Source organism: Streptomyces griseus subsp. griseus, from assembly GCF_003610995.1.
Taxonomy (GTDB): Bacteria; Actinomycetota; Actinomycetes; order Streptomycetales; family Streptomycetaceae; genus Streptomyces.
Genome location: NZ_CP032543.1, coordinates 4,866,644 through 4,922,634, shown reverse-complemented (window position 1 = coordinate 4,922,634; position 55,991 = coordinate 4,866,644). Strand labels below are relative to the sequence as shown.

The window sequence follows — 55,991 nt, the reverse complement described above, 5'->3', positions numbered from 1 at the left end:
TCCGAACTCGTCTACGGGCTGCTCTTCCTGCCGGTCAGCGCGCTCACCGCGCTCTGGGTCCGGCCCGCCGACCTGGTCACCGCGCCGATCAGCGTGCCCATCGCCTTCGCCGTCGGGGTCTTCCCGATCTCCGGCGGGTCCGAGGGCTTCGGCGGGCAGACCATGGCCCTGGTCACCGCTCTCGCCGTGCACGCCGGCTGGCTGTACGGCGGGACGCTGATCGCCGGTCTCATCGTCACCGTACGCAAGGTTCTGCACCTGCGGGCCCGGCAGCGGCATCTGCTGGCCCAGGGGCGTACGGGGGGAGCGGGGAAGTCCTCCCGGCCCGCGGGGGGCCGGGTGCCCCGGAAGGCCGCCGGGGCCGGCGCACCCGCCGGGCGGGCCGAGCGGCCCCGCGCCAGCCGGTAGCGCCGCCCCGGGAGCGGCGAGGCCTACTTCCCCGCCGCCGCCATCGCCGCGCCGACGATCCCCGCGTTGTTCTGGAGCTCCGCCGGGATCATCTCCGCGCGCACCTTCTCGATCAGCGGCAGGAACTTCTCCGCCTTGCGGCTCACCCCGCCACCGATGATGAACAGCTCGGGCGAGAACAGCATCTCCACGTGCAGCAGATACTTCTGCACCCGGTGCGCCCAGTGCTGCCAGCTGAGGTCCTCGTCCTCCTTGGCCTTCGTGGAGGCGCGCTTCTCCGCGTCGTGACCGTGCAGCTCCAGATGGCCCAGCTCCGTGTTGGGGACGAGGCGGCCGTCGACGAAGAGCGCGCTGCCGATGCCCGTACCCAGGGTCAGCATGATGACCGTGCCCTTACGGCCCCGGCCCGCGCCGAAGGTCATCTCCGCGACCCCGGCCGCGTCCGCGTCGTTGAGGATCGTCACCGGCTGGCCGACCCGCTCGCCCAGCAGCGAGCGGGCGTCCGTGTCGATCCAGCCCTTGTCGACATTGGCAGCCGTCCGCGTGACGCCGTCCGTGACGACCCCCGGGAACGTGATCCCGATGGGGCCCTGCCAGTCGAAGTGGGTGACGACCTCGGCCACGCAGTCGGCCACGCGGTCGGGCGTGGCCGGATGCGGTGTCAGCACTTTGTGGCGCTCCTGCGCCAGGTCCCCTCGGTCCAGGTCCACGGGAGCGCCCTTGATCCCTGAACCGCCGATGTCCACGCCGAAGATCTCCATGGAAACACCGTACGGGCAGCCCGGGCCCCGTGCCCTGCTACTCGGCGGAAAGGGCGGCGGCCTCGGCGCGCAGGTCCCGGCGGAGCTCCTTGGGGAGGGAGAAGGTGATCGACTCGTCGGCCGTCTTGACCGTCTCCACGTCCTCGTAACCGCGCTCCGCGAGCCACTCGATGACCCCGTCGACCAGGACGTCGGGGACCGAGGCACCGGAGGTCAGGCCGACCGTCGTCACGCCCTCCAGCCACGCCTCGTCGATCTCGCTCGCGAAGTCGACCAGGTGGGCGGCGTCGGCTCCGGCGTCGAGGGCGACCTCCACCATGCGGATGGAGTTCGAGGAGTTCTTGGAGCCGACCACGATGACCAGCTCGGCGTCCTCGGCCAGCTTCTTCACCGCGATCTGGCGGTTCTGCGTGGCGTAGCAGATGTCGTCGCTGGGCGGCGAGAGGAGGTTGGGGAACTTCGACTTGAGCGCGCCCACCGTCTCCATCGTCTCGTCGACGGAGAGGGTGGTCTGGGAGAGCCAGACGACCTTCGACTCGTCGCGGACCTCGATGTTCGCGACGTCCTCGGGGCCGTCGACCAGCTGGATGTGGTCGGGGGCCTCGCCGGAGGTGCCGATGACCTCCTCGTGGCCCTCGTGGCCGATCAGGAGGATGTCGTAGTCCTCCTTGGCGTACCGGACGGCTTCCTTGTGGACCTTGGTGACCAGCGGGCAGGTCGCGTCGATGGTCGCGAGCTTGCGCTCGGCGGCCTCCGCGTGGACGGTGGGCGCGACTCCGTGCGCGGAGAACATCACGATGGAGCCCTCGGGGACCTCCGCGGTGACGTCCACGAAGATCGCGCCCTTGTTCTCCAGGGTCTGCACGACGTACTTGTTGTGCACGATCTCGTGGCGGACGTAGATCGGGGCCCCGTACTGCTCCAGGGCCTTCTCGACGGCGATCACGGCGCGGTCCACGCCCGCGCAGTAGCCACGGGGTGCGGCGAGCAGGACACGGCGGGCAGGCTTTGCAGTCATGCGTCCCATCGTAAGGCCGTACCCAGCAGGCGCCGCGACGGCCGGGTCGGGAGACTGATGGCTGCACGTGTGTCGCGGACGGTGACTGTGGAGGGTTCATGATGTCGGTCTCGGGGAGCGGTACGGGGTCCGCGGACGGCAGCGGGGCGGTAAGCGGCGTCGGGAAAGGCGAGCTGCGGCGGACGCTCGGCTTCCGGGACCTCGTCGTCTACGGGCTGCTGTTCATCGCCCCCATGGCGCCCGTCGGCATCTTCGGCACCCTGGACGCCAAGTCCGGCGGTTCGGTCGCCCTCGTCTACATCGTGGCCACCGTCGTCATGGGGTTCACCGCCTTCAGCTACGCCCAGATGGTGCGCGTCGCCCCCTTCGCCGGCTCGGTCTTCACGTATGCCCGCAAGGGGCTCGGGGAGGGGCCCGGGTTCATCGCGGGGTGGATGGCGATGCTGGACTATCTGCTGATCCCGGCCGTCGCCTACCTCTTCTCCGGCATCGCGATGAACGCCCTGGTCCCGGAGGTGTCGCGGTGGGTGTGGACCGCGATCGCCGTTCTCATCACCACGCTGCTCAACCTGTGGGGCGTACGGGCGGCCGCGCGGGTCGGGTTCGCCGTGCTGGCCATGGAGATCGTGGTGCTGCTGGTCTTCGTGGTGTCGGCCGTCGTGGTCCTCGTGCAGGACGGGGCGCAGCGCGGGTGGCTGACGCCGCTCACCGGGGACGCGGCGTTCTCCATGGCGGCGGTGCTGGGCGCGGTGTCGGTGGCCGTGCTGTCGTATCTGGGGTTCGACGCCATCGCCTCGTTCGCCGAGGAGGTGACGGGCGGGTCGCAGAAGGTGGCGCGGGCGGTGCTGTTCTGTCTGGTGCTCGCGGGGGTGCTCTTCATCGTCCAGACGTATCTGGCGGCGCTGCTGGAGCCGATGAGCTCGGCCGAGCTGGCGGCCGACCCGGGGGCCCAGGGGTCGGCCTTCTACGACGCGGTGGACGCCTCCGTCGGGACCTGGCTGCACGACCTGGTGGCGGTCAGCAAGGCGATCGGTGCGGCGTTCGCGGCGCTGGCGGGGCAGGCGGCCGCCGGGCGGCTCGTCTTCGCGATGGCCCGTGAGCGGCGGCTGCCGCGCCTCCTCGCCCGGGTCGACCCGAAGTCGGGCGTGCCGCGGCTCGCCATCCTGGGTGCGGCGATCGTGACGCTGGTGGCCGCGGTGTGGGCCGCCCGGCGCGACGACGGACTCGACCATCTGGTGTCGGTGGTGGACATCGGGGCGCTGACGGCGTTCGTGCTGCTGCACGCGTCGGTGGTCGGCTGGTTCGTCGTACGCCGGATGAGCGGGCCGCCCGTCTGGTGGAAGCACGTGCTCGTTCCGGTGGTCGGTGCGGGGGTGCTGGTCGCCGTCATCGTGGAGGCGACGACGAGCGCCCAGGTGGTGGGGTTGTGCTGGCTGGCGGTGGGGTTCGCGGTGCTCGCGGTGCAGGGGGCGGGCGGGCGCGGGATGGAGCGTCCTCAGTGAGGGCCTCGGCAAGGGGTTGCCCTTCCCGGGCCGCCGCCGTTGTCGGTCCGTCCCGATACGCTCGGGCGCATGGCTCTCAACACGTCCGCGGAAGCGCCGCTGCCCGTAGGTGAGGTGTCGCGCCTGATCGGGGGGTGGATCGACCGGCTCGGTGCCATCTGGGTGGAGGGGCAGATCACCCAGCTCTCGCGGCGGCCGGGGGCCGGGGTCGTCTTCCTGACCCTGCGCGACCCGTCCCATGACATCTCGGTGAGCGTGACCTGCTTCCGGCAGGTGTTCGACCGGATCGCCGATGTGGTGAGCGAGGGCGCGCGGGTCGTCGTCCTCGCCAAGCCCGAGTGGTACGCGCCCCGGGGGCAGCTGTCGCTGCGGGCCACCGACATACGGCCGGTGGGCATCGGCGAGCTGCTGGTGCGGCTGGAGCAGCTGAAGAAGTCGCTGGCCGCCGAGGGGCTCTTCGCGCTGGACCGGAAGAAGCCGCTTCCCTTCCTGCCGCAGCTCATCGGGCTGGTCAGCGGGCGGGCCTCCGCCGCCGAGCGCGATGTCCTGGAGAACGCCCGCCGCCGCTGGCCCGCCGTGCGCTTCGAGGTCCGCAACACCGCCGTGCAGGGGGTGAACGCGGTCAGTCAGGTGGTCCAGGCGGTCGAGGAGCTGGACGCGCTGCCCGAGGTGGACGTGATCGTCGTGGCGCGGGGCGGTGGGAGCGTGGAGGATCTGCTGCCGTTCTCCGACGAGCAGCTGATCCGGGCCGTCGCCGCCTGCCGTACGCCGGTGGTCTCCGCGATCGGCCATGAGCCGGACTCCCCGCTGCTGGACCTGGTGGCGGACCTGCGCGCCTCCACGCCCACGGACGCGGCCAAGAAGGTCGTACCGGACGTGGGCGAGGAGCTGGAGCGGGTGCAGCAGCTGAGGGACCGGGCGCTGCGGACCGTACGGGGCATCCTGGACCGCGAGGAGCGGGGGCTCGCGCACGCGCTGGGCCGGCCCGCGATGGAGCGGCCCCAGCGGCTGGTGGACGAGCGGGCGGCCGAGGTCGACGCGCTCGTCGGGCGCAGCCGCCGGGTGCTGGGCCATCTGCTGGACCGGGCCGATTCGGAGCTGGCGCACACCCGGGCCCGGGTGGTGTCGCTGTCGCCCGCCGCCACGCTGGAGCGGGGGTACGCGGTGCTCCAGCGGCCCGACGGCCATGTGGTGCGCTCCCCCGCCGAGGCCGGGGCGCCCGGCGAGCCGCTGCGGGCGCGGGTGTCGGAGGGCGAGTTCACGGTGCGGGTGGACGGGGACGGCCCCCGCGAGCCCCATGATCCAGACGAAAGATCCTAGGGTGATCACATGACGGACGACGGTACGGCGGCGGCTGCCGCGACGAGCACGCTCGGGTACGAGCAGGCGCGGGACGAGCTGATCGAGGTCGTGCGCCGGCTGGAGGCGGGCGGCACGACGCTGGAGGAGTCGCTGGCCCTGTGGGAGCGGGGCGAGGAGCTGGCGAAGATCTGCCGCCACTGGCTGGAGGGGGCCCGGGCCCGGCTGGACGCGGCGCTCGCCCGGCCGCGGGAGGAGTCCGGCGGGGGTCCAGCCTCCGACGGCTGAGCACCCGGAGGGCGGGAGAACCGGCGTACCGGCACGTGCCGGACGGGCTGCGGAGCTGTGGAGTGGATCACTCCCCTCCGGTTTTAGTTGAAAGTTAACCTATCTCTCCGTTACGGTCGCTCCATCACTTCCCCCACGCCCTTTCGGAAGGTTCGACACCAGATGTCCCTCGTTCTCGACCCCGCAGCCCAGGACCTCCTCTTCCGTGAGGCCCGCACCGCCAACACCTTCACCGACGAGCCGGTGACCGACGAGCAGGTCCAGGCGATCTACGACCTGGTCAAGTTCGGCCCGACCGCCTTCAACCAGTCGCCGCTGCGCGTCGTCCTGGTCCGCTCGGCCGAGGGCCGCGAGCGGCTGGTGCAGCACATGGCCGAGGGCAACCGCCCGAAGACCGCCACCGCCCCGCTGGTCGCGATCCTGGCCGCCGACAACGAGTTCCACGAGGAGCTCCCGGCGCTGCTGCCGCACTTCCCGCAGGCCAAGGACCTGTTCTTCTCGGAGCGCCCGGTCCGCGAGTCGGCCGCCGGCCTCAACGCCGCGCTCCAGGCCGCCTACTTCATCATCGGTGTCCGCGCCGCCGGCCTGGCCGCCGGACCGATGACCGGGTACGACGCCGCCGGCATCCAGAAGGAGTTCCTGGACGGCGACCACACCCCGCTGATGGTCGTCAACATCGGCAAGCCGGGCGAGGACGCCTGGTTCCCGCGCAGCCCGCGCCTCTCCTACGACGAGGTCATCAAGACCGTCTGAGCGGCCACCCGCCTACGTGAAGGGGCCCCGGAACACCTGGTGTTCCGGGGCCCCTTCACGTACGTACAGCGGAGAGAGGCCGCCTCAGGAGGCGGGCGAAGCCGACGGCACCGCTCCACCGGCCGGCTCCGTCCTCAGCGCCTCGGCCATCTCGACCAACCGCTCCCTGGGTGCCGAGCCGGTCACCACCGTGGTGTGCCCCTTCTCCGGCAGGACGAGCGCGTCGTACTTCTCGCCCTCCCAGACCTGCCACTCCCGGCCCGCGACCTTCGCGGTGGTCCCGGTGTCCTTGGCCTTCTGGCTGACCTGGGGGACGTACGTGCGCGCGGCGGCGGTGGACTGCTCCACCGCGACGTACTTGCCGTCCGGGTCCAGGAAGCCGATGTGCCAGGCCTTGCCGCCGGTGGCGTCGTACGAGACCGAGGTCGGCTTCCACTTCTCCGGCAGGCCCTCCGGCGCGGCGACCGGGTAGGGGGCGGCGACCCGCACCGTCGCCAGTTCCACGGAGAAGTCGACCGCCTTGATCGGGTCGAGGTTCTCGTCGTGCGGAACGAAGATGTAGATGACGCCCGCACAGGCGGCGGTCACCAAGGTCGACAGGAACATGTTCCTGGCCGTCTGCTTACCTCGCTTGCTTGCCACGGCATCCATGGTGGCACGCGGCCCGGCGCGCCCGGCCGCAGGGTGGGGCCGGGCGCCGGTGCTGACGGTGGGTGGCGGCGGGGACACGGACCGGGGCGCTCATGCGTGACCCGCACTGCTCATTTTATCGACCTACCGATAGAGTCACAGCACCCTCATATCCGGTCGTCGCCGTACAGAAAGGTGCGCTCCGATGTCCGAGCATCATCTGCCGTCCCAATTGGAGGTCTCCCCGGAGGCCCCCGACCGCAACCTGGCCCTGGAGTTGGTCCGGGTCACCGAGGCCGCCGCGATGGCCGCCGGGCGCTGGGTGGGCCGCGGCGACAAGATCGGCGCCGACGGCGCCGCCGTGAAGGCCATGCGCACCCTCGTCTCGACCGTCTCGATGAACGGCGTCGTCGTCATCGGGGAGGGCGAGAAGGACGAGGCCCCCATGCTGTTCAACGGCGAGCGGGTCGGCGACGGCACCGGCGCCGAGGTCGACATCGCGGTCGACCCGATCGACGGCACCACGCTCAACGCCAAGGGCATGCCGAACGCGATCGCCGTGCTGGCGGCCGCCGACCGCGGGGCGATGTTCGACCCGTCCGCGGTCTTCTACATGGACAAGCTGGTCACGGGGCCCGAGGCGGCGGACTTCGTGGACATCAACGCGCCCGTGGCGGTGAACATCCGGCGCGTCGCACGGGCGAAGAACTCCACACCCGAGGACGTCACCGTCGTCATCCTGGACCGCCCCCGCCATGAGGGCATCGTCAAGGAGATCCGGGAGACGGGCGCCCGGATCAAGTTCATCTCCGACGGCGACGTGGCGGGCTCCATCATGGCCGCCCGTGAGGGCACCGGCGTCGACCTGCTGATGGGCATCGGCGGCACCCCCGAGGGCATCATCTCGGCGTGCGCCATAAAGTGCCTCGGCGGGGTCATCCAGGGCAAGCTCTGGCCCAAGGACGAGGCGGAGCGGCAGAAGGCGCTGGACGCGGGCCACGATCTGGACCAGGTGCTCTCGACCGACGACCTGGTCAGCGGCGACAACGTGTTCTTCGTGGCGACGGGGATCACCGACGGTGAGCTGATGCGCGGTGTGCGGTACCGCGCGGAGACGGCGACCACCGAGTCGATCGTGATGCGGTCCAAGTCCGGCACGATCCGGACGATCTCCTCGACCCACCGGCTGTCGAAGCTGCGCGCCTACAGCGCCATCGACTTCGACCGCGCGAAGTAGCCCACGGAGAAGCGCGGAGAAACGGAGAGGGGGCGCCGGGGGCCATGGTCCCCGGCGCCCCCTCCCTCGTACGCGTCTCAGCCGGCCGCGGCTATGCGCTCCGGCGGTGCTGCGGCGGCCAGTTCGATGTCGCGCCGGCGACGGCGGGCCAGCGCGACACGGCGTTCGGCGGCGGTGAGCCCGCCCCACACCCCGTACGGCTCGGGCTGCATCAGCGCGTGCTCCCGGCACGCCACCATCACCGGGCAGCGGGCGCAGACGCGCTTGGCGGCCTCCTCACGCGCCAGTCGGGCGGCGGTCGGCTCCTTCGACGGGGCGAAGAACAGCCCGGCTTCGTCCCGGCGGCACACCGCCTCCGAGTGCCAGGGGCCCGCCTCGTCCTCCCGGGCGGGGGTCCGCTGGGCAGGAACGGCGGCGACCTGCAGAGGCTGATGCGGCGGTTGCAGCACGGTCTACTCCTGACGACGGCTACGGCTTCGCGAGCGAGAGACGATGCAGCAGTCCATACCCGCTGCGTGTACGCCTATGCACTGTGTGGCACCGGCGCAGGGGGCGCGACAAGGGCTCCGGGAGGCGTTCTGGCTGATTCCCGAACGTGCGTCCGCCGAGCCGTTCGAGCCGTTCTCAGTGCCCCAGGTGCTTGCGCAGCCGCCGCTGGAGGTCCGCGACGAACTTGCCCCGCTTGGGCTTCGCCTCCACGCTGCCGAGCACCGCGTAGCCGTTCACGACCACGACCGGCGCCTCCGGGTCCACCGACTCCAGCGTGCGGATGTCGAAGCTGCCGAGGACGCCCGTGCCGCTGCCGCGCAGCGTGATGTTCTCCGGGACCCGGATCTCGACGCTGCCGAAGATGGACGTGGCGCTGATGACCGTGAGTCGTTGGCTGAAAAGCGCCTCCGTCAGATCGATCTCCACGCTGCCGAAGAGCGAGAAGGCGTTCGTCCGGGGGCCGACGCGCCAACGGCCCTTGCGGGTGGCGCTGCTGAAGACCGCGACGAGGTTGTCCGCCGGGCCGTCGGGGGACTCGGGGCCGTAGGCGTACGGCTGCGGTGCCGGGCGCGGGGCGCTGCCGGAGGAGGCGGCGGGGAGATCGCGGACCAGCGGCTGGAGCTCGCCGACGGTCTTGGCCCGGTAGACGAGGTCGACCCGCTCCGCGTGCTCGTCCGCCGTGAGGCGCCCCTCGGCCATCGCCTCGCGCAGGATGTCCGCGATCCGGTCGCGGTCGGCGTCGGAGGCCCGGATCGCGTCGCCGGGCGCGGCCTCGGCGGGCGGGACCGGGGTGGGCGGGACGGCCGGCCGGGCGGGCTGCTGGGGCTGCTTCTCTAGGTCCACCGGCCCAGCGTACCCAAACGCGATAGATCGCGACTACCCCTCCGGGCGGCGTGCCCCGGGGCGGAACGGCCGCCCTCCAGGTGAGCCTTACCTCACAGGGTCGGCCGGGAAGCGGCGTTCTACCCTGGTTGATGCGCTGCCCAAGGGAGGTCAGCCGCTGTCGCCGAGTGAGGAATGGCCGTAATGCCAGAGTTTGCGTACTCCGATCTGCTCCCTCTGGGAGAGGACACCACGCCGTACCGTCTGGTGACCGCCGAGGGTGTCTCCACCTTCGAGGCCGACGGCCGTACGTTCCTCAAGGTCGCCCCGGAGGCGCTGCGCACGCTGGCCTCCGAGGCGATGCACGACATCTCGCACTATCTGCGCCCGGCCCACCTGGCGCAGCTGCGGCGGATCGTGGACGACCCGGAGGCCTCCTCCAACGACAAGTTCGTGGCGCTGGACCTGCTGAAGAACGCCAACATCGCCGCCGCCGGCGTGCTGCCGATGTGCCAGGACACCGGTACGGCGATCGTCATGGGCAAGCGCGGGCAGAACGTGCTGACCGAGGGCGGTGACGAGGAGGCCCTGTCGCACGGCATCTTCGACGCGTACACCAAGCTCAACCTGCGCTACTCGCAGATGGCCCCGCTGACCATGTGGGACGAGAAGAACACCGGCTCCAACCTCCCGGCCCAGATCGAGCTGTACGCCACCGACGGCGGCGCGTACAAGTTCCTCTTCATGGCGAAGGGCGGCGGCTCGGCCAACAAGTCGTTCCTCTACCAGGAGACGAAGGCCGTCCTCAACGAGGCCTCCATGATGAAGTTCCTGGAGGAGAAGATCCGCTCGCTGGGCACCGCGGCCTGCCCGCCGTACCACCTGGCGATCGTGGTCGGCGGCACCTCGGCGGAGTTCGCGCTGAAGACCGCCAAGTACGCCTCCGCGCACTACCTGGACGAGCTGCCCGCCGAGGGCTCCCCCACCGGGCACGGCTTCCGGGACAAGGAACTGGAGGAGAAGGTCTTCGAGCTGACGCAGAAGATCGGCATCGGAGCGCAGTTCGGCGGCAAGTACTTCTGCCACGACGTGCGCGTGGTGCGCCTGCCCCGGCACGGCGCCTCGCTGCCCGTCGCCATCGCCGTCTCCTGCTCGGCCGACCGCCAGGCCACCGCGAAGATCACCGCCGAAGGCGTCTTCCTGGAGCAGCTGGAGAAGGACCCGGCCCGTTTCCTGCCCGACACCACCGACGAGCACCTCGACGAGGCCGGGGACGTGGTGAAGATCGACCTCAACCGGCCGATGGACGACGTGCTGGCCGAGCTGACCAAGTACCCGGTCAAGACCAGGCTCTCGCTGACCGGCCCGCTGGTCGTGGCGCGCGACATCGCGCACGCCAAGATCAAGGAACGCCTGGACGCGGGCGAGGAGATGCCGCAGTACCTCAAGGACCACCCGGTGTACTACGCGGGCCCGGCGAAGACGCCCGAGGGGTACGCCTCCGGCTCCTTCGGCCCGACGACGGCCGGCCGGATGGACTCCTACGTGGAGCAGTTCCAGGCGGCGGGCGGCTCGAAGGTGATGCTCGCGAAGGGCAACCGCAGCAAACAGGTCACCGACGCCTGCGGTGCGCACGGCGGCTTCTACCTCGGTTCGATCGGCGGCCCGGCGGCCCGGCTCGCGCAGGACTGCATCAAGAAGGTCGAGGTCGTCGAGTACGAGGAGCTCGGCATGGAGGCGGTCTGGCGGATCGAGGTCGAGGACTTCCCCGCCTTCATCGTGGTCGACGACAAGGGCAACGACTTCTTCACCGAGCCCGCCCCGGCGCCGACGTTCACCAGCATTCCGGTCCGGGGCCCGGGCCTGGGCTGACCGGCGACGGCAGTCGGTGCGGAGGGGGCGTCCGAACGGGCGCCCTCTCCGCCGCGTTCGGGCGGTGTGCGCGGCGCGTTCCGGCGTGAAGCCGACCCTCGTACGTCGATATCAAGCCAATCTTGCGCCAGCGGGCACCCCTTGCCCGGTCGGGCCCGGAACAGGTCCGGCGGGCGTCATCGCACCCTCACCGCGCCGCACCAGGGGCATGCGCGCGGCACGGCCGGGGCGCTGTCAGCTCGCCCGAACGGACACCGCGCCAACAGGCGTTAGGGAACGCGCCCCGCCCGGACCACGGCGGCCCCGGCCACGGCGGCGGGCCGATGGCCGGTCCCGCACCGCCGCTTTCCCGCAGCCCGCCGCCGTGCGGGCTTGCGCCGCGCGGGGGCGGCCGCGAAGGGTTATCGAACGTTCCTGACAATCTCCACCGGCCTGACGCCGGCCTGGCCCGCCGGGCACCCCACGGAGCCCGGCGGCCCTTCGCCGCGCAGCCACTGCCGAACTCCGGAAAGGCGGACGCCGAATGACTCCGGCCCCCCACCGCAGCCACACCGACGACCTGCTCGCCTTCATCGCCGCCAGCCCCTCGCCGTACCACGTGGTCGCGAGCGCCGCCCAGCGCCTGGAGAAGGCCGGATTCCGTGAGCTGCTCGGCACGGACGACTGGACCGGGGCGACCGGCGGCTGTTTCGTCAGCCGGGCCGGTGCGCTGATCGCCTGGTATGTCCCCGAGGGCGCGCCCGCGCACACCCCGTTCCGGATCGTCGGCACCCACACGGACTCGCCGAACCTGCGGATCAAGCCCGCGCCCGACACCGGCTCCTCCGGGTGGCGGCAGATCGGTGTGGAGATCTACGGCGGGGTCCCGCTGAACACCTGGCTGGACCGGGACCTCGGCATCTCCGGCCGGCTCGCGCTGCGCGGCGGACCGGACGGCACCCCGCGCAGCAGCCTCGTACAGATCGACGAACCGCTCCTGCGCGTACCGCAGTTGGCCATCCATCTGGACCGCACGGTCAACGACGGGGTGGCGCTGGACCGGCAGCGCCACATCGCCCCGATCTGGGCGCTCGGCGACCCGCGCGAGGGCGAGCTGCTGCGGCTGGTCGCGGCGGCGGCCGGGGAGGACCCGGCGGACGTGCTGGGCTGGGACCTGATGCTGCACGACATCCAGCAGCCCGGATACCTGGGCGCCGAGCGGGAGTTCGTGGTGGCGTCCCGGCTGGACAACCAGGTCTCGGTGCACGCCGGGGTGACCGCCCTGGTGGACGCCGCGACCGGGGTCACCGAGCCGTCCTTCGTCCCGGTGCTGGCCGCCTTCGACCACGAGGAGGTCGGCAGCGGTTCCGAGACGGGGGCCCAGAGCCCGCTGCTGGAGCGGGTGCTCTCGCGCTCGGTCGCGGCCCGGGGCGGCAGCGACGAGGACTGGTCGCGGGCCCTGGCGGGGGCGTTCTGCGTCTCCGCCGACATGGCCCACGCGGTGCACCCGAATTACGCGGAGCGCCACGACCCCGACCACCGCCCGCTGCCCAACGGCGGCCCGACGGTCAAGGTGAACGTCAACCAGCGGTACGCCACCGACTCCACCGGCATCGCCATGCTCACGGCGGCCTGCGAGCGGGCGGGCGCCCCCTGGCAGCCGTTCGTCTCCAACAACGCGATGCCGTGCGGCACCTCGATCGGCCCCCTCACCGCGGCCCGCCTCGGCGTCACCACGGTGGACGTGGGGGTGCCGGGCCTCTCGATGCACTCGGCGCGCGAGCTGTGCGGGGTGGCGGACCCGGCGTATCTGGCGGCGATCCTGGGCGCGGTGGTGACGGGGAGCTGACGGCGGACGGTGGGTGGCGGACGACGCCGCCACCCACCGCCGGAACTCCCCTACACGAAGCGCTGCTTCGCGCTGCCGTCGCACGTCTGGAGCTTCAGCGGGTCGGTGGCCCCCGCCAGCGTCAGACAGAGCCCGGTCGCGGCCGCCGGGCGGATGGTGCCCGCCTGGCGGACGAACTTCTGGTTGGCCGCGCCCGCGCAGTCCCACACGATGAGAGTGGCGCCCGGGTTGTACTTGGCGCCCGAGACGTCCAGGCACCGGTCGTGGCTGAGCGCGGTGCGCAGGGTCTGCGTACCGCCGTCGTACCACCAGTTCTGATTGCGGCCGCCGTGGCAGTCCCAGCCGCCGATCCTGGTGCCGTTACGGGTCACCGAGGCGGGGACGTCCACGCAGGTGCCGGTGGCCTCGTTCTTCACCGGGGTGAACACATCGTCCCAGGCCGCCCGTTGGAGCACCGGGTTCCCCGTGCTCGCCGGGTCGGCGCAGCTCGCCTCGCGGAGCCCGGAGTCATAGATCTGGGTCAGGCAGGAGGCGAAGGCCCGGTGGCCGGCCGCGTTCGGGTGGAAGGACTGGCGTACGGAGTTCTCGTCGGGCAGTCCGGGCTTGCCCAGGTCGATGTAGAGCCCGCGCGCCCAGGCGGCCTCGCTGCACACCTCGTGGCCGTGGAAGAGGCGGGAGTTGTCCAGGTAGGTGGCCCCGGTGGAGGCGGCCGCCTTGCGCATGCCGACCTGGAAGGCGGGCACGGCGGTGTTGCGGCCCCAGACGGTGTCGGAGTCGTAGCCCAGGCCGCCGCAGATCAGCTTGCCGGGGAACTTCGGGTTGTCGTAGAAGTCCGGGCCGATCGGGCTCGGGTAGCCCATCAGGACGAGCTTGTAGTCGCTGTTCGCGTACCCGGCCCCGGTCATCACCGTACGCAGATCGCGGACGGTCGCCTCGACCTTGGGGACCAGGGCGTCGACGCGGGCCTGCCAGCCGTCCGCATACTTGGGCTCGCACGGGCCCTGGAGGGTGATGTAGCGGACCACGCAGTCGGTCATGACCGGGCCGAACTGGAGGTCGTCGTTGGCGCCCGCGACCAGGACGACCATCTTGATCCGGGTGTTGCGGGCCTTGATGGCGAGGCTGTCGCTCTGGACCAGCTCATCGGCGTACTGCTTGTTTCCGCCGATCTTGATGTTCCCGGTATAGGCGCCGGAGCAGGAGACGTTGTACGTGACGTCCGCCGCGATGCCCGTGCGGTGGATGGCGGCCTCCGGCGAGCGGTGGCACCAGTTGTCCGGCCCGTTGGTGCCGGGGTCGTAGGTGCCGACGCCCTCGCCGGAGATCTCGCTGTCGCCCAGGGAGATCAGCCCGGTCTTGCGCTCGGCGAGCGGCCGTTCGGCGGGGCTGCCGTACAGCCGGGTGGCCTCGGCCGCCCGGATCGTTTCCAGCGCGGGCGGGAGAGGAGTGGATGCGATAGTGCTGGTGCCGGTACCCGACTCGGCCGCGCCGGCCGGTCCGGCGACCGCCATCGTGGTGGCGGCCACCGCGAGCGCGGCGGTGACAGCGGCCGTACAGCGGAGCCGGCGAAGGCTGCGGAGCCCTCGGAGTCTGAGCCTGGTGCGCCTCATTGCGCCTCCCGGGTGAGTGGTTACCTCGGGTATTTACTGGCCGGTAGGCGACTTGGGAATACATGGAACAAGACACGTGCTCATCTTTTGCAGGAGGTTTAAACACGATGACCGACACGTCGGCAGATACGTCCGGCTCTGACCGGTTCCGGATCGAACACGACTCGATGGGTGAGGTGAAGGTCCCCGCCCACGCCAAGTGGCGGGCACAGACGCAGCGGGCGGTGGAGAACTTCCCCATCTCCGGGCAGCGTCTGGAGCGGGCGCACATCGAGGCGCTGGCCCGGATCAAGGGCGCGGCCGCCAGGGTCAACGCCGAGCTGGAGGTGGTGGATCCGGACATCGCGGCCTCGATCCAGGAGGCCGCCGCCGAGGTCGCCTCGGGCCGCTGGGACGAGCACTTCCCGGTCGACGTGTTCCAGACGGGGTCCGGCACCTCCTCCAACATGAACACCAACGAGGTCATCGCCACCCTCGCCACCGAGCGGCTGGGGAGCGAGGTCCACCCCAACGACCACGTCAACGCCTCGCAGTCCTCCAACGACGTCTTCCCCTCCTCGATCCACATCGCGGCCACCGCCGCCGTCACCGCCGACCTGATCCCCGCGCTGGACCACCTGGCGGAATCCCTGGGGCGGAAATCGGCCGAGTTCGCGGAGGTCGTCAAGTCCGGCCGTACGCATCTGATGGACGCCACCCCGGTCACCCTCGGCCAGGAGTTCGGCGGCTACGCGGCCCAGATCCGCTACGGCGTGGAGCGGCTGCGCGCCTCCCTGCCGCGGCTCGCCGAACTCCCCCTGGGCGGTACGGCGGTGGGCACCGGCATCAACACCCCGCCCGGCTTCTCCGCCGCCGTGATCGCCGAGGTCGCCTCGGCCACCGGGCTGCCGCTGACCGAGGCCCGCGACCACTTCGAGGCGCAGGGGGCCCGGGACGCGCTGGTGGAGACCTCGGGCCAGCTCCGTACGATCGCGGTCTCGCTCACCAAGATCTCCAACGACCTGCGCTGGATGGCCTCCGGCCCGCGCACCGGCCTCGCCGAGATCAACCTCCCCGACCTCCAGCCCGGCTCCTCGATCATGCCGGGCAAGGTCAACCCGGTGATCCCGGAGGCCGTCCTGATGGTGGCCGCCCAGGTGGCGGGGAACGACGCCACGGTCGCCACGGCGGGCGCGGCCGGCAACTTCGAGCTGAACGTGATGCTCCCGGTCATCGCGAAGAACCTGCTGGAGTCCGTACGGCTGCTCGCCAATGCCTCTCGGCTGCTGGCCGACCGCACGGTGGACGGCATCACCGCCAACGTGGAGCGGGCCCGCGCCTACGCCGAATCCTCCCCCTCGGTGGTCACCCCGCTCAACAAGTACATCGGCTACGAGGAGGCGGCCAAGGTCGCCAAGCAGTCCCTCAAGGACGGCACCACGATCCGCGAGACCGTCCTGGCCTCGGGATATGTGGAGCGCGGCGATCTGACCGTGGAGCAGCTGGACGCGGCGCTGGACGTGTTGCGGATGACACGGCCGTGACGGACCGGCCCCGGCGGGGGTCACCCGGAGCCCCTGGGCACACCCGGGTGACCTGAGTCGCAGCGGGGCGGCGCGGACGATCCGTAAGATCCATCCATGACAGGTACGGGAGAGTGCGCACGCTGGGCGCCGGGGGACCAGATCCTCTGGCGCTACCGCGACAACGGCCGGGCCCACCGGGCGCCCGGGGCCCCGCCCGTGCACATCTGCCGCCCGGTGACCGTCGTCCAGGACACCGCCGAGCTGCTCGCCGTCTGGATGGCTCCCGGCACCGAATGCGTACGCCCGGTCCTGGCCGACGGCACGCAGGTGCACGCCGAACCGCTCGCCACCCGCTACACCGCGCCGCGCACGACGGCCCGCTCCACCTGGTTCGGCTCGGGGGTGCTGAAGCTGGCCCGGCCCGGGGACCCGTGGTCGGTCTGGCTGTTCTGGGACCGGGGCTGGCTCTTCAGGAACTGGTACGTGAACCTGGAGGAGCCCCGCGTCCGGTGGTCCGGCGGGGTGGATTCCGAGGATCACTTTCTCGACATCTCCGTGCACCCGGACCGGAGCTGGAAGTGGCTGGACGAGGACGAGTTCGCCCAGGCGCAGCACGTCGGTCTGATGGACCCGGCGACGGCCGCCGGGGTGCGCGAGGCGGGCCGGGCCGCCGTCGAGGTGATCTCTGCGTGGGGCTCGCCCTTCCGCGACGGCTGGGAGCACTGGCGGCCCGATCCCCGGTGGCAGGTTCCACCACTGCCGGATGACTGGGACCGCACCCCTGCCCATATGCCGTCGTGAGACCCTGGACGCACCCCCCGGGGGTCCGGTCGGCAGGCCCGGCTCCCTGAGGGACACACCGGATCTGACCACAAGTCATCGCACCGGTCGTGCGGTACGACGGGCCACGGACCCGGACGGACCGTTCGGTCGCAGGACCACCACGAGGGGGTGGAGACGTGCTCGCTGCCCGCTGCCGCCTCACCGCGAACAGACCGGCGCACGTGCGGAACGTCGCCCTCCGGCCATCTCGCGGACGTTCGGTTTCGGCCCCGCGTGCCGGGGCATCCGCAGACAGCCGTTGTCCTCATCGCGGTCGCCGGGGCACAGTGGCGCCCCACGAGGTGACTGCCTCATACAACCGGCCCGGACGGACGGAATCCCACGCGTGACGGAGCACCCCACCTCCCACGAAGGCCGGCAGCCTCTCGCGGCGCGGCAGCAGGAGCGCACCCGGCCCCGGCAGCAGGACGCGGCTGCCGCGGCCGCCGCTGCCGCGATCCCGTCGCCGGCCGGCGCACCGAACCCCGGACCCGCCGTCGCCGAGGCCCAGGCGGCCACCCGCCGCGAGGGCGACCGGCTGCGCTTCGTCGGGGCCGCGACCCGGCGGATCGCCCGGGGCATCGACCTGGACGAGATCGTGCTGGGGCTGTGCCGGGCGAGCGTGCCGACGTTCTCCGACGCGATCCTGGTCTATCTGCGCGACCCGCTGCCGGTCGGCGACGAGCGGCCGGTGAGCCCGTTCGTGCTGCGGCTGCGCCGCTCCGACCGGCTCCGCCACACCGACGAGGAGGGCGGCGAGACCGGTTCGGAGACGGAGCGGCTGCGGCCGCTGCTCAGCGACCCGACGGCCGACCTGATGCCCGCCGCCGAGCTGTGCGAGGTGCGGGCGGGCGGCGCGCTGGCGGAGGTGCTGCGCGGGGTGCGGCCGGTCTTCGGCGACTCGGCGGCGGCCCGGGCGGCGCTGCCCGAACTGCTGGGCCCCGGGCGGCCGGTCCCCACCGGCCACCGCGCGATCCTGGCCCCGCTGCGCGGCCGGCGCCGGGTGATCGGCGCGGCCGTCTTCGTACGGTCCACCGAGCGGCCCCCGTTCGAGGCCAGTGATCTGCTGGTCGCCGCCCAGCTGGCGACGCACACCGCGCTCGGGATCGACAAAGCCGTGCTGTACGGGCGCGAGGCCTACATCGCCGACGAGCTCCAGCGCACGATGCTCCCCGACTCGCTCCCCCAGCCCACCGGCGTACGCCTCGCCTCGCGCTACCTCCCGGCGGCCGAGACGGCCCGGGTCGGCGGCGACTGGTACGACGCGATCCCGCTGCCCGGCAGCCGGGTCGCGCTCGTCGTCGGCGACGTCATGGGCCACTCCATGACCTCCGCCGCGATCATGGGCCAGCTCCGCACGACCGCCCAGACCCTGGCCCAGCTGGACCTGCCGCCGCAGGAGGTGCTGCACCACCTGGACGAGCAGGCGCAGCGGCTCGGCAGCGACCGCATGGCGACCTGCCTGTACGCGGTGTACGACCCGGTCGCGCACCGGATCACCATCGCCAACGCCGGCCACCCGCCGCCCGTGCTGCTGCACCTGGGCGGCCGGGCCGAGGTGCTGCGGGTGCCGCCGGGCGCCCCGATCGGGGTGGGCGGGGTCGACTTCGAGGCCGTGGAGCTGGACGCCCCGGCCGGTGCCACGCTGCTGCTGTACACCGACGGCCTGGTCGAGTCCCGGCTGCGGGACGTGTGGACCGGCATCGAACAGCTGCGGGAGCGCCTCGCGGCGACCGCGCAGCTCACCGGGGACGACCACTCCCCGCCCCTGGAGGCCCTCTGCGACGACGTGCTCGACATGCTGGGCCCGGGCGACCGGGACGACGACATCGCGCTGCTGGCCGCCCGCTTCGACGGGATCGCGCCGAGCGATGTGGCGTACTGGTATCTGGAGCCGGAGGACGCGGCCCCGGGCCGGGCCCGCAGACTGGCCCGGCGGGCGCTGAGCCGGTGGGGCCTGGAGGAGATGTCCGACGAGGTGGAGCTGCTCGTCAGCGAGGTCGTCACCAACGCGGTCCGCTACGCGGAGCGGCCGGTGACGCTGCGCCTGCTGCGGACGGACATCCTGCGCTGCGAGGTCGGCGACGACTCCCCGCAGCTGCCCCGCCAGCGCCGGGCCCGGGAGACCGACGAGGGCGGCCGTGGGCTGTTCCTGGTCAACCGGTTGGCCCGCCGGTGGGGCGCGACGCGGCTGTCGACGGGCAAGGTCGTCTGGTTCGAGATGGCGACGCGCAGCTGACCTGACGTACGTGGGAGAGGGGCGGTGCCGACTCCGGCACCGCCCCTCTCCGTCGTACGCGGGTCATCCGCGCGCGGTCACTGCCCCAGGAGTCCGCCACCACCGGGCCGCTCGCCCGGCTGCCCGTCGCTCTCCCCGGGCGGGGGCGGCAGCTCGGGGCTCTTGGTGGGCGGGACGGTGGGCGGCGTGATGGTCGGCGGGGCCGACGTCGTGGGCGGAGTCTCGCTGGGCGTCTCGCTCGGGGTCTTGGAGGGCGTCTCGGACGGCGTGGGCTTCTCCGACGGGGTGGGCTCCTCCGACGGCGTCTCGGAGGGGGTCGGCGGGGGCGGGACCTCGCCGCGCTCCACGTCCTGGAGGTCGAACCTGGCGTCCGAGCCGCCGCCGAGGGCGCCGAGGGTGTAGTCCGCCCAGATCCGGGCCGGGAAGCCACCGCCGTTGGCGCGGCCGGAGTTGGCCGTACCGGTGAGGGAGACCTGCCGTCCGCCCTTGGGCGACTCGCCGAAGAGGGCCACGACCGTGGTCAGTTCGGGCGTGTACCCGGCGAACCAGGCCGACTTGTTCTCCTCCGAGGTGCCCGTCTTGCCCGCCGCCTGGTAGGCGGAGGTGCTGGCCGCGCTGCCGGAGCCGGACTTGACGACGCCGGTGAGCGCGGAGGTCACGGTGTCGGCCGACGCGCGGCTGATCACCTGCTCCTTCTTGGCCGCCTCCGGCTTCACCGTACGGTCGCGGTGCTCGGCGGACTGGAGGATGTGCGGGGTGACCTTGCGGCCGTGGTTGTCCAGGGTCGCGTAGACGCCCGCCATGTCCCAGGTGGAGGCGTTCATGGTGCCGAGGGTGACGGCGGGGCGCTCGGGGAAGTTCTTGTCCGGTACGCCGAGGGCGAGCGCGGTCCGCTTGGTGGCGGCGGGCGTCACGTCCACGATCATCTGCGCGAAGACGGAGTTGACCGAGCTGTTCATCGCCCTCTGGACGGAGATCGGGCCGTAGCTCCGGTTGTCCTCGTTCTGCGGGTTGAACGGGGTCTCGCTGCCGACGACGGGCCGCTTGCTGGTGCCGTCGTAGACGGTGTTCAGCCCGATCAGATTGCCGTCCTGGGTCTTTGAGTCGTTCTCCAGGGCGGCGGCGAGCACCAGCGGCTTGAAGGTGGAAGCGGGCTGGTAGTCCTGGCGGGTGGCGTTGTTGACGTAGTGCTTGACGTAGTCCTCGCCGCCGTACATCGCGAGGACCTTGCCGGTCTTCGGGTCGACGGAGGTCGCGCCGGCCTGGACGGTGGCGTCGATCTTGTTGCCCTCCCGGTCCAGCTGGGACTCCAGCTCCTTGTCCACCGACTTCTCCAGCTGCTGCTGGCGCTTCTTGTCGATGGTGAGGGTGAACGTCCAGCCGCCGGCCTCCCGGTCCTCGGCGGAGATGCCCTGCTTGTCGAGTTCCTTGTTGACCGCCTCGACGAGGTAGCCGGTCTGGCCCTCCATGCCCTTGGCGGGCTTGGGCTTCTGCGGGACCGGGAACTCCTGCTTGGCGCGGTCCGCCTCGGAGAGCCAGCCCATCTCGACCATGTTCTTCAGGGTGTAGGACCAGCGGTCCTTGACCAGGCGCTTGCCGGTGTCGGTGGCGGTGGCCCAGTCGTACTGGCTGGGGGCCTGGAGGAGCGAGGCGAGGTAGGCGCCCTGGGAGACGTTCAGGTCCTTGGCGTCGACGCCGTAGTACGCCTGGGCGGCCGCCTGTATGCCGCTGGCGCCGCGCCCGTAGTAGGCGGTGTTGATGTACCCGGCGAGGATCTGGCTCTTGGACTGGTTCTGGTCGACCTTGAGCGAGATCACCAGCTCGCGGAGCTTGCGGCTGATGGTGGGGTCCTGCGTCAGGTAGTAGTTCTTCACGTACTGCTGGGTGATGGTCGAGCCACCCTGCTTGCCCTTGCCGCTGAGCGTGTTGATCAGACCGCGGGTCGTGCCCTTGAGGTCGATGCCGTCGTCCTCGTAGAAGGTCTTGTTCTCCGCGGCGACGAAGGTGTGCTGCACCTCCTTGGGCACCTGGGCCAGGTCGACGATCTGCCGGTTGACGCCGCTGTTGGACCGGGCGAGCACGGTGCCGTCGCTGTACTGGTAGACGTTGCTCTGCCGCTCCGCCATGGCGTTGGGGGCGGGTACGGGGACGTACAGGTAGAGGGCGAGGAAGGCGCCCATGCCCAGGAGGACGATCCCGAGGAACGTGCCCAGCAGTTTCTTCCACGTGAAGAGTCTGCGTATGCCACCGCTCTTCGCAGCCCGGCGCGACTCCTGCGCCCGGGCTCGTCGCGCATCCGCTCGACCCATCGCTGTGTTGCTCCCGCTTCTCTGCTCGACCGGCTCGCTCGGTTCACCCGATTCCGTTCAGACCTGCCAGCTAACACCGTCGGCAGAGACGAAAGGCAAGCGATCCGGTCCTTTCCGGACGTGACAATCAGCACCCGTTCCCCTGGGAACCGACTCCTGGAGGGTGCGCAAGGTTGCGAGAACCGTTAATGTGAAATCACATTGATAGCGCGGCAGCAGCCGCACGAAACGGGGGACCCCATGCCCGGACAGCACGACGACCACCGCCCGGACGCTTCGGCGGCCGCACTCGACATCGACGCCCCCGACATGCCCGAGCCGCAGGTCAGGGAGGTCACCGCGCACTCCATCCCGGGCGGACTCGGACTGCTGCTCACGGTGCTCGGGGTGTTCGCCGGGGTCGGACTCGCCATCGTCGGCGGCGTGATCGGGGCGGGCGGAAACAACGCCGTCGGCGTCCCGCTCTTCATCCTCGGGGCGCTCCTGGTGATCACCTCGTTCTTCTGCATGAGCGGTGTGAAGATGGTCGCTCCGGGCGAGGCCCGGGTCATCCAGCTCTTCGGCCGGTACGTCGGCACCATCCGCGCCGACGGGCTGCGCTGGATCAACCCGCTGACCTCCAGCCGCAAGATCTCCACCCGGGTCCGCAACCACGAGACCGCCGTCCTCAAGGTCAACGACGCCTACGGCAACCCGATCGAACTGGCCGCCATCGTCGTCTGGAAGGTCGAGGACACCGCCCAGGCCCTCTTCGAGGTCGACGACTTCCTGGAGTTCGTCGCCACCCAGACCGAGGCGGCAGTCCGGCACATCGCGATCGAGTACCCGTACGACGCCCACGAGGAGGACGGCCTCTCGCTGCGCGGCAACGCGGAGGAGATCACCGAGAAGCTGGCCGTCGAACTGACCGCCCGGGTGAAGGCGGCGGGCGTCCTGATCATCGAGTCGCGCTTCAGCCACCTCGCGTACGCCCCCGAGATCGCCTCCGCCATGCTCCAGCGCCAGCAGGCCGGCGCGGTCGTCGCGGCCCGCCAGCAGATCGTCGAGGGCGCGGTGGGCATGGTCGAGATGGCCCTGACCCGGATCGCCGAGCAGGACATCGTGGAGCTGGACTCCGAGCGGAAGGCGGCCATGGTCAGCAATCTGATGGTGGTGCTGTGCGGTGACCGCGCGGCCCAGCCGGTCCTCAACACGGGCAGCCTCTACCAGTGACCGACCAGCCCCCGCCCCGGCGGACCCCGGCCCCCCGGCCGCAGCAGCGCAAGCAGATGCTGCTGCGGCTGGACCCCGCGGTGCACGACGCGCTGGCCCGCTGGGCCTCCGACGAGCTGCGGAGCGCCAACGCGCAGATCGAGTTCCTGCTGCGCCGGGCGCTGAAGGAGGCGGGGCGGCTGCCGGGGTCGGCGGCGCCGATCGCCCGCCGGGGAAGGCCGCCGAAACGACCGCCGGAGGAGCCGGCTCCCGACGCGTAGAGAGCGCCCCTGGCCCGCGATCGCCGGCCAGGGACGCTTTTCGAACCCGTATACACGCCAGGTATACACACCGTGTAGAGTGCTCCTCATGTCTATCGGCCACACCCTCCTAGGGCTCCTGGAATCCGGCCCCCGCCATGGCTACGACCTCAAGCGGACCTTCGACGAGAAGTTCGGCCAGGACCGCCCGCTCCACTACGGCCAGGTCTACTCGACGATGTCCCGCCTCCTGAAGAACGGGCTCGTCGAGGTCGACGGCATAGAGAGCGAAGGGGGGCCCGAGCGCAAGCGCTACGCCATCACGGACGCCGGGATCACCGACGTCTCGCGCTGGCTCATGCAGCCCGAGAAGCCGGAGCCGTACCTCCAGTCGACGCTCTACACCAAGGTCGTCCTGGCGCTCCTGACCGACCGCAGCGCCTCCGACCTGCTGGACTCCCAGCGCTCGGAGCACCTGCGGATGATGCGCGTCCTCACCGACCGCAAGCGCAAGGGCGACCTCGCCGACCAACTCATCTGCGACCACGCCCTGTTCCATCTGGAAGCCGATCTGCGCTGGCTGGAGCTGACCGCAGCGCGCCTCGGCCAGCTCGCCGAGGTGGTGGCCCCGTGATCCCCGACGGCTCCCTGCTGGCCGCGCACGACCTGCGCAAGACCTACGGTGCGACGCCCGCCCTGGACGGTGCCTCGTTCTCCGTCCACCCGGGCGAGGTCGTCGCCGTGATGGGCCCCTCCGGCTCCGGCAAGTCGACCCTGCTGCACTGTCTGGCCGGGATCATCACCCCGGACTCCGGCACCATCACCTACGCCGGCCGCGAGCTCTCCGCGATGTCGGACGCCGAGCGCAGCGCCCTGCGCCGCAGCGACTTCGGGTTCGTCTTCCAGTTCGGCCAGCTCGTGCCGGAGCTGACCTGTGTGGAGAACGTGGCGCTGCCGCTGCGGCTCAACGGTGTGAAGCGGAAGGCCGCCGAGCGCACCGCCCGGGAGTGGATGGAGCGCCTGGAGGTCGACGGCCTCGGCGCCAAGCGGCCCGGCGAGGTCTCCGGCGGCCAGGGCCAGCGCGTCGCCGTGGCCCGCGCCCTGGCCGGCTCACCGAAGGTGATCTTCGCGGACGAGCCGACCGGCGCCCTGGACTCCCTCAACGGCGAGCGGGTCATGGAGCTGCTGACCGAGGCGGCCCGCTCCTCCAACGCGGCAGTCGTCCTGGTGACCCATGAGGCCCGGGTCGCCGCCTACTCCGACCGTGACGTCACCGTGCGCGACGGCCGGGCCCGCGACCTGGAGCACGCCGTATGACGCTGCTCCACTCCCGTCACGCTCCGGCCGCCGAGGAGGACCGCCCGAAGCCGCCCGCGCGGGGCGCGGCCACCCTCCGGGACCTCGGCCTCGGCATCCGGTTCGCCGCCGCCGGAGGCCGCGAGGGCTGGATCCGTACGCTGCTGACGGCGGTCGGCGTCGGCCTCGGGGTCGCCCTGCTGCTGCTCGCCTCGTCCGTGCCGCACATGCTGGACCAACGGAACGGGCGCGACCAGGCGCGCAAGGAGGCCCGGATCTCCGACACGCCCGGCGCGAACGCCCCGAAGTCCGACACCTCGGTGGTGGTGGCCGACTCGGGCACCGAGTACCACAGCCAGTCCGTGGCGGGATACCTGGTGCGCGCCGACGGTACGGCTCCGGCCCGCCCGCCGGGTGTCGACCGCTTCCCCGGGGCGGACGAGATGGTGGTCTCCCCCGCCCTCAAGGAGCTGCTGGCCGCCCCCGGGAACGAACTGCTGCGCGAGCGGCTCCCGTACGAGATCACCGGCACGATCGGCGACATCGGGCTGCGCTCTCCGAACGAACTCCGCTACTACGCGGGCAACGACACCCTGACCCTCGCCTCGGGCGGCCACCGGATCGCCGGGTACGGGGACACCCGCGAGGCCGCACCGCTGTCGCCGCTGCTGGTCATGCTCACCGTCATGGTCTGTGTCGTCCTGCTGGTGCCGGTCGCCATCTTCATCGCCACCGCCGTGCGGTTCGGCGGCGAGCGCCGTGACCGCAGACTCGCCGCGCTGCGCCTGGTCGGCGCGGACATCCGCACGACCCGGCGGATCGCCGCCGGGGAGGCGCTGTTCGGAGCGGTCCTCGGGCTGCTGGCCGGGCTGGTCTTCTTCGTGGTGGGACGGCAGTTCGCGGGCTCGGTGGAGATCTGGGACGTCACCGCGTTCCCGGCGGACCTGGTGCCCGATCCGCTGCTCGCCGCCCTGATCACCGTGGCGGTGCCGCTGACCGCCGTGCTCGTCACGCTGGTCGCGATGCGCTCCGTGGCGATCGAGCCGCTCGGCGTCGTACGCCGGGGCCGCGACCGGGGCCGCCGGCTCTGGTGGCGGCTGCTGATGCCGGTCGCGGGGCTGGTGGTGCTCGCCTCCACGGGCCGGGTCAGCACCTACGAGTACGCGCCCTTGAACCCGTACTTCATCGCGACCGGTGCCGTGCTCGTCCTGGTCGGGCTCGCCCTGCTGCTGCCGTGGCTGGTCGAGGCGTGCGTGAGCCGGCTGCGGGGCGGCCCGGTCCCCTGGCAGCTCGCCACCCGCAGGCTCCAGTTGAGCAGCGGGGCCGCGTCCCGCGCGGTCAGCGGGGTCACCGTGGCGGTGGCGGGAGCGGTCGCGTTGCAGATGATGTTCGCCGCGATGAACGCCGACTTCAACCGGATGACCGGCCAGGACCCCACGCGGGCCCAGTTCGCCGGGTACTCAGAGAACGTCACGGGCGAGGCGGCCACCTCGGCCATCGCGCAGTTCCGCGCCACCAAGGGCGTGGAGGCCGTCATCGGCTCGGTGGAGGCGTACGCGTCCAAGCCGGGCGTCTACGCCGACGACGACATCCCGCCCACCACCTCGCTGACCGTCGGCACCTGCGCCACCCTGCGCGAACTGGCCCGGATCGGCGCCTGCCAGGACGGCGACACGTTCGTCGTCCACCCGCCGGGTGACCGCGAGATGTCCGACTGGATCGACGAGACGGCCCGCAAGGGCAAGGTCGTCGAGATCGGCTCCGGAGGCGGGAAGCCGGTGCGGTGGACTCTGCCCGCCGGCTCCCCGACCGTGCAGGGCCGCACCGACCCGATGGGCGACCCGCACTACGGGATCATGGCGACCACCGGGGCGATCGACGCGGGCACGCTGCCCGGCGCGCAGATCACCGCCCAGATCCGGGTCGACCGGAGCGTGCCGGACGTCGCCGAGCACGTGCGCAACACGGCGGCCCGGATCGACCCCGCCATGCGCTTCGTCACCCTCGACTCGGTGGAGCGCGACCGGCAGTACGAGAGCATCCAGACCGGCCTCAAGGTCGGGGCGACCGTGGTGCTGCTGCTGATCGCCGCCTCGATGCTGGTCTCCCAGCTGGAGCAGTTGCGCGAGCGGAAGCGGCTGCTGTCGGTGCTGGTCGCCTTCGGCACCCGGCGTACGACGCTGAGCTGGTCGGTCCTGTGGCAGACCGCGATCCCGGTGGTCCTCGGCCTCGTGGTGGCGGTCGCGGGCGGGCTGGGGCTCGGCGCGACGCTCACCTGGATGATCGAGAAGAGCGTCTCCGACTGGTGGCTCTTCCTGCCGCTGACCGGGGCGGGGGCTGGGCTGATCCTGCTGGTGACGGCATTGTCGCTGCCCTCGCTGTGGCGGCTGATGCGGCCGGACGGGCTGCGCACGGAGTAGCGGAGCGGGGCCGGTGCGGCGGGAGGGAAGCCTCCTCGCCACACCGGCCTCCGTTCATCCGTGGGGCTCGTCCACCACCCGCACCGGGAGCGGCTTCATCGCCCCGCGCAGCGCGGCGGCGAACTCCTCGAACTCGCCGCCCCGCGCGGAGCCGGTCCGCATCGCCAGCGCCACCCGCCGGGTGGGGGCCGGGTGGGCGAAGTGGCCGGTGGCCAGGGCGTCGTTGCGGGCGGTCTCCACCGTGACGGCGGTGCGTGGCAGGAGCGTCACCCCGAGCCCGCCCGCGACCAGTTGGACCAGCGTGGAGAGCCCGGCGGCGGTCGTGGTGACCGGCGCCCCCTCCGTACGCCCGGCCTCCCGGCAGATGTCGAGGGCCTGGTCGCGCAGGCAGTGGCCCTCGTCCAGGAGGAGCAGCGGCAGCTCCCGCAGCGCTTCGCGCGGGATGTCGGCACGGCCGCCGAGCCAGTGCTCCTGCTCCATGACCAGCACGAAGTCCTCGTCGAAGAGCGGGATCTCGCTGACCCCGGGGACCCCGAGCGGCACGGCGAGGAGGAGCAGGTCCAGGCGTCCGGCGGCGAGCCCCTCCAGCAGGGAGGAGGTCTGCTCCTCGTGGACCTGGAGGTCGAGGTCCGGATAGCGGTCGTGGACCAGCCGGAGCACGGTGGGCAGCAGATACGGGGCGACGGTCGGAATCACACCGAGCCGGAGCACTCCGGTGAACGGGGCGCGGGCCGCCTCCGCCTCCTCCATCAGCGCGGCGACGGCCTCCAGCACAGCCCCGGCCCGCACCGCGAGCCGCTCGCCGGCGGGTGAGAGCAGCACCTTGCGCGTCGTACGCTCGATGAGCTGGACACCCAGTGCCTCCTCCAGGGTGGAGACGGCTCCGGAGAGTGCCGGCTGACTCATCCCGATTGCTGCCGCCGCGTCCCGGAAGTGCAGATGTTCCGCCACCGCCGCGAAGGCGCGGAGCTGCGACAGACTGGGCTGCCTGGCGGCCGACTTACCGGACTGCTTCGGGCGTATGCCCTGTTTTCCCTGCGCCACTGATAGGCACCTCCGATCATCGCGACCGAGTGTAGCTATTTCACTGATCAATGCACTCTGTGCCAAGGTGGATCTCGTCCAACCCTCAGGAACTCTCCCAAAAGGGGATTTCCAGACGCTGCAAGGAGAGCGCGTGCTCACTGTTGGTGACAAGTTCCCCACGTTCGACCTGACCGCCTGTGTTTCGCTGGAGAGCGGCAAGGAGTTCGAGCAGATCAACCACAAGACCTACGAGGGCAAGTGGAAGATCGTCTTCGCGTGGCCGAAGGACTTCACCTTCGTGTGCCCCACCGAGATCGCCGCCTTCGGCAAGCTGAACGAGGAGTTCGCCGACCGCGACGCGCAGGTCCTCGGCTTCTCCGGTGACTCCGAGTTCGTGCACCACGCCTGGCGCAAGGACCACCCGGACCTGACCGACCTGCCCTTCCCGATGCTGGCCGACTCGAAGCACGAGCTCATGCGTGACCTCGGCATCGAGGGCGAGGACGGCTTCGCGCAGCGCGCCGTCTTCATCGTCGACCAGAACAACGAGATCCAGTTCACGATGGTGACCGCCGGTTCCGTGGGCCGTAACCCCAAGGAGGTCCTGCGGGTCCTCGACGCGCTCCAGACCGACGAGCTGTGCCCGTGCAACTGGACCAAGGGCGAGAACACCCTCGACCCGGTCGCGCTCCTCTCGGGCGAGTGAGCTGATACCCATGGCTCTCGATGAACTCAAGTCCGCCATACCGGACTTCGCCAAGGACCTGAAGCTGAACCTCGGTTCGGTCATCGGCAACAGCGACCTCCCCCAGCAGCAGCTGTGGGGCACCGTGCTGGCCTGCGCGATCGCCTCGCGCTCGCCGAAGGTGCTCCGTGAGCTGGAGCCGGAGGCGAAGGCCAACCTGTCGCCCGAGGCGTACACCGCGGCGAAGTCGGCGGCCGCCGTCATGGCGATGAACAACGTCTTCTACCGGACCCGGCACCTGCTGTCGGACCCGGAGTACGGCACGCTCCGCGCGGGCCTGCGGATGAACGTCATCGGCAACCCGGGCGTGGAGAAGGTCGACTTCGAGCTGTGGTCGCTCGCCGTCTCCGCGATCAACGGCTGCGGCCAGTGCCTGGACTCCCACGAGCAGGTGCTCCGCAAGGCCGGTGTGGACCGCGAGACCATCCAGGAGGCCGTCAAGGTCGCCTCGGTGATCCAGGCGGTCGGTGTGACCCTCGACGCCGAGGCCGTACTCGCCGAGTAGTCACCCCGCACCAATCCTGATCGTGGAAGAGCCCCGAGGACGACCGACCGTCCCCGGGGCTCTTCCCTGTCCCGCCGTACGTCTACTTCTGCGGCGGCTCGTCCGGCGAGGACCCCCCGCCCTCCGGCGGGTCGGGGAACACGACCGGGGTGACGGGCTCGGCGGGTGGCCCTTCGAGCACCGCGTCCGGGGCGGCCGGCGGCCCGGTCGGCGCGACCCCCAGGGCGGTGGCCCCGTGCTGGCCGCCCACCGCCCGGGGCGCTCCGTAGGACCGTAGATAGCCGACCACCGTATTGGTGACCGCGACCAGCGGTACGGCGACGACCGCACCGCCGATGCCCGCGACCAGGCCGCCCGTCGCCACCGCGAGGACCACGGCCAGCGGATGGACCCGCACCGCCCGGCCCAGGATGAACGGCTGGAGGATGTGGCCCTCGATCTGCTGCACCGCCAGCACCACCACCAGCGCCCAGAGCGCGGTCCACACCCCTTCGGTGACCAGCGCGACGACCACCGCCAGCGCTCCGGAGACGACGGCACCGACGAGCGGGATGAAGGCGAACAGGAAGATGAAGACGGCCAGGGGCACCGCGAGCGGCACATTGAGGAAGTAGAGGCCGAGACCGATGAAGATGGCGTCGATCAGGGCGACGAGCACCGTGCCGCGCACGTAGGCGGTCAGGGTGCGCCAGGCGCGCGGCCCGGCGCCCGCGACACCGGGGCGGGCCGCGGCGGGCACCAGCTTCAGCGACCACTCCCAGATGCGCCGGCCGTCGTAGAGCAGGAAGAGCGTGGAGAACATGGCCAGCAGCAGGCCGGTGAGGAACTCCACCATGAAGGTGACGCCCTGGAGCCCGGCGGAGGTGATCTCCTCCGTGTTGGTGCCGATGGTGTCGTTGAGGTTCTTGGCGATGTCGTTGATCTGCGACTCGGTGACGTGGAAGGGGCTGTCCAGCAGCCAGCGCTTCAACTCGTCGATGCCGTCGCGGACCCGGTCGGAGAGCGTGTCGAGGTTGTCCATGACCTGCCACACGACGAACCAGCCGACCAGACCGATGATGACGAACCCGAGCACGGCCGTCACCGCGGTGGCGAGCCCGTGCGGCAGCCCGTACCGCTTGAGCCGTACGACGGTCGGCTGGAGCATCGCGGTGACGAGCAGGGCCGCCGAGAAGGCGAGGACGACCAGTTGGACGGCGGTGATCACCTGCATCAGGACCCAGAGCGTCCCGGCGAGGACGAGCAGCCGCCACCCTGCCTCGGCCGCCACCCGCATCCCCCACGGAATCGCGGCGACCGGATCGGGCTTGGCGGAGACGGAGGGGGCGTACGTGGGCGGCGCGGGGACCTGGCCGGGGTCCTCGGCGTCCGGGGGCCCGGTGGGGCCTTGGGGGTCGTCGTCGCCGTGAGCGCGCGACCGGCGCTCTTCCAGGCGCGCGCCCAGTTCCGTCAGTTCGGACCCGAAGCGGTCCAGCCAGCCTGGCAGTTTTGACATGTCTCTTTCCCTTCCCCCAACTTCGCTCCCCAGCGCTGCCAGGTTCGCCGGATGCGACCGTACACGCGCGAAGCCCCCCACCGCGCTCGCGGTGGGGGGCTTCGGAAGGCCGGTCGGGCCTAGTACCAGTTGTTGGCCTGCCAGAAGGACCAGGCACCGCACGGGGAGCCGTAGCGGCCGTCCATGTAGCTGAGGCCCCACTTGATCTGGGTGGCCGGGTTGGACTGCCAGTCGGCGCCGGCGGAGGCCATCTTGTGGCCCGGGAGGGCCTGCATCAGTCCGTACGCCCCGGAGGACGCGTTGGTCGCCCGGTAGTTCCAGGTCGACTCGTGGTTCACGATGTTGCTGAAGCACTGGAACTGGTCCGCGGGGACCATCTGGCGGGCCATCGCCTGCACCTGGGCCACGGTGTACGAGCCCTGCGCGGAGAACGAGGAGGCGTCGCGGACGGAGGACCGGCTGGCGCGCTCGGAGGCCTCCTTCTCCTTCTTCGCCTTCTCCGCGGCCTCGCGCTCGGCTTCCGCCTTCGCCTCGGCGTCCGCCTTCTTGGACTTGGCGTCCTTGGCGGCCTGGAGGCGGGCGGACTCCTCGGCGGACTTCTTCGCGGCGGCGTCGGCGGCGGATGCCTGGGCATCGGCCTGCTGCGTCAGCGAAGCGGTCTGGACCTGGGCCTGCTGGCCCGCGGGAATGTCTGCGAGCAGCGTGGTGTCGGCTGCGGCAGCCTCGAAGTTGTTGTCGTCGGCGGCAGGTGCGCCGCCCGCAGCAACGCCTACGACGGCGCCAACGGTGGTGACCGCGGTGGCAGATGCCACGGCGAACCCCCGGACCGAGATCCGGCTCACATGGTGTCCTTCCAGCATCGTCCGCTTAGGTGACCTCGCGGGCGCGTTCGTGCCCCTGACGCTGGCCTCCCTACTGCGTGGGTCACGGGAGGCACGGGCCCGTTGGGCAACCCCTGTCGAGGAGGTCGCCGCGTGGTACTCGCGGGCGGCATACGGGCGTCTCGTGTGGAGTTGTGTGGTGCGTGGCACCTCTGGAGGTACCCAAGTGCCGTATGCGGGGCCTGACGGAAGCAAGACTCTGCCGGACGGGGATGCCACAGGGCAATTCTGTGTTGCGTGGGAAAGGTCACACCCCGTTTGGGCCATCGGTTTCGCGGAAATGACGGCGCAACACGATGCCGCCCGGCTAAGCTCCTTGGCTCACCCGGGCGGCATCAACAGGACATGCAGGTCAGATGTGCCCTTCCTCCAGCATTTCGGTCACCAGTGCGGCGATCTGCGAACGCTCCGAACGTGTGAGCGTCACATGGGCGAAGAGCGGATGACCCTTCAGCTTCTCGACCACGGCGACGACTCCGTCGTACCGGCCGACCCGGAGGTTGTCCCGCTGGGCCACGTCATGGGTGAGCACCACACGGGAATTCGCCCCGATCCGGGACAACACGGTCAGCAGCACGTTCCGTTCGAGGGACTGCGCCTCGTCCACGATCACGAACGCGTCGTGGAGCGAGCGGCCGCGGATGTGGGTGAGCGGCAGGACCTCCAGCATCCCGCGCCCCAGCACCTCCTCGATGACCTCGCGCCCGGCGACCGCCGAGAGCGTGTCGAAGACCGCCTGCGCCCAGGGGCTCATCTTCTCGGCCTCGCTGCCGGGGAGATAGCCGAGCTCCTGGCCGCCCACCGCGTACAGCGGGCGGAAGACCATCACCTTCTTGTGCTGCTGGCGCTCCAGCACCGCCTCCAGGCCGGCGCAGAGGGCGAGCGCCGACTTGCCGGTACCGGCCCGGCCGCCCAGCGAGACGATGCCGACCTCCTGGTCGAGCAGCAGGTCCAGGGCGATCCGCTGCTCGGCGCTGCGGCCGTGGATGCCGAAGGCTTCCCGGTCGCCCCGCACGAGCCGCACATTGCCCTCGGCCGTCACCCGGCCCAGCGCCTTGCCGCGCTCGGACTGGAGGACCAGCCCGGTGTGGACGGGCAGCTCGGCGGCCTCGGGGACGTAGAGCGTCTCCTCGGTGAAGAGCAGGTCGACCTGCTCCCCGAGAGGGAGAGGTCGGTCATCCCGGTCCAGCCGGAGTCGGTGATGGCCAGCTCGGCGCGGTACTCCTCGGCGAGGAGGCCGACCGAGGAGGCCTTGATCCGCAGGGGCAGGTCCTTGGAGACGACCGTGACGTCGTACCCCTCCGCCTGGAGGTTGCGGGCGACCGCGAGAATCCGTGAGTCGTTGTCCCCCAGCCGGTACCCGGCGGGCAGTATGCCGGGGTCGGAGTGGTTGAGTTCGACGCGGAGCGTCCCGCCCAGATCCCCGAGGGGGATCGGGGCGTCCAGCCGGCCGTACCGGATCCGGAAGTCGTCCAGCAGGCGCAGGGCCTGCCGGGCGAAGTATCCGAGCTCCGGATGGTGCCGTTTGGCCTCCAGCTCCGTGACCACGACGATCGGCAGCACGACTTCGTGCTCGTCGAAGCGGGCCATGGCTCCGGGATCGGCCAGCAGGACGCTGGTGTCGAGAACGTATGTGCGCCTGTCGGGCATGCGGCGCTTGCTACTGGTCACCACGGAAGGACGTACCCCCTCGGACGAGGTCGGGGAGTGCGACGAACGGTCGCGGAGCTTCCCGAAGGGAGAGGACGGACCGGGATCGGGCCCTTGTGCTCGGGCCGGACCACGGCCTCCGCGTCGGCCGCAGGCTGACTGCGTCTACGGTCCTTCGTGTGCAAAGGGCCTCCCGGGCGAGCGGACTGGGTGCCGCTCACTTGGATGCGACATCCGCCTGGTTGGTGACCGGATGTCGACCTGCCAGGGGTATTCCCTGTTCGGGCCGAAGCCATGCCGCTGCATATGACACGGTGTGGAGAAGTCCCGGTGGACGCGCGATGACTCCCCTATATAGAGGAGTCATCGGCCGGAGCGGGCGAAAGGGCTGTTCAGGCCCCGTAGCGCCGGTGGCGGGCGGCGTAGTCGCGCAGCGCCCGCAGGAAGTCGACCTTGCGGAAGGCCGGCCAGAAAACCTCGCAGAAGTAGTACTCCGAATGGGCGCTCTGCCAGAGCATGAAACCCGAAAGGCGCTGCTCGCCACTGGTCCGGATCACCAGGTCGGGGTCGGGCTGGCCGCGGGTGTAGAGGTGCTCGGAGATCAGGTCGGTGGAGACGATCTCGGCCAGTTCCTCGAAGGTCGTGCCGCGCTCCGAGTGGTCCAGGAGCAGGGAGCGCACGGCGTCCGCGATCTCCTGGCGGCCGCCGTAGCCGACGGCGACATTGACGATTATCCCGCCGACATGGGACGTCGACTGCTCGGCCTCCTTGAGCACCAACTGGGTCTCGGCGGGCAGCAGGTCAAGGGTGCCGACGTGGTGGACCCGCCACCGGCCGTCGGCGGCGAGGTTGCGTACGGTGTTCTCGATGATGCCCAGGAGCGGCTTCAGCTCGTGCTCGGGCCGGTCGAAGTTGTCCGTGGAGAGCATCCAGAGGGTGACGACCTCGACATCGGTCTCGCTGCACCAGCCGAGCAGCTCGGAGATCTTGTCCGCGCCCGCCTGGTGGCCCTGGACCGCCGAGCCGCCGGAGGCCTTCGCCCAGCGGCGGTTCCCGTCGAGGATAACCCCGATGTGCTTCGGCACCTGGTCGTGGTCCAGGCGGCCTTCCACCCGGCGCGCGTAGAGCCTGTACACCAGGTCGCGGAAGTTCACTGAGTTCACCCTCTCGGTTCCGTACGGGCCCGGGGCCCGCCTTCCCCGTCGCCGGGGGTCCGGGGTCCACCCCCGCAGGGGAGCGCCGCACGGACCCGCGCGGGCATGAGCCGCGCCGCACATCGGCCTTCCCCGAAGCGGCCACATTACTGCGACCGGGTCACGGGGGCCCAACCCGGTCTGTCACAACTCCGTGATAAGGAGGGAAAATGACTGATTACCTTTCCCCTGACCTCTACTACCGCGCTGCCGACACGCGCTACGACTCCATGGAATACCGCCGCACCGGGCGCAGCGGCCTCAAGCTGCCCGCCCTGTCGCTGGGCCTGTGGCACAACTTCGGCGACGACCGGACGCTGGACTCCCAGCGGGCGATGCTGCGCCGCGCCTTCGATCTCGGGGTGACGCACTTCGACCTGGCCAACAACTACGGGCCGCCGCCCGGCTCGGCCGAGCTGAACTTCGGCAAGCTCTTCGCCCAGGACTTCGCTCCGTACCGGGACGAGCTGGTCCTCTCCACCAAGGCCGGCTATCTGATGCATCCCGGCCCGTACGGCGAGTGGGGCTCGCGGAAGTATCTGCTGTCCTCGCTGGACGCCTCGCTGAAGCGGATGGGCGTGGAGTACGTCGACATCTTCTACTCGCACCGCTTCGACCCGCACACCCCGCTGGAGGAGACGATGGGCGCGCTGGCGTCCGCCGTCCAGCAGGGCAAGGCGCTGTACGTGGGGGTCTCCTCGTACAACGCGGAGCAGACCGCCGAGGCGGCCGGGCTGCTGCGGGAGATGGGCGTCCCGGCCCTGATCCACCAGCCGTCCTACTCCATGATCAACCGCTGGATCGAGGACGACGGCCTCCTCGACACCCTGGAGGCGGCCGGAATGGGCTGCATCTCCTTCGTGCCGCTCGCCCAGGGCCTGCTCACCAACAAGTACCTGAAGGGCATCCCGGAGGGCTCGCGCGCCACCCAGGGCAAGTCGCTGGACCCGGGCCTGCTCTCGGACGAGGTCCTGCGCCGGCTGCGCGGCCTGAACGACATCGCCCAGGGCCGCGGCCAGTCGCTCGCCCAGCTGGCCATCACGTGGGTGCTGCGCGACAGCCGGATGACGTCGGCGCTGATCGGCGCGTCGAGTGTGAAGCAGCTGGAGGAGAACGTGGCGGCGCTGGCCGGACCGGCGCTGACGGCGGCGGAGCTGAAGGAGATCGACGCCTTCGCGGTGGACGCGGAGGGCGCCAACATCTGGGCGGGACGCGACTGACAGTCGATCACGGGGCTTTGCGGCGTCCCGGGCGGGATGCGCGACGGTGTCGGTGAGCGGCTCGCGGCGGGCCCAGGCGGGCTTCGTGGCGGTGCGGGCAGGCTGCGTGGCGGTCCCGGGCGGGCTTCGTGGCGGTGCGGGCAGGCTGCGTGGCGGTCCCGGGCGGGCTTCGCGACGGGCCCGGATCGGCTTCGCGGGGGCCTCGGTGAGGTGGGGCCGTTTCGGCCCAGAAAAAACGGGCCGGTCCGTGGGGGGGATACGGACCGGCCCGAGGGGGGGTTTCCACCATAACCCTTCGTAAGTCCCGCTGGGTGCCGCGCCACTCCATAACTACTCTCCGAGTTCGCCGGACTCCGGAACGGGCTCGGCCGGAGTCGTGAACGGGCAGGAAGAACGCCCTATGGGTCGCGATCGCGGGCCCGGATTCGCGCCCGGTATCGAGGGGGCGTCACCGGGCGCGGGCTTGACGCCCCACGTCGCGAGCGGTTCTTCCCGCGGTCAGGCGCGGTCAGTGTGGGTGGAAGCGGACCGCCAGCGTGTCGCCTGCCGCGACCACGAAGTCGCCCTCCTCGCATCGGATGACCGCCTCGTGGACCTCGCCGCGCCCGTCCCTGCGCTCCAGCGTCCCGACGACCGTCCAGGCCCCCTCGTACGGCACCGGCGGCAGCTGGGTCAGCGGGGCGTGCTGCCACTGGTTCGCCGGTACGCACCAATCGGGCAGCAGCGGCCAGGCGCCCGGGGTGATGCGTAACGTCCAGTCCGAGGTACAGGTCAGCAGGACGGACTGGCCCCGGTCGATCACGAACTCCACGGCCTCCGGCTCGCCCGCACGCCCCTCCGGCCGGTAGAAGACGCCGTGCACGGCGGTGATCCGGGAGCCCGTGAGCCAGTCGGAGTTGCCGCTCCTAGCTCGGCCGGCCGGAGCTCCGCACTCTTCCCTCTCCACCGTCATGGCCGTTCCCCGTCTCGCTCGCTGGGCCTGCTCCCGATGAGTAGGACGGCGGCTCGCGCGATCGCGTTGCCTAGGAGACAAGGCTGAACTGGCGTCCGAGGTAAGCAGGTTGACCTTTCCTGACACACCCCTTGATACGTCACAGGGGCTTGCGGGCCTCAATCAGGAAGCGTGTGGTGTGGGCGAGGAACGGGCCCTCCTCCTCGATCTTCCGGTGGAGTGCGGCCAGTTGGGGCCGGTACTTCTCGACGGTGAAGCCGGGCACCATCCAGATCACCTTGCGGAGGAAGTAGACGACCGCGCCGATGTCGAAGAACTCGGTGCGCAGCCGCTCGGGCCGCAGATCGACGACCTCCAGGCCGGCCGCCTCGGCGGCGGCGCGCGCGTCCTCGGGGTCGCGGGCGCCCCGCACCTCGGGCGGCTGCGGGCCGAGGAAGAACTCGACGAGTTCGAAGACGCTCGCCGGACCGACCTGCTGCGAGAAGTACGTACCGCCGGGGGCGAGCACCCGGGCGATCTCCTCCCACCAGGTGGTCACCGGGTGCCGGCTCACCACCAGGTCGAAGGCGGCGTCGCCGAAGGGCAGCGGCGGCTCGTCCGCGTCGGCGACGACGACGGCGCCGAGGGGGTGCAGGAGGGCGGTGGCGCGGGCGATGTTCGGCGGCCAGGATTCGGTGGCCACGGTGACCGGCGGGAGCCTGGGCGCGGCGGCCAGCACCTCACCGCCGCCGGTCTGGATGTCGAGTGCGGCCCGCGCCTCGCCGAGCCGGCCGGCCATGGCGCGGGCGTACCCCCAGGAGGGCCGCTGCTCGGTGGCCCGCCCCTCCAGCCAGGAGAAGTCCCACCCGTCCACGGAGACGGAGCCGGCCTCGGCGACGAGGGCCTCGAACCGGTCGCGGGAGGCGGTGGAGGGGAAGGGCGCAAAGGACTGTTCGGACATACGGGGATCGTGCCAGGCCCGGGGCGGGTGGCGCGAATGGATTCCGGGGCCGTACGCCCCCCCCTCGGGCGTACGGGCTGCCGCCACCGACGGCCCAGGCCCCGGCTCCGGGGTTCAGGCGGCCAGGGCCCCCAGAAGCACCCCGGCCAGCGCCCCGGTGATCATGAACGGGCCGAACGGGATGCCCGTCTTACGCCCCGCCCGGCGCAGGAGGACGAGCCCGAGTCCGTACACCGCGCCGAACAGGAACCCGGCGAACCCGCCCAGGAACAGCACCTCCCAGCCGTACCAGCCGAGGGCGACGCCCAGGGCGAGGGCGAGCTTCACATCGCCGAAGCCCATGCCGTTCGGGTTGATGAGGAAGAGCAGGAGGTAGAAGCCGCCGAGCGCCACCCCGCCGAGCAGCCCGGAGGTCCAGGACCCGGCGTGTCCGGGGAGCAGGGCGGCCCCGCCGAGGAGGAGGACGGCCGCGGCGGCCAAGGGCAAAGTGAGTGGGTCCGGCAGCCGGTGCACGCGGCGGTCGACGGTCGCCAGGAGGACGGCGGGCGGCGCGAGGACCAGCCACGCGACAAGCTCGGGCCGGGGCCCCGTGGCGGCGGCGAGCGCGATGCAGACGAGGACGGTGACGAGGGGGGCGAGGGTGCCGGGGGCGTAGGGGGCGGGGGCGGAGACAGGGCGCGGTGGACGGGAGGCGGGGGGCTCGCCTTCGTCGCTGTACGGCAGTACGGGGGCGGGGCGGTCGTCCCCGCGCGGCAACGGGGCTTCGGCTTCCTCCCCGTACGCGACCGGGGCCGGGCGGTCGTCGCCGGACGGAGCCGGGGCTTCGGCCTCCTCCCCGAACGGGACGGGGGCGGCGGCCTCGTCTCCGTACCGCCGCCGTACGGGAGCCCGTGTGCCAGGGCCGCAGGACGGGCAGCGGGCCCGGCCCAACCAGCCGCCGAACCGGCCGGTGAACGCGTGGCCGGCGGGGCAGGCTGTGCGCCAGGGTTCCTCGGGGTCGACGGCGAACCGGTACGCGGCGCGCGGGATCAGCAGTCCGGTGGCTCCGCCCCAGACGGCGGCGGCGACGAGCAGCGCGAGGTCCACCCCACGACCCTAAACGGCCGCGCGGACGAGGGGCTTGGGCCCTGGGGCCCACTCCGGCCGTTCGGGGCCCATGCGCGGATGCCGGAAGCTACGGTCATGGGCCATGAGGACTTGGCGTGATGGCGAGGGGACGCTGACGGTCGGCGGGGACGCGGGGGCCCGGAGGGTGCCGCTGCGGATAGCGGCCTCGTACCGGACCCGCACCCGGGGGCTGCTCGGGCAGGACGGGATCGAGGGGGCGTTGCTGCTCACTCCGGCCGGTAGCGTGCACACCTTCCGGATGCGGTTCGCCATCGATGTGGCGTACCTGGACCGGAAGTTCACGGTGCTGGCGGTCCGCACGATGAAGCCCGGCCGGCTCGGCCTGCCCCGGCTGCGGTCCCGCCATGTGGTGGAGGCGGAGGCCGGGGCGATGGAGCGGTGGGGCCTGCGCCCCGGCGTCCGGGTGGAGCTGCGGGCGGCCGGCACCTCCTGGGGAAGGCCGGCCCTCTAGGGCGGGCCCGCGCCGAGCAGGGTCCACGCCCCGTAGGCCGCCGACGCACAGGCCAGTACGGCGATGACGGCGGCCGTGCGTCCCGTGCTCCGCAGCCGTACCAGCGCGGCGGCGGGCGGGAGGAGCAGCGGGAACGCGGGCATCATCAGGCGGGGCCGGGAGCCGAAGTACCCGGCCCCGATCAGCGAGATGACGACGATCGCGATCCCGTAGACGAGGAGGGGCAGCGGCTGCCGCTGCCGTACGCAGAGCACCACCAGCCAGCCGAGCAGCCCGAGCGCCGCGCAGAGCCCGAGCGCGGCGGGCAGCGGCAGCCCGGCGATGAAGGCGGCGAGCGCGCGGCCGCCGTCGATGCTGTTGCCCCACTGCGCCTGGACGCCGAAGTACGCGAGCGGGCTGCCTTCGCGGACGGCGACGAACACCACGTACGCCAGCCAGCCCAGCGGGGCGAGCGCCACCCCGGCGAGCATCCGGGCGTTGCGGCGGAGCACCGCGCCGAGGCCGTTCCCGGCGCGGTACTCCCGTACGAGCGTGACCGCGGCCGTGATCGCCAGGGCCGCGATGAGGGCGGCGGCCGAGGGGCGGGTGAGCCCGGCCAGGACGCAGAGGCCGCCCGCCACCAGCCAGCGGCCCTTGAGGACCGCGTACAGCGCCCAGGCGGCGAGTGCGGTGAAGAGCGTCTCCGTGTACGCCATCGACTGGACGAACGCCGTCGGGTACACGCCCCACAGCGCGGCCAGCACCACCCCCGTACGCCGCCCGTGCAGCGCCGCCCCCACGGCGTAGACGCCCCAGGCGGCGAGCAGCCCGGCCGTCCAGGCGACCAGGAGCCCGGCGCCGCCGAGGGTGAGCGGTGTCACCTCGGAGATCCCGCGCTCCAGGGCCGGCAGGAGGGGGAAGAAGGCCAGGTCGGAGTGGGTGGCGCCGCCGGGGAGGGTGACGATGTGGCCGTAGCCGTTCTCGGCGATGCGCTGATACCAGACGGAGTCCCAGCGCCCGCTGAGCCGTACCAGGGGGTCCTTGCCGGAGGCCTGGGCGGCCCCCCAGAGCCACAGGAGCCCCAGGGCCCGGACGGCGGCGTAGACCGCGAGCGCGGGCGCGGCGGCCCGGAGCGCGGCGGCCGTCCGGGGGCGGGGCCCCCGGGGGTGTGCGGCCGGGGCACGGGGCGTCCGGGTACGGAGCTGGTGGTCGGACATATTGCCGATTATGTCCTCCGGGCCGGGGCGCCCCGACCTCGGTGCCGCGGTGATCTCGGACCTCGGTGCCGCGGGGGTCCCGTGCCCGGTCGTGCGCCTGTCAGCCGATCGCGGCCGTGGTGGTCCCGTGCGCGGTCTTGGCCGCAGCGCTCCCGTGCCCGATCGCGACCGCAGCGGTCCCGTGCGCGGTCTTGACCGCGCTTGATCGCTGTTGCCCGTGCCCGTGCGCGAACGCTGTCCCGTCAGCCGATCGCCGGGCGGAGGGCCGGGCGGGCGCCCAGGCCGTGGCCGACGAGCGGGGCCACCGTGCGGATCAGCTTCAGCTGGGTGGAGCGCAGGACGCGCACGGTCGCCTCGTCCGACCAGCCGGTCGTCGTGGACCACTCGTAACCGGAACCGACCACGTCACTGGCGAACGCCACCTCGGTGGCGAGGAGCGCCCGCGCCCAGTCCATCGGCTCCAGCGCCTCCCGGGCGATCAGCGCCGCCCGGATCCGCAGCGCGCGGTAGTGGAGGTCCTCCGTGCCGTCGAAGCCCATGGCCACGGCGAACTCCTCCGTGGAGCGCGCCGGGCCGCACCACTCGATCAGGCCGAGCTGCAGGAGCCGGGTCTCCTCGTCGGTCAGCGTCAGTTCCTCCGCCGTCTGCACGTCTGTCGTCACCTTCTGGTCGCCCGCCCGCCCACGGAAGCCCTGAGCAGGACACCGGAGCGAACCTTGATCGGTTTCGAAGACAGACGCTAACTCCCCGCTTCCGCAGGCGTCTTGGGCCCGAGGACCCATGACCAGGGCACATGCCCCCCTCACAGGCTGGGCACGGCGCTCCCGAACACCCGCCACGGCGAGATCGCGACGGATTCCACCGCCGTCAACTGCGGGTGCCCGGCGGCGATCTCCTCCCGTACGGCGACGGCGTCCGGCCAGGGGCCGAGGGGTGCGGAGCCCTCGATGACGACGCCGTCCCAGTCGGTGCCGGCCGTCGCACCGCTGCGGTCGACGACGAAGCCGATGCAGAGCAGGGAGGCCCGGCCGACGGACCGCCGGATGGCGCCCACCGCCCGTTCCCGCTCCACCGTCGGCAGCTCGCCCACGGAGAACTCGACGGCGACGACACCGCCGCGCGCCCGCCGTATGCGCACCAGTAGATCGGGGCCCTCGTCCACCCACAGCCGGAAGCCGACCTCCCGAAGCCTTTGCAGACCGGAAAGAGAGAGAAACTGCTCCCGCGTCACCGGCGAACGGGCCCCGGACGAGGGGTGGTCCAGGCTGACGAGCACGGTGCGCCCGGTCACGGGATGGGCCGGGCGGAGCCCTTCCGCCTCCAGGTCGCCCAGGAGCGTCGCGGCATCCAGCCGGGTCCAGCCCAGGTGGTACGAGTGGAAGAACCCGGCACTCATCGACGCCCCCGCCCCATCACGACATGAACTCGCTAATTCGCTTGCGCACATGCAGAGTAGGCGGCCACCGGCTCGTCCGAGCGTACCGAGCGGCGGGCAGGCGCGGCGTGGGCCCACGGACCCACGGGCGGCCCAAAGAGCGGGGCGGGAGGGCGCGTCCGGCCTGGTTGGGCCCGGCTTTGGGGCCCGGGGACCCGCGCGAGGGGCGTCATCCCGGCCGTACGCTCACGGCTTGCAGGCAGGCAGTCGGCACACACGCGCCCCACGCGCGTCTCTGGTGCCGGGTCGCGGGTTCGGAGAGAGGGTGCGCCGTGAACGGTGACGGGGGCATGGGGGACGGGGGCGCGGGCCACATACCGCCAGGACGCCGGGGTGCAGGGGGCTCCGGCGCCCTGGCAGGCAACGAACCAGGCGGCCGCTTCTTCGCACTGACCCGCAGCTGGGCGACGGGGGCGCTGGTCTACCTCGGCACCGGATTCCTGACCAGCCGGGTCCTGCTCGAACTGCTGGGATCCGAAGCGCGGTTGGAGTCGTTCGGCTGGCGGCTCTCCCTGCTGCACATCCCCGCGCTCGCCGTCACCCTTCTCACCGTCCTGGCCGCCGCCCGCATGCTGCCCGAGGAGCACCGCGAGTCCCGCCCCTTCTATCTGCTCGCCGCGCTGGCCGTGCCCCTGGCCGGTCTGGCGTACGGCTTCGCCGTCTCGTGGGAGGCGGTGGGGATGGAGGGCATCCTGATGCCGGTCGTGGCGCTGGCCACGGGCGCGGCGTCGGGGGTGGCCGTCGACCGGCTCCTGGAGGAGCGCGCCTCCCGGCCCGCTCCCCCACCGACGTACTCGTACAACTGGCGTGACAGCGGCGCCACCGCGACGGAGTACCTGGGTGTCGTGGTCCTCGTCGTGACGCTGATCGGCGCGATGGCGATGGCGGGGGTCGGCGGGCAGATCGGGGAGCGGATCCGCTGTGCGATCACCGCCCTGGCCGGGGGCGGCGGGTCGTGCACCACGGGCGGCGGGGAGCCCGAGGCGCAGCCGAAGACGGACGCCGACTACGAGCCGAAGATGTGCCAGGTCTCGTCCATCTCGGACAAGGCGGGCGGCAAGGTCAAGATCGGCTGGTTCGAGTGGGGCGAGGAGTACGGCTTCCAGCAGAAGGTGTCCCAGGCCAACACCGACGTCAACGGGGACGGCAAGGTCGACGGGAACGACAAGGTCGTCTCCATGACGTTCACCGACGCGGCCTCCGCCGGGGTCACGGCCAGTACGCCGGGCGTCAAGCTGGGGAAGCTCGGCAAGGCGGACGTCGACATCGGCGGCGGCATCAAGATCACCAACGGTGACACCTGGATCTTCGCGAGCGAGGAGGAGGCGCAGAAGATGCGGGACGACATCGAGGAGATGAAGATGTGGGAGACCGCCAGCAAGCACAGCGGCGGATACGGGGGCAACTGGTACTCCGCCATGAAGTGGGCGGAGAAGAAGGAAGACATCGAGCGGAAGATCGGCGACAGGAAGATCTCCTACTCGACCATCGGCCTCAACGCCTACGCCGACGGCGGTCTCTCCGTGAAGGGCGGCGACGAGGACGAACTCGGCGCCAAGCTGGGCGGCAAAGCCACGTTCTCGCCCGAGGTGACGATCACCAAGGACGACGTGAACGGCAACGAGTCGTACACGTACACCGCCAAGCTCGAACTGGAGGGCAAGCTCAGCGGGAACACGGGCCCGGTCAAGGGCACCCTGAGCGGCAAGCAGAACCGCACCGGCGCCATCACCGTCACCCGCGACCAGAAGACCGGGAAGATCGTCCGCATCGACATGACGCAGACGGTGGAGACCGGCTCGCCCTCCGGCAAGGTCGAAGTGGGCGGCGACAACGGCGAGTCGGGCGCGGACAAGCGCGGGGGCAAGGGCAGCGTGTCGGACCCCTCGGGCGAGAGCGGCATCGACGTGGTGACCAACTCGATCGTCTTCGGCAAGGAGACGGACGCGGCCACCGAGACCAAGCGGGCCGTCGCCGAACAGTGGCTGGACGGCTCCGGCAACAACACCGCCCCCTTCGAGTACCTCTTCGGCGACCGCGGCATGGAGACGCGCCCCACGGGCAACGACCCCTTCGAGAACCTGATGTTCGAGGACGGGCTGTCCAGCACGATGCGCTACCTAGGGGAGACGGACGCGCAGGAGTTCGGCTTCGAGATCTCGCTCGGTATGAGCCTCGGGTTCTCACTCTCCGACGAGCAGAAGAAGGAGACGCTGACGGACGCGCGGTTCCTGGGGGCGCCACGGGGCGACGGCCGCACGTATCTTCCGTACAGCTACTGCGCGAACTGATGTCTTCCGTACAGCTACCGCTCGAACCGATGTCTTCCGTACAGCTACCGCTCGAACCGGCGCTGACATTGCCGCCGTTCGCGCGGTGGACCTGAGAGGCGATGACGATGACGAGAAGGCTCCACACGGGCAGGCGGGCCGCGACGGCGGCCCTGGGACTGTCGCTCCTCCTCGCGCTGACCGGCTGCGGTGAGGACACCGACGGCAAGGCCTCGGTCCCGGACGGCTGGTCCACGCTGGACACGGACAGCTTGAGCGTCGGCTACCCGAAGGACCAGGGGTACGCGGAGCAGCCGGCGGCCGAGCGGAGCAAGCACAACGCGGCGGTCGCCCTGAAGGTGGAGGACGGCGTCCGCACCGGCATGGTCTCCGTCCAGCTGAACTTCGCCACGGGCGTGCGCGACGCGGCCGGGGCGGCGGCCGCGGCAGGCGCCGGAATCGGCCTGAGCGCCACCCGCAAGGCCACGGAGGACGTCCGCCTGGCAGGCCCTCCGGACGCCCGCGACGCCCGCCGCATCGACTACGACTTCACGGCCGACGGCAAGGAGGCCACCCCGAACCAGGGCACCCCGATGACGGGCGTGCTGGTGGCGGGCGTGGACTCGGGGGGCGTGCCGTTCGTGGTGCGGCTGAACGCGGTGAAGGGGGCGGTGGACGCGGAGGACCTCGATGCGTTCGTGGGGTCGATCACCGTCAAGTAGCGGTCGGTCGGCGACCCGGTAATACGGCACGAACTGCTCTTCGCACCCACCCGTCACACACCCCTTTCGGCCGAGGAAAGCGACGAGGCGCACACCCACGGGATACGGCCGGTGGTCGTTCAATTGCCCTTCCGCAGATCTCCAACGCGAAGGCGCAGCACTCACCTTCCGTCCCGCTTTCCGTCTCCGTTCCGGTTGGAGTCGGCGAAGCGATGGGGGTGAGGCCGTTCCCCTCGGTGCCGAGGGGGTCAGGATCGGTCTCCACCTGGTGGATCGCGTGAAGGGACACCACTTTCGCCTGGTCGTCCTCGCAGGACCCGCCCTTCCGGCTGGACTCCACAACACCGGCCGGGGGCTCCATCGCACTCGCCGAGCAGCATCCGATCGAATGGCGGCTTCCATGACCGCCCCCGGCCGCCCCACCAGCCACAAGCGCTCCCCCCCTGCCGCTGCCTCGTAGCCCTCAGCGTCCCGCCTGGGAGCCCGGCGGACCGGCGGCCGACGGGGCGCCAGGCCCGTAGCCCCCGTAACCCTCACAAGGCCGCCCCGGGGAAGCGGCCGAGGTCCGTCCGTACGCCGACCGTCCTCCAGATGGAGGCCGCCGAGTGCGGCGCGGTCCTCGACTCGGTCTGTCTGCCGCTCTGTTCGCTCATCATGTTCACGCTGCTGGCCGGTCCTCGACGAGGTGTCGCTGGCGATCCGGCCGGGCGAGTTCCTGGCGGTCGCAGGCCCGAGCGGCTGTGGGAAGCCGACGCTGCTGCGGCTGCTGATCGGCTTCGACCGGCCGCGGTCGGGCAGTGCGCTGTACGACGGCCAGGACCTGGCGGCCCTCGGCCAGTCGCTGGACAACGAGACCCGGCGCACGGTGATCGAGAGCACCCGGCGCCCGGACGCCACCCGTCCGGTGATCGCGCACCGGCTCTCACGGTGATGGACGCGGACCGGGTGATCGTGATGCCGGATGGCCGGATCGTGGAACAGGTGCGCCTTGCCGACCTGTTGGCGGACCCGGGGGGCCACTGCACGAGCTGGTGCGGCGGCAGCCGGCGTGACGGACGGCCGGGGGGGCGGCGCCGCGATGTGATCGCGGGGCCGGCCCCTTGCCGTGCGCGTTTCCGGCCGGGGTCAGGAACCCTCGCCGCGCGGGAAGGAGACCTCCACGCGGCGGTTCTTCTTCCGGCCTTCTTCGTTGCTGTTGCTGGCGATCGGGTACTGCTCGCCGTAGCCCCGGATCTCGTAGGTGATCGTGGGGCCGAGCAGCTTGGAGAGCACCCCGTGCACGGCGTCGGCACGCTTCTTGGAGAGGACGTCGCCGTGGGCGGAGGAGCCGAGGTTGTCGGTGAAGCCGAAGACGCGGACCTTGGTGGTGTTCTGCTTCTTGATCTCGTCGGCGATGGCGGCGATACGGGCGTTGGCCGCGGCGCCCAGCTTCGCGCTGTCCTTGCCGAAGAGGACTTCGGCCTGGAGCGCGAACTTGATGTCGGCGTTGCTGTCCTCGCGGCGTTCTTCGCCGCCTTGGTCCTCGATCACCTGGACGATGTCGAGGACCTTGCCAGGTGCGAGTGTCCCCCCCTCGGGCATCTTCAGGTCGGGATCGTTCGCATCGATGGGGACAGGGGCCTCGGACGTCGCCTCCGTACCTGGTGGGACGCTGGGTCCGTCGTCGGCGTAGGAGACCGAGGTGCCCAGGACCACGCTGCTCACCACCAGTACGGCAACGGCCATCACATGGCCGGCACTACACCTGTGCCCAACATGTCGGGTGGTCTTCATATCCGCGGTCACCCGGAGATCTTGAGCGAGGTGGTGGCGAACGTCGGCAAGGTGAAGTCGACTTCCGTCGTTTCCTGGGGAGGTGCCGGGAACTGCATGAAGACCGACGCGGAATCACCGGGCGACAGCGGAACAATGGCGGTCGTGCACAGGCACCTGCCGTCGGTGTCCCGCAGCACGTAGTAGTTCTTCTTGCCCGACTTGTCCACCAGCGTTGCCCCGGCGACCGAGTTGGGGTTCTTCGCCACGAGCACAGATTCCTGCCCGACCCAATTGGACGTGTTCTGAGTGCTGTCACCGCCGTTCTTGATGACACCCTGCACTGTCACGAACCCACCGGAGTCGCGCTTGACCTGGTTGATGACCAGCGTCAGACCATTCTGACCGCGAGCTTCCGCGAGCTTTGCATTCGGATCGACGTCATCGCCGGCGGCGGTATCGTCCTGCTGCTCGCCCTTGTCCTCGGGGGAAGGGCTCGCCGGAGCGGAGGTGTTCGCAGAACCTGTGCTCGGCGCGTCACCGCCGTCATCACCACCGCAGCCTGCAAGGGCAAGGGCGAAGGCCGCTGCCATGGCCGCTGCCACCGTCGTCCTTCTGGCTGTCGTGGTCCGCCGCATGCTCATGGTCAAATTCCTCTACTCGTCGTTCGCTTCAGTGTCACTGGTCGACCAACCGCACATCGAAGAGAGTTCTGCTCACGCTCTCCCACGGTGGAGGGCTGCCCGGCGTGATCTCGAGGATCTCGCCGTTCCGGCACGTGAAGATGAAGAGGTCCTGGACTCCGTCACTGTTGAGGTCCACCGCTTTGGGATTGGGGCAGCGGAACTCGATGAGCGCGGTGGCCTTGGCCTCGGCCTTCCTGTCCTTCGAACCGGGGATGACCGACGAGTCGACCGCCTTGCGCCCTTGGACCTCGACCGTGATCCGGTCGCGCAGGTATCCGGGGGTTGGGTAGCAGACCTTCACGTCCGCGTCGTTGGCGTCAGCCAGTCGCTGCGCCTCATGGCAGGGTGCGACGAAGAGCTGATTGAGAAAGATGTCCAGCGTGTTGCCGGGAAGCGAGGCAAGGAATCCGGTCCCGAAGTCGTCACGTGCCTGGTGGGCTGCCGCCAGCGCGGCAGCGTCCGCGGCGCCTTGGGACCCGTTGCGCAAAGCCGAGGCTTTGCCGACAGCGAAGAAGGCCAACGCAAGGAAGAGCAGGCCTGCCACCATCATCACGTAGATGGGGAAGGCCTGCCCTCGGTCCTTGCGCAGGATACGGCTCACTTTGCCGTGATGGAGTTCACCAGTCCGCTGATGCGCTGCGAGATCGCCCCGCCGATCCCCGTCGCCACGATCGCGCCGATGATCGCCACGACCACCAGAATGATCCCCAGGTACTCGAACGCCGTCTGCCCCCGGTCCTTCGCCGCATAACGCTTCTGGACGGCGCTGACCGCCGTGTTGGCCCAGCCGTTGACGCGGACGCCGGTCTTCAGGGTGAAGTTCGACATGGTGTTCCCCTCCTGGTTCGGCCGACCGTCTGCCGGCCGACTCGGGCGTTTCTGCGGTGCCGTCCCCGGTACCGGCTTCCTCCTGGCCGGTGCCGGTGGCGACATGAGAAACATAGGAGGGAACCCTCGCACGCTCAGAGGGTCCGTGGGCCCATTCCCGGGCCCAAAAGGTGTTCTGGGCCCCCTCGTTCGCCCTCCGGGCGGTCGTCAGGGCAGCCGTCCGGGCAGTCATGGGTGCCGTCCGGGGTCCCGGGGGGCCGTGCCGAGCCAGCGGGCTATCGCCTCGCTGCGGCTGGTGCTGTGGAGCTTGGTGAAGATGCGGTTGATGTGGTTCTTGACGGTCTTCTCGCTGATGAAGCAGGTGGCGGCGATCTGCTGATTACTCATCCCGGACGCAATCAGCTCCATGACCTCCACCTCCCTCGAACTCAGCCCGTACTGCTGCCTGTTGGGGGGAGAGACCGATCCCCCGGCTACAGAAGACTGTCCCACAAGAGGTTGCAGTTGCGAAAGGCTTTCGGAATGTTCGCGCTGGCGTGAGGACGCGTGGACGGGTGCCGTCGTCAGTGCCGCGCCCAGGCCGTCGGGCAGCGGGCCGCCGTTCGGGGGCGTGCCGTGGCGCATATGGGCCAGCAGGGCGTCGGCGGCCGTGGCGGTGAAGTTGGCGCGGCCGTCCCTCGTGTCCCGTACCGCCTGCACCAGCTGGTCCGCCGTGAACTCGCCGTGCACCAGATAGCCGCCCGCACCCAGGCGCAGTGCCTCGTGGACGATCTCGCTCTCACGGCTGTACGTCAGCATGAGTACGGGGGCGATGCCCACCAGGTGCGGAAGCGCCGAGATGCCGTCCACGCCGGGCATGCGGACGTCCAGCAGGACCACGTCCGGGCGGTGGTGCAGCGTCTTCTCGTACGCCTCCCGGCCGTCCGCCGCCTCCCCGACGACCTGGATGTCGGCCCGGCCCGAGAGCAGCACGCCCAGGCCGGCCCGGACCACGGGGTTGTCGTCGGCCACCACCACCCGGAGCCGGGCCGTGGCGGGGGCGGGGGGCAGGACGGGGGGACCGGTCGCGGGGTGCGGGGGGTTCGGTTCGAAGACGTCGTCCGGCATGCTGCGACCTCCTCTCCGGATCGGGGATCACGGGATGACCGTGGTCACGGGGATGACAGATGGGGGACGCGCGGGGAGTCCGGGGCCGGTTCGGGCGCGAACGGCGGCGGAGGCGGCAGCGCCGCCAGCGGCAGCTCCACCCGCACCTCCGTCCCCCGCTCCGCCCTGCCCCGGCCGATCCGGATGCGGGCCCCGATCGACGCCGCCCGCTCCACCATCCCGACCAGGCCGAAGTGGCCCGCCAGGCGCAGGCTTTCCAGCGTGGTGCCGGCGGGGAGGCCGCGGCCGTCGTCGTACACGCTCACCCTCAGCACATCGCCCTTCACCCCGGCCAGGACGACCAGGTACGTGGGGCCCGCGTGGCGGTGCGCGTTCTCCAGGGCCTCCGAGGCGACGGTGAGGAGCTGGCGCGCCACCGCCTGGGGGATGGGCGGGACGGGGATGTCCTCGGACAGCCGGCGGAACGTGGCCGTCACCGGGTGGCGGGCGGTGAAGTCCGCCGCCTGGGCGGCCAGTTCCGTGAGGATGTCCACGCCGCCCTCCAGGCCCTGTTCGCGCCGCAGGTCCGTGAGCAGCTCCCGTGACTCGGCGGCGGCCCGGCGCGCGGCCCGGGCGACCAGCTCCGCCTGGTGCCGTACCGTCGGCGGGTCCATCCGGTCGGCCGAGCACGCCAGCCCGTCGGCGGCCAGCGCCAGCCCGTGCAGGGTCTTGGCGACCGAGTCGTGCATCTCCCGTGCCAGGCGGGTGCGTTCGCCCTCCACCGCCTCGTTCACCGCCAGCCGCGCCCGGGTCTCGGTGAGCGCCTGGGTGGCCGCCCCGAAGCGGAGGAGCAGGTTGCGCAGGGTGACGCCGACCGCCCCGGCGATCACGCAGAAGCCGGGCAGCAGCAGTCCCGTGGCGCCGCCCGCCTCCAGCTTCGGGACGCTCGCGTACACGCCGAAGACGATCACCACCTGGAGCGCCGCGAAGACCGCCGCGCCGCGCCAGCCGTGGATGAGGCCCGCCAGCAGCGGAGTGCAGACGGTGACGTACGCGAGGGTCGACTCGGGGGTCGCCGTGATCAGCAGGAGCGAGCCGAAGAACACGTCGACGGCGAGGAGCCAGGGGTGGCGCAGGAGGACGGGGCCGAAGCGTTCCCAGTCGCGGAACAGGACGTACGAGCCCATGAAGGTGACCAGGACCGCCGAACCGATGAACCAGGTGGGCAGGCCGGGGGCGGTGTGGCTGATGGCGTACGGGGTCGCGATCGCGATCATCGCCAGCCGGAAGCCGAAGACCTGGCGGCACATGGCCTGGAGGGCGTTGACCTGGATGGCGAGTGCCGGGCGGGCCGGGGTGCCGCTGTGGGCCCGGGTCAGGTCGGCGGTCAGGCCCGGCTGGGCACCGCTCAGTTGGTATGCCATGCTCCTGTCACCTCCGTCTCGTTCCCCGTAGGACTCCGCTGCCCCCGTCGTCCCCATCCCTCGGGCCGTTCATGTCAGCCGCCCGTGACGAAGGAGAAGTCGACGTTCGCCCCGTACACGAACCCGACCGTGAGGAGAACGAGCGTGCCGGGCAGCAGGAACGTCGTCACCGCGAACGTCGCCTTCGGGACCGCCTTGGCCGCCTTGCGGCGGGCGTTCTGAGCGTCGGTGCGGCGCATGTCGTTGGCGATCTGGATGAGCGTCTCGACGATGGGCGCACCCAGCTCCTCGCCCTGCTGGAGCGTGGTGACGAACATCGCGACCTGCTCCGAGTCGTTGCGCCTGCGCAGCTCCTCGAAGGCCTGGCGGCGGCTGACGCCCATGTCCATCTGGCGCAGGGTGATGCGGAGTTCGTCGGACCAGGGGCCCTCGTACTTCTCCGCCACCCGGTCCAGCGCCTGCCGGAAGCCGAGCCCGGCGGAGACGACGACGGCGAGGACGTCGAGGAAGTCCGGGAGCGTGCGTTCGATGTGCTCACGGCGGACCCGGATCGCCGACCAGATTCCCGCCTCGATCCAGAACAGGCCGAACGCGATCATGAGGAGGGCGAGGAAGAGCTGACCCTGGAGAAGCATCGAGAAGGCGCCCAGCATGCCGAGCGCGCCGTAGACCGCGCGGCGGGCGGCGTAACGGTCGATGGTGAGGCCGCCCGGGTTTCCGGCCAGGTCGATCTGGCGGCGCTTCTTGTTGACCGCCTTGGGGCCCATCATCCGCAGCACCATCGGGGCCCAGCGGATGCCGAGCCGGTCGATGCCCGAGCCCACCGCGCTGGTGCGCGAGGAGCCGGACTCCAGCGCGATGGCGAGGTCGCCGGGGAGCTTGGCGTCGGCCCGGTACATCCGGATGCCGTGGATGGCCCCGTAGACGGCGAGGCCGACGACCAGGGCTAGCAGCAGGTCCATGTCCGTCCCCCTTCTTCCTGGTGTCAGACGTCGATACGGGACAGCCGGCGGATGACCACGAATCCGACCGCGTACAGGGCGATGGCCACGACCACCGCGGCCTGGCCGATGAAAGCACCGGTCATACGGTCGAGGGCGCCGGGCATGACCGCGTTCATCAGGAGCATCGCGCCGATCCCGAACACCGGTACGGCGTAGGCGGTGACGGTGACCTGGGAGAGCTGGGTCTTGACCTCGCGGCGGGTCTCCTTGCGCTCCTCCAGCGTCTCGGTGAGGTTACGCAGCGAACTGACGACCGTACCGCCGGCCCGGTTGGAGAGGACCAACGTGGTGACGAGGACCACCAGTTCGCGGGAGGGCAGTCGGTCCGTCAGCTCGCTCAGTGCTTCGTCCAGGGATTCGCCAACCGCCAAACGCCTTGCCACGCGCGCCAGTTCCTCGCCTGCCGGGTTCTCCAGCTCCTCCGCCGCCATGGAGAGCGCGGTGCGCAGCGCCAGACCCGCCTGGGTGGCGTTGGCCAGGATGCGGGAGAGCTCGGGGAGTTGGTTGATGAACCGTTCGGTGCGCTTCGTACGCTGCCAGTTGAGGAAGGCGTTGGTGCCCCAGAGGCCGATCAGCGCGGCGACCGGGCCGAAGAAGGCCGCGAGCATGGAGGAGGCGATCATCCACAGCCCGGCCATCGCGAGGAGGGCGTAGACGAAGAACTCGCCGGGGGTCAGCTCCATGCCGGTCGCCGCGAGTTTCAGCTCCAGTTTCCGGCCGAGCGCGGTGGCCCGCAGCCGCCGGTCCAGGCCCCTGAACCTGCGGTGCCGGCCCGTCTCGGTGATCTGGCCGACGTGGGAGAGCCGCTCCACGAGCGCGTCGCGGTCGGCCTTGCCGCCGGAGTAGGCGTACAGGCCCGTCACGCCGAGCACACAGGCGATCAGGGTGACGCCGACGGTGAGCAGGGGGAGGTTGACGTTGTCCATGGCTCGGTACCTAGTTGGCCTCTCGGGTGGCGAGCTGTTCGGCGTGCTGTGCGATGCCGAACGCCTGCGGGATGGGCTGGCTCGCCATGTACAGACGGTCGGCGATCTTGCGGGGCAGCGGCAGATACTGGAACCGGCCGTAGATCCGGCCGTCCGACGCCATCGGCTGCGCGTTGAAGCGGGCCACCGTGACGATCCGGTACGGGTCGCGGCCGTGCGAGTCGAGGACCGCGATCTCGGTGATCTTCCTGGTTCCGTCGGCATGCCGGGTGAGCTGGACGATCACGTCGACGGCGCTGTTGATCTGATCGTGCAGCGCCTCGAAGGGGATCTCCACCTCGGACATCGAGGCGAGGGTCTGGAGGCGCATCAGCGCGTCCTCGGCGTTGTTGGCGTGGACGGTGGCGAGCGATCCGTCGTGGCCGGTGGACATCGCCTGGAGCATGTCGAGGGACTCGCCGCCGCGGACCTCACCGACGACGATGCGGTCGGGGCGCATACGCAGGGAGTTGCGGACCAGGTCGCGGATGGTGATCTGGCCCTTGCCCTCCACGTTGGCCGGGCGGGACTCCAGCCGGATCACATGGCTCTGCTGGAGCTGGAGTTCGGCGGAGTCCTCGATGGTGACGATGCGCTCGGCGTTCGGGATCAGTCCGGAGAGCGCGTTGAGGAGCGTCGTCTTCCCGGTGCCGGTGGCGCCCGAGACGATGATGTTGAGCTTGGCCTGGACGAGTCCCGCCAGCAGGACCAGCATCTGCTCGTCCAGCGAGCCGAAGCCGATCATCTCCTGGAGGGTGAAGGAGCGGGGGAAGCGGCGGATGGTGAGGGTGGCGCCGGTCAGTGAGAGCGGCGGGATGATCACGTTGACACGTTCGCCGCTGGGCAGCCGGGCGTCGACCATCGGATTCGACTCGTCCACACGGCGGTTGACGGTCGACACGATGCGTTCGATGGTCTGCATCAGCTGCTCGTGCGAGCCGAAGCGCAGGGGCAGCTGTTCCACCTTGCCGCTGCGCTCCACGAAGATCTGGTCGGGGCCGTTGACCATGATCTCGGTGATCGACGCGTCCTCCAGGAGCGGTTCCAGGATGCCGAGGCCGAGCGCCTCGTCCACGACGCGCCGGATCAGCTGCGAGCGCTCCACGGTGGAGAGGACCGGGCCCTCGCGGCTGATGATGTGGCCGAGTACGCGCTCCAGGCGGGCCCGCCGGTCGGTGGCCGCCAGCGAGGACATCTCCGCGAGGTCGATCTCCTCCAGCAGCTTGGCCCGGTAGGTGGCCACCAGGTGGCCGTCCTCCCGTCCCCCGCCCTGCTCGTCCGGGGCGCTCATGCGTGCCCGCAGGCTCATCGGCGTAACTCTCCTCGGTGTCGCGGAATGCTGCTGGGTCCGGTCGGCCTGTGCCGTGGGGCGGCTATTCGCGCGGCATCGTGGCGCTCCGCTCGGCCACCCAGCCGTCCAGGCCGGGGACGACGGAGGGGACCTTGACCTGGACCGTCGCGGTGATGTCCTGGCCGCCGCTCTGGCTGTACCCGAACCCGTCACCGCTCAGCCAGTCGCTCACCGCGCCCCGGGCGGCCGATTCCGGGTCCCCGTGGGCGTCGTAACTGGCCGCCGTACGGGCCCCGGCGCGTGCGGCCGTGCCCGCCTGGTTGGCGGCGTACGCGGCGAGGCCGAGCTGGAGGGCGCCCATCGCGACCAGGAGCAGGAGGGGGAGGAAGCCGAGGTACTCCAGAGCGACCTGGCCGCGGTCCCGGCCCTTCCCGGCCTTTCCGCCCTTCCCGGCGGCCCGTCCGGACCGGATGCGTGCGCTGTACGGCATGGTCGTCATCACTCAGTCCTCCAGCGCCGATCCGGCTTCGCCCTTGATGGGGATGTCGAGGTTGAACAGGCTGGGCACCAGCACCGGGACCTTGAGCCGTACGGTCGCCTCGTAGAGGTCCCCTCCCCGGCCGCAGGTGACCCGGGCGTTCTTGGACCAGGCGTCGGGCAGGTCCTTCATCGCGCCGGCCCGGCACGCCGCCTGGGCGCCGTACTCCGCTCCGCTGCCCTTGCGCGCGCCGACGTCCGCCGCGTTGCCCGCGAGGCTGAAGGTGTAGCCGATCAGGGCGCACTCCCAGAGCACGAGCATGATCAGGATGATGAAGGGCGTCATGCCCAGGAACTCGACCGAGGTCTGCCCCCGGTCATCTCCCCCCGGGCGCCGTGGCCGCCTGGGGCCGGGGCCCTCCCGGAGGCTCCTGAGCCCCCGTATGCCGGTGCGGGCCGTCCTCGTCGTGGTCGTCATCGCTCAACGTGTCCCCTCAGCTTCTGCGGGGCCGCCGCGCCCGCGGCGCGGGCGTCCGATGGAGCCCCGGTCGTTCTTGACGGTGCCGCTGTTCCTCCTGGCCAGGGCGCTGCCCTTCTTGGGCGTCGCACTCACCTTGACGATGCCCAGTTCTCCGGCCAGACCCCACAGGGCCTGCTTGACCGTGCTCTTGGCGTCCAGTTCGTGCAGGCGTCCGGAGTCGACGGCGGCCTGGAGCTCCTTGAAGTTGGCGGGGACCGCGGCGGCCGCGACCCGGGTGCCGGTGATCTTCTGGATCAGGGGCGGCTGGATCTCGGTGTTGCGGGTGAAGCGGTTGACGAGGGTGACGGTCTCCTCGGCCTTGCGGATCTGGAGCCGTTCCCACATCCGTACGATGCGTTTCGCGCCGCGCACCGCGACCACGTCCGGGGTCGTCACCAGCAGGGCCGTGTCCGCCATCTCGATGGCCGCCGCGTTGGCCCCGTTCATCTGGCCGCCGCAGTCGATGACGACGATCTCGTACCGGGAGCGCAGGGCGCTGACGATCTGGCGGGCCGAGCGGTCGCTGACCTCCTCGCCGCGTTCGCCCTCGCCGGGGGCGAGCAGCAGGGCCAGGCCCGTGGAGTGGGAGAAGACGGCGTCGGCGAGGACCCGGGGCGAGATGTCGGTGATCAGGGCGAGGTCGACGAGGGAGCGCCGGAACTGTACGTCGAGGAAGGAGGCGATGTCGCCGGTCTGGAGGTCCATGTCGACCAGGGCGACGGTGTGGCCGGACGCCTGGGCGGCCAGGGCGAGTTGGATGGCGGTGACGGTGGCGCCGACGCCGCCCTTGGCGCCGGTGACGGTGACGACGGTGCCGCCGGGGCCGGTGAAGACGTCGTTGGCCGAGGAGAGGTGGCGGCGGACGCCGGTGGACCACTGGGCGGCGGCCTGGACCCGGTTGGCGAGCTCCTCGTACCCCACCGGCAGGGTGACCAGGCCGCGGGCGCCGGAGTCCATCGCGTCGGCGAAGAGGTGCGGACTGGCATCCGTGGTGATCATGACGACCCCGACGGAGGGGAACCGCAGGGACACCTCCCGGATCAGCTCCAGGGCCGGGACCGGGCCGATCCGCTCGTGCACCAGCACCACTTCGGGCAGCTCGTCGAGGGCCTCGCCCGCGAGGCGGGCCAGGGTGTCGATCAGCTGGGTCGAGTCGGTGACCGGTCCGGCCGGTTCGGCGTCGGGCAGTTGGCTGAGCAGGGTGGTGAGGGAGCGGGCCGCGTCGGGATCGCCCACGGCCGGGAGGATTCTGGTGGTCATCCGATCCTCACTTGTCCTTGTCCAGCGTGTAGGTGCGGTCGCCCGGGCGGATGGTGCCGTCGCTGCCCGGGGCGACGAGAGCGAGCCGTACGTGATCCGCGAAAGACTCGGCGTAGGCGATGCGCTGGGTGTCCAGCGTGCTGAGGGCGAAAGTGATCGGCACGGCCTCGGTGACCTGGCTGCGCCGGTCGTCGGCCGACGGGTTGAGAGCGGTCAGCTTGCCGACCTCCAGCACCTTGGCGTTGGAGACGATGACCTTGGACTGGGCGGGGGCGCCGTTCTCCCGCTGCTCGCCGGCGAACGTGGCGTAGATGTTGACCGTGGCGCCCG

Annotated in this window: 52 protein-coding genes and 2 pseudogenes (2 of these 54 running past the window's edge); 23 read left to right on the top strand and 31 right to left on the bottom strand. The window is 71.2% G+C overall.

Annotated features, from left to right (window positions below):
- Positions 1–408, top strand: partial view of a DUF6542 domain-containing protein gene (locus tag D6270_RS22350; RefSeq protein ID WP_376198744.1) — the 3' portion only. Its footprint begins 198 nt before the window's first position; the window shows 408 of its 606 coding nt (coding positions 199–606); its start codon lies off the left edge, out of view; its stop codon occupies positions 406–408.
- Positions 409–431: 23 nt separating this feature from the next.
- Here the strand turns inward: D6270_RS22350 and ppgK are convergent, their stop codons facing one another.
- A complete protein-coding gene (gene ppgK / locus D6270_RS22345) occupies positions 432–1,169 on the bottom strand; it encodes a polyphosphate--glucose phosphotransferase (RefSeq protein ID WP_109163823.1) in 738 nt (245 codons plus the stop codon).
- A gap of 37 nt (positions 1,170–1,206) precedes the next feature.
- Positions 1,207–2,196 carry a 4-hydroxy-3-methylbut-2-enyl diphosphate reductase gene (locus tag D6270_RS22340; RefSeq protein ID WP_204117071.1) on the bottom strand — a complete coding sequence of 330 codons (990 nt, stop codon included), beginning with the start codon at positions 2,194–2,196 and terminating at the stop codon, positions 1,207–1,209.
- Positions 2,197–2,285: 89 nt separating this feature from the next.
- Between D6270_RS22340 and D6270_RS22335 the strand changes: the two genes are divergently transcribed.
- From D6270_RS22335 to D6270_RS22320, 4 genes are all read left to right on the top strand, one after another.
- Positions 2,286–3,689: an APC family permease gene (locus D6270_RS22335; protein WP_109163825.1), complete on the top strand. Its 1,404-nt coding sequence runs from the start codon at positions 2,286–2,288 to the stop codon at positions 3,687–3,689.
- Between the two features lie 69 nt (positions 3,690–3,758).
- Complete coding sequence (gene xseA, locus D6270_RS22330; RefSeq protein WP_109163826.1) at positions 3,759–5,009, top strand: exodeoxyribonuclease VII large subunit; 1,251 nt, start codon at positions 3,759–3,761, stop codon at positions 5,007–5,009.
- Positions 5,010–5,018: 9 nt separating this feature from the next.
- Entirely contained in the window at positions 5,019–5,276 is a 258-nt protein-coding gene (locus D6270_RS22325) for an exodeoxyribonuclease VII small subunit (protein ID WP_109163827.1), read from the top strand.
- Positions 5,277–5,438: 162 nt separating this feature from the next.
- Complete coding sequence (locus D6270_RS22320) at positions 5,439–6,029, top strand: malonic semialdehyde reductase (RefSeq protein ID WP_109163828.1); 591 nt, start codon at positions 5,439–5,441, stop codon at positions 6,027–6,029.
- Between the two features lie 84 nt (positions 6,030–6,113).
- On the opposite strand, the gene D6270_RS22315 is transcribed toward D6270_RS22320, so the two are convergent.
- Positions 6,114–6,680, bottom strand: a complete 567-nt coding sequence (locus D6270_RS22315; protein WP_109167310.1) for a DUF4245 domain-containing protein — start codon at positions 6,678–6,680, stop codon at positions 6,114–6,116.
- 184 nt (positions 6,681–6,864) lie between these two features.
- Here D6270_RS22315 and glpX point away from each other — a divergent pair, with 184 nt between their 5' ends.
- Complete coding sequence (gene glpX, locus D6270_RS22310; protein ID WP_109163829.1) at positions 6,865–7,896, top strand: class II fructose-bisphosphatase; 1,032 nt, start codon at positions 6,865–6,867, stop codon at positions 7,894–7,896.
- Between the two features lie 77 nt (positions 7,897–7,973).
- Here glpX and D6270_RS22305 read toward each other — a convergent pair whose 3' ends face one another.
- Both D6270_RS22305 and D6270_RS22300 read right to left on the bottom strand, forming a co-directional pair.
- Positions 7,974–8,345 carry a WhiB family transcriptional regulator gene (locus tag D6270_RS22305; protein ID WP_109163830.1) on the bottom strand — a complete coding sequence of 124 codons (372 nt, stop codon included), beginning with the start codon at positions 8,343–8,345 and terminating at the stop codon, positions 7,974–7,976.
- Between the two features lie 175 nt (positions 8,346–8,520).
- Entirely contained in the window at positions 8,521–9,228 is a 708-nt protein-coding gene (locus tag D6270_RS22300) for a DUF1707 SHOCT-like domain-containing protein (protein ID WP_109163831.1), read from the bottom strand.
- A 174-nt stretch (positions 9,229–9,402) separates the two neighbouring features.
- On the opposite strand from D6270_RS22300, the gene D6270_RS22295 reads away from it, so the two are divergent.
- Positions 9,403–11,079, top strand: coding sequence for a fumarate hydratase (locus tag D6270_RS22295; protein WP_109163832.1), 1,677 nt, complete (start codon positions 9,403–9,405; stop codon positions 11,077–11,079).
- A 523-nt stretch (positions 11,080–11,602) separates the two neighbouring features.
- Positions 11,603–12,907, top strand: a complete 1,305-nt coding sequence (locus D6270_RS22290; RefSeq protein WP_109163833.1) for a M18 family aminopeptidase — start codon at positions 11,603–11,605, stop codon at positions 12,905–12,907.
- A 50-nt stretch (positions 12,908–12,957) separates the two neighbouring features.
- Here the strand turns inward: D6270_RS22290 and D6270_RS22285 are convergent, their stop codons facing one another.
- The gene (locus D6270_RS22285; protein WP_109163834.1) at positions 12,958–14,517 is read right to left on the bottom strand and encodes a ricin-type beta-trefoil lectin domain protein; all 1,560 of its coding nucleotides are present in this window, start codon (positions 14,515–14,517) and stop codon (positions 12,958–12,960) included.
- Between the two features lie 107 nt (positions 14,518–14,624).
- Between D6270_RS22285 and D6270_RS22280 the strand changes: the two genes are divergently transcribed.
- From D6270_RS22280 to D6270_RS22270, 3 genes are all read left to right on the top strand, one after another.
- Positions 14,625–16,040, top strand: coding sequence for a class II fumarate hydratase (locus D6270_RS22280; protein ID WP_109163835.1), 1,416 nt, complete (start codon positions 14,625–14,627; stop codon positions 16,038–16,040).
- 96 nt (positions 16,041–16,136) lie between these two features.
- The gene (locus D6270_RS22275) at positions 16,137–16,823 is read left to right on the top strand and encodes a cytidylyl-2-hydroxypropylphosphonate hydrolase (protein WP_109163836.1); all 687 of its coding nucleotides are present in this window, start codon (positions 16,137–16,139) and stop codon (positions 16,821–16,823) included.
- 367 nt (positions 16,824–17,190) lie between these two features.
- Complete coding sequence (locus tag D6270_RS22270; protein ID WP_109163837.1) at positions 17,191–19,083, top strand: SpoIIE family protein phosphatase; 1,893 nt, start codon at positions 17,191–17,193, stop codon at positions 19,081–19,083.
- A gap of 77 nt (positions 19,084–19,160) precedes the next feature.
- Here D6270_RS22270 and D6270_RS22265 read toward each other — a convergent pair whose 3' ends face one another.
- Complete coding sequence (locus tag D6270_RS22265) at positions 19,161–21,392, bottom strand: transglycosylase domain-containing protein (protein WP_109163838.1); 2,232 nt, start codon at positions 21,390–21,392, stop codon at positions 19,161–19,163.
- 240 nt (positions 21,393–21,632) lie between these two features.
- Between D6270_RS22265 and D6270_RS22260 the strand changes: the two genes are divergently transcribed.
- The 5 genes from D6270_RS22260 to D6270_RS22240 all read left to right on the top strand — a co-directional run bounded on the left by D6270_RS22260 (position 21,633) and on the right by D6270_RS22240 (position 26,559).
- A complete protein-coding gene (locus tag D6270_RS22260; protein ID WP_109163839.1) occupies positions 21,633–22,604 on the top strand; it encodes an SPFH domain-containing protein in 972 nt (323 codons plus the stop codon).
- Positions 22,601–22,864 carry a type II toxin-antitoxin system antitoxin gene (locus D6270_RS22255; RefSeq protein ID WP_109163840.1) on the top strand — a complete coding sequence of 88 codons (264 nt, stop codon included), beginning with the start codon at positions 22,601–22,603 and terminating at the stop codon, positions 22,862–22,864. The genes D6270_RS22260 and D6270_RS22255 overlap by 4 nt, the downstream gene beginning before the upstream one ends.
- Before the next feature lie 88 nt (positions 22,865–22,952).
- Positions 22,953–23,477 carry a PadR family transcriptional regulator gene (locus D6270_RS22250; RefSeq protein ID WP_109163841.1) on the top strand — a complete coding sequence of 175 codons (525 nt, stop codon included), beginning with the start codon at positions 22,953–22,955 and terminating at the stop codon, positions 23,475–23,477.
- Positions 23,474–24,160, top strand: a complete 687-nt coding sequence (locus D6270_RS22245) for an ABC transporter ATP-binding protein (protein WP_109163842.1) — start codon at positions 23,474–23,476, stop codon at positions 24,158–24,160. The genes D6270_RS22250 and D6270_RS22245 overlap by 4 nt, the downstream gene beginning before the upstream one ends.
- The gene (locus tag D6270_RS22240) at positions 24,157–26,559 is read left to right on the top strand and encodes an FtsX-like permease family protein (RefSeq protein WP_109163843.1); all 2,403 of its coding nucleotides are present in this window, start codon (positions 24,157–24,159) and stop codon (positions 26,557–26,559) included. Before D6270_RS22245 ends, D6270_RS22240 begins: the two co-directional genes overlap by 4 nt.
- 54 nt (positions 26,560–26,613) lie before the next feature.
- On the opposite strand, the gene D6270_RS22235 is transcribed toward D6270_RS22240, so the two are convergent.
- Positions 26,614–27,603, bottom strand: coding sequence for a hydrogen peroxide-inducible genes activator (locus D6270_RS22235; RefSeq protein WP_109163844.1), 990 nt, complete (start codon positions 27,601–27,603; stop codon positions 26,614–26,616).
- Positions 27,604–27,736: 133 nt separating this feature from the next.
- Here D6270_RS22235 and D6270_RS22230 point away from each other — a divergent pair, with 133 nt between their 5' ends.
- Together D6270_RS22230 and D6270_RS22225 are read left to right on the top strand one after the other, a co-directional pair.
- Positions 27,737–28,291: a peroxiredoxin gene (locus D6270_RS22230; RefSeq protein WP_109163845.1), complete on the top strand. Its 555-nt coding sequence runs from the start codon at positions 27,737–27,739 to the stop codon at positions 28,289–28,291.
- A 10-nt stretch (positions 28,292–28,301) separates the two neighbouring features.
- A complete protein-coding gene (locus tag D6270_RS22225) occupies positions 28,302–28,835 on the top strand; it encodes an alkyl hydroperoxide reductase (protein ID WP_109163846.1) in 534 nt (177 codons plus the stop codon).
- 82 nt (positions 28,836–28,917) lie between these two features.
- Here the strand turns inward: D6270_RS22225 and D6270_RS22220 are convergent, their stop codons facing one another.
- The 4 genes and pseudogenes from D6270_RS22220 to D6270_RS22200 form a co-directional block, all read right to left on the bottom strand.
- Complete coding sequence (locus tag D6270_RS22220; RefSeq protein ID WP_109163847.1) at positions 28,918–30,330, bottom strand: AI-2E family transporter; 1,413 nt, start codon at positions 30,328–30,330, stop codon at positions 28,918–28,920.
- A gap of 119 nt (positions 30,331–30,449) precedes the next feature.
- Positions 30,450–31,172: an aggregation-promoting factor C-terminal-like domain-containing protein gene (locus tag D6270_RS22215; RefSeq protein WP_109163848.1), complete on the bottom strand. Its 723-nt coding sequence runs from the start codon at positions 31,170–31,172 to the stop codon at positions 30,450–30,452.
- Between the two features lie 391 nt (positions 31,173–31,563).
- Positions 31,564–32,885, bottom strand: a pseudogene (locus D6270_RS22210) (PhoH family protein).
- Between the two features lie 368 nt (positions 32,886–33,253).
- Complete coding sequence (locus D6270_RS22200) at positions 33,254–34,015, bottom strand: isoprenyl transferase (protein WP_109163850.1); 762 nt, start codon at positions 34,013–34,015, stop codon at positions 33,254–33,256.
- Between the two features lie 209 nt (positions 34,016–34,224).
- Here D6270_RS22200 and mgrA point away from each other — a divergent pair, with 209 nt between their 5' ends.
- A complete protein-coding gene (gene mgrA / locus D6270_RS22195; protein ID WP_109163851.1) occupies positions 34,225–35,274 on the top strand; it encodes an L-glyceraldehyde 3-phosphate reductase in 1,050 nt (349 codons plus the stop codon).
- A gap of 508 nt (positions 35,275–35,782) precedes the next feature.
- On the opposite strand, the gene D6270_RS22190 is transcribed toward mgrA, so the two are convergent.
- The 3 genes from D6270_RS22190 to D6270_RS22180 all read right to left on the bottom strand — a co-directional run bounded on the left by D6270_RS22190 (position 35,783) and on the right by D6270_RS22180 (position 38,252).
- The gene (locus D6270_RS22190; RefSeq protein WP_109163852.1) at positions 35,783–36,226 is read right to left on the bottom strand and encodes a hypothetical protein; all 444 of its coding nucleotides are present in this window, start codon (positions 36,224–36,226) and stop codon (positions 35,783–35,785) included.
- 139 nt (positions 36,227–36,365) lie between these two features.
- Positions 36,366–37,166 carry a class I SAM-dependent methyltransferase gene (locus D6270_RS22185; protein WP_109163853.1) on the bottom strand — a complete coding sequence of 267 codons (801 nt, stop codon included), beginning with the start codon at positions 37,164–37,166 and terminating at the stop codon, positions 36,366–36,368.
- A 114-nt stretch (positions 37,167–37,280) separates the two neighbouring features.
- Complete coding sequence (locus D6270_RS22180; protein WP_109163854.1) at positions 37,281–38,252, bottom strand: prepilin peptidase; 972 nt, start codon at positions 38,250–38,252, stop codon at positions 37,281–37,283.
- A gap of 103 nt (positions 38,253–38,355) precedes the next feature.
- Between D6270_RS22180 and D6270_RS22175 the strand changes: the two genes are divergently transcribed.
- Entirely contained in the window at positions 38,356–38,745 is a 390-nt protein-coding gene (locus D6270_RS22175; protein ID WP_109163855.1) for a DUF192 domain-containing protein, read from the top strand.
- Here D6270_RS22175 and D6270_RS22170 read toward each other — a convergent pair.
- The 3 genes from D6270_RS22170 to D6270_RS22160 all read right to left on the bottom strand — a co-directional run bounded on the left by D6270_RS22170 (position 38,742) and on the right by D6270_RS22160 (position 41,337).
- A complete protein-coding gene (locus D6270_RS22170; protein ID WP_109163856.1) occupies positions 38,742–39,941 on the bottom strand; it encodes a putative hexosyltransferase in 1,200 nt (399 codons plus the stop codon). The two genes, D6270_RS22175 and D6270_RS22170, sit on opposite strands and share 4 nt — an antisense overlap.
- Positions 39,942–40,183: 242 nt before the next feature.
- The gene (locus D6270_RS22165) at positions 40,184–40,591 is read right to left on the bottom strand and encodes a hypothetical protein (RefSeq protein ID WP_225976926.1); all 408 of its coding nucleotides are present in this window, start codon (positions 40,589–40,591) and stop codon (positions 40,184–40,186) included.
- A 152-nt stretch (positions 40,592–40,743) separates the two neighbouring features.
- On the bottom strand, positions 40,744–41,337 hold the full coding sequence (locus D6270_RS22160) for a hypothetical protein (RefSeq protein WP_109163858.1): 594 nt from the start codon (positions 41,335–41,337) through the stop codon (positions 40,744–40,746).
- 311 nt (positions 41,338–41,648) lie between these two features.
- Between D6270_RS22160 and D6270_RS22155 the strand changes: the two genes are divergently transcribed.
- The 3 genes and pseudogenes from D6270_RS22155 to D6270_RS22145 all read left to right on the top strand — a co-directional run.
- Entirely contained in the window at positions 41,649–43,667 is a 2,019-nt protein-coding gene (locus tag D6270_RS22155) for a hypothetical protein (protein ID WP_109163859.1), read from the top strand.
- Between the two features lie 107 nt (positions 43,668–43,774).
- On the top strand, positions 43,775–44,368 hold the full coding sequence (locus D6270_RS22150) for a hypothetical protein (protein WP_109167311.1): 594 nt from the start codon (positions 43,775–43,777) through the stop codon (positions 44,366–44,368).
- A gap of 673 nt (positions 44,369–45,041) precedes the next feature.
- Positions 45,042–45,420, top strand: a pseudogene (locus D6270_RS22145) (ATP-binding cassette domain-containing protein); the annotation flags it as partial.
- A 73-nt stretch (positions 45,421–45,493) separates the two neighbouring features.
- Here D6270_RS22145 and D6270_RS22140 read toward each other — a convergent pair.
- The 13 genes from D6270_RS22140 to cpaB all read right to left on the bottom strand — a co-directional run.
- The gene (locus tag D6270_RS22140; RefSeq protein ID WP_204117073.1) at positions 45,494–46,093 is read right to left on the bottom strand and encodes an OmpA family protein; all 600 of its coding nucleotides are present in this window, start codon (positions 46,091–46,093) and stop codon (positions 45,494–45,496) included.
- Between the two features lie 56 nt (positions 46,094–46,149).
- The gene (locus tag D6270_RS22135; RefSeq protein WP_109163861.1) at positions 46,150–46,764 is read right to left on the bottom strand and encodes a hypothetical protein; all 615 of its coding nucleotides are present in this window, start codon (positions 46,762–46,764) and stop codon (positions 46,150–46,152) included.
- Between the two features lie 34 nt (positions 46,765–46,798).
- A complete protein-coding gene (locus tag D6270_RS22130) occupies positions 46,799–47,407 on the bottom strand; it encodes a pilus assembly protein TadG-related protein (RefSeq protein ID WP_109163862.1) in 609 nt (202 codons plus the stop codon).
- Positions 47,404–47,634, bottom strand: coding sequence for a hypothetical protein (locus D6270_RS22125; RefSeq protein ID WP_109163863.1), 231 nt, complete (start codon positions 47,632–47,634; stop codon positions 47,404–47,406). Before D6270_RS22125 ends, D6270_RS22130 begins: the two co-directional genes overlap by 4 nt.
- A 228-nt stretch (positions 47,635–47,862) precedes the next feature.
- Positions 47,863–48,741 (bottom strand): response regulator transcription factor, encoded by an 879-nt coding sequence (locus D6270_RS22120; RefSeq protein WP_109163864.1) that lies wholly within the window; start codon positions 48,739–48,741, stop codon positions 47,863–47,865.
- Between the two features lie 44 nt (positions 48,742–48,785).
- The gene (locus tag D6270_RS22115) at positions 48,786–50,144 is read right to left on the bottom strand and encodes a sensor histidine kinase (protein WP_109163865.1); all 1,359 of its coding nucleotides are present in this window, start codon (positions 50,142–50,144) and stop codon (positions 48,786–48,788) included.
- Positions 50,145–50,218: 74 nt separating this feature from the next.
- Positions 50,219–51,106, bottom strand: coding sequence for a DUF5936 domain-containing protein (locus D6270_RS22110; RefSeq protein WP_109163866.1), 888 nt, complete (start codon positions 51,104–51,106; stop codon positions 50,219–50,221).
- Between the two features lie 23 nt (positions 51,107–51,129).
- The gene (locus D6270_RS22105; RefSeq protein ID WP_109163867.1) at positions 51,130–52,074 is read right to left on the bottom strand and encodes a type II secretion system F family protein; all 945 of its coding nucleotides are present in this window, start codon (positions 52,072–52,074) and stop codon (positions 51,130–51,132) included.
- 10 nt (positions 52,075–52,084) lie between these two features.
- Positions 52,085–53,422 (bottom strand): TadA family conjugal transfer-associated ATPase, encoded by a 1,338-nt coding sequence (locus tag D6270_RS22100; RefSeq protein ID WP_109163868.1) that lies wholly within the window; start codon positions 53,420–53,422, stop codon positions 52,085–52,087.
- A 64-nt stretch (positions 53,423–53,486) separates the two neighbouring features.
- Positions 53,487–53,903, bottom strand: coding sequence for a TadE/TadG family type IV pilus assembly protein (locus tag D6270_RS22095; protein ID WP_109167312.1), 417 nt, complete (start codon positions 53,901–53,903; stop codon positions 53,487–53,489).
- A gap of 3 nt (positions 53,904–53,906) precedes the next feature.
- A complete protein-coding gene (locus D6270_RS22090) occupies positions 53,907–54,359 on the bottom strand; it encodes a TadE family protein (protein ID WP_109163869.1) in 453 nt (150 codons plus the stop codon).
- Between the two features lie 3 nt (positions 54,360–54,362).
- On the bottom strand, positions 54,363–55,661 hold the full coding sequence (locus tag D6270_RS22085) for a CpaE/TadZ family protein (RefSeq protein ID WP_109163870.1): 1,299 nt from the start codon (positions 55,659–55,661) through the stop codon (positions 54,363–54,365).
- A gap of 7 nt (positions 55,662–55,668) precedes the next feature.
- Positions 55,669–55,991, bottom strand: partial view of a Flp pilus assembly protein CpaB gene (cpaB, locus tag D6270_RS22080; RefSeq protein ID WP_109163871.1) — the end only. Its footprint extends 391 nt past the window's final position; 323 of the gene's 714 nt are visible here — the last part of the coding sequence; its start codon lies off the right edge, out of view; it ends in the stop codon at positions 55,669–55,671.

What these genes read in the sequence shown, in the direction of transcription:
- D6270_RS22220 (WP_109163847.1), bottom strand. Translation starts at nt 30,330, where the DNA reads ATGTCAAAACTGCCAGGCTGGCTGGACCGCTTCGGGTCCGAACTGACG.
- mgrA (WP_109163851.1), top strand. Translation starts at nt 34,225, where the DNA reads ATGACTGATTACCTTTCCCCTGACCTCTACTACCGCGCTGCCGACACG.
- D6270_RS22085 (WP_109163870.1), bottom strand. Translation starts at nt 55,661, where the DNA reads ATGACCACCAGAATCCTCCCGGCCGTGGGCGATCCCGACGCGGCCCGC.
- D6270_RS22260 (WP_109163839.1), top strand. Translation starts at nt 21,633, where the DNA reads ATGCCCGGACAGCACGACGACCACCGCCCGGACGCTTCGGCGGCCGCA.
- D6270_RS22095 (WP_109167312.1), bottom strand. Translation starts at nt 53,903, where the DNA reads ATGACGACCATGCCGTACAGCGCACGCATCCGGTCCGGACGGGCCGCC.
- D6270_RS22285 (WP_109163834.1), bottom strand. Translation starts at nt 14,517, where the DNA reads ATGAGGCGCACCAGGCTCAGACTCCGAGGGCTCCGCAGCCTTCGCCGG.
- D6270_RS22120 (WP_109163864.1), bottom strand. Translation starts at nt 48,741, where the DNA reads ATGCCGGACGACGTCTTCGAACCGAACCCCCCGCACCCCGCGACCGGT.
- glpX (WP_109163829.1), top strand. Translation starts at nt 6,865, where the DNA reads ATGTCCGAGCATCATCTGCCGTCCCAATTGGAGGTCTCCCCGGAGGCC.
- D6270_RS22315 (WP_109167310.1), bottom strand. Translation starts at nt 6,680, where the DNA reads ATGGATGCCGTGGCAAGCAAGCGAGGTAAGCAGACGGCCAGGAACATG.
- D6270_RS22320 (WP_109163828.1), top strand. Translation starts at nt 5,439, where the DNA reads ATGTCCCTCGTTCTCGACCCCGCAGCCCAGGACCTCCTCTTCCGTGAG.
- D6270_RS22110 (WP_109163866.1), bottom strand. Translation starts at nt 51,106, where the DNA reads ATGGACCTGCTGCTAGCCCTGGTCGTCGGCCTCGCCGTCTACGGGGCC.
- D6270_RS22115 (WP_109163865.1), bottom strand. Translation starts at nt 50,144, where the DNA reads ATGGCATACCAACTGAGCGGTGCCCAGCCGGGCCTGACCGCCGACCTG.
- D6270_RS22340 (WP_204117071.1), bottom strand. Translation starts at nt 2,196, where the DNA reads ATGGGACGCATGACTGCAAAGCCTGCCCGCCGTGTCCTGCTCGCCGCA.
- xseA (WP_109163826.1), top strand. Translation starts at nt 3,759, where the DNA reads ATGGCTCTCAACACGTCCGCGGAAGCGCCGCTGCCCGTAGGTGAGGTG.
- D6270_RS22090 (WP_109163869.1), bottom strand. Translation starts at nt 54,359, where the DNA reads ATGACGACCACGACGAGGACGGCCCGCACCGGCATACGGGGGCTCAGG.
- D6270_RS22185 (WP_109163853.1), bottom strand. Translation starts at nt 37,166, where the DNA reads ATGTCCGAACAGTCCTTTGCGCCCTTCCCCTCCACCGCCTCCCGCGAC.
- D6270_RS22150 (WP_109167311.1), top strand. Translation starts at nt 43,775, where the DNA reads ATGACGAGAAGGCTCCACACGGGCAGGCGGGCCGCGACGGCGGCCCTG.
- ppgK (WP_109163823.1), bottom strand. Translation starts at nt 1,169, where the DNA reads ATGGAGATCTTCGGCGTGGACATCGGCGGTTCAGGGATCAAGGGCGCT.
- D6270_RS22240 (WP_109163843.1), top strand. Translation starts at nt 24,157, where the DNA reads ATGACGCTGCTCCACTCCCGTCACGCTCCGGCCGCCGAGGAGGACCGC.
- D6270_RS22135 (WP_109163861.1), bottom strand. Translation starts at nt 46,764, where the DNA reads ATGAGCATGCGGCGGACCACGACAGCCAGAAGGACGACGGTGGCAGCG.
- D6270_RS22160 (WP_109163858.1), bottom strand. Translation starts at nt 41,337, where the DNA reads ATGAGTGCCGGGTTCTTCCACTCGTACCACCTGGGCTGGACCCGGCTG.
- D6270_RS22190 (WP_109163852.1), bottom strand. Translation starts at nt 36,226, where the DNA reads ATGACGGTGGAGAGGGAAGAGTGCGGAGCTCCGGCCGGCCGAGCTAGG.
- D6270_RS22280 (WP_109163835.1), top strand. Translation starts at nt 14,625, where the DNA reads ATGACCGACACGTCGGCAGATACGTCCGGCTCTGACCGGTTCCGGATC.
- D6270_RS22290 (WP_109163833.1), top strand. Translation starts at nt 11,603, where the DNA reads ATGACTCCGGCCCCCCACCGCAGCCACACCGACGACCTGCTCGCCTTC.
- D6270_RS22265 (WP_109163838.1), bottom strand. Translation starts at nt 21,392, where the DNA reads ATGGGTCGAGCGGATGCGCGACGAGCCCGGGCGCAGGAGTCGCGCCGG.
- D6270_RS22175 (WP_109163855.1), top strand. Translation starts at nt 38,356, where the DNA reads ATGAGGACTTGGCGTGATGGCGAGGGGACGCTGACGGTCGGCGGGGAC.
- D6270_RS22335 (WP_109163825.1), top strand. Translation starts at nt 2,286, where the DNA reads ATGATGTCGGTCTCGGGGAGCGGTACGGGGTCCGCGGACGGCAGCGGG.
- D6270_RS22325 (WP_109163827.1), top strand. Translation starts at nt 5,019, where the DNA reads ATGACGGACGACGGTACGGCGGCGGCTGCCGCGACGAGCACGCTCGGG.
- D6270_RS22100 (WP_109163868.1), bottom strand. Translation starts at nt 53,422, where the DNA reads ATGAGCCTGCGGGCACGCATGAGCGCCCCGGACGAGCAGGGCGGGGGA.
- D6270_RS22125 (WP_109163863.1), bottom strand. Translation starts at nt 47,634, where the DNA reads ATGTCGAACTTCACCCTGAAGACCGGCGTCCGCGTCAACGGCTGGGCC.
- D6270_RS22225 (WP_109163846.1), top strand. Translation starts at nt 28,302, where the DNA reads ATGGCTCTCGATGAACTCAAGTCCGCCATACCGGACTTCGCCAAGGAC.
- D6270_RS22250 (WP_109163841.1), top strand. Translation starts at nt 22,953, where the DNA reads ATGTCTATCGGCCACACCCTCCTAGGGCTCCTGGAATCCGGCCCCCGC.
- D6270_RS22140 (WP_204117073.1), bottom strand. Translation starts at nt 46,093, where the DNA reads ATGGCCGTTGCCGTACTGGTGGTGAGCAGCGTGGTCCTGGGCACCTCG.
- D6270_RS22170 (WP_109163856.1), bottom strand. Translation starts at nt 39,941, where the DNA reads ATGTCCGACCACCAGCTCCGTACCCGGACGCCCCGTGCCCCGGCCGCA.
- D6270_RS22275 (WP_109163836.1), top strand. Translation starts at nt 16,137, where the DNA reads ATGACAGGTACGGGAGAGTGCGCACGCTGGGCGCCGGGGGACCAGATC.
- D6270_RS22295 (WP_109163832.1), top strand. Translation starts at nt 9,403, where the DNA reads ATGGCCGTAATGCCAGAGTTTGCGTACTCCGATCTGCTCCCTCTGGGA.
- D6270_RS22105 (WP_109163867.1), bottom strand. Translation starts at nt 52,074, where the DNA reads ATGGACAACGTCAACCTCCCCCTGCTCACCGTCGGCGTCACCCTGATC.